This window comes from Kiloniella laminariae DSM 19542, assembly GCF_000374005.1.
Classification (GTDB): domain Bacteria; phylum Pseudomonadota; class Alphaproteobacteria; order Kiloniellales; family Kiloniellaceae; genus Kiloniella; species Kiloniella laminariae.
This window is the reverse complement of the sequence record NZ_KB893166.1, coordinates 57,517-114,587: the sequence shown is the minus strand read 5'-3', so window position 1 is coordinate 114,587 and position 57,071 is coordinate 57,517. Positions and strand designations below refer to the sequence as shown.

At 49.6% G+C, this 57,071-nt stretch carries 60 protein-coding genes, 1 tRNA gene and 1 riboswitch (2 of these 62 only partly in view); of the genes, 29 read left to right on the top strand and 32 right to left on the bottom strand.

Going from position 1 to position 57,071, the window contains the following annotated elements; all coding sequences use genetic code 11:
- Nucleotides 1-113, top strand: the final stretch of a protein-coding gene (parC, locus tag B152_RS0115575; protein ID WP_020593357.1) for a DNA topoisomerase IV subunit A. The gene continues 2,140 nt to the left of window position 1, outside the view; 113 of the gene's 2,253 nt are visible here — the last part of the coding sequence; the start codon falls outside the window, past its left edge; the stop codon is at nt 111-113.
- A gap of 90 nt (nt 114-203) precedes the next feature.
- Here parC and B152_RS0115570 read toward each other — a convergent pair whose 3' ends face one another.
- The 16 genes from B152_RS0115570 to B152_RS0115490 all read right to left on the bottom strand — a co-directional run bounded on the left by B152_RS0115570 (nt 204) and on the right by B152_RS0115490 (nt 17,603).
- Nucleotides 204-1,412: a benzoate/H(+) symporter BenE family transporter gene (locus B152_RS0115570; RefSeq protein ID WP_020593356.1), complete on the bottom strand. Its 1,209-nt coding sequence runs from the start codon at nt 1,410-1,412 to the stop codon at nt 204-206.
- Entirely contained in the window at nt 1,412-2,395 is a 984-nt protein-coding gene (locus tag B152_RS0115565) for a bifunctional helix-turn-helix transcriptional regulator/GNAT family N-acetyltransferase (protein ID WP_020593355.1), read from the bottom strand. The genes B152_RS0115570 and B152_RS0115565 overlap by 1 nt, the downstream gene beginning before the upstream one ends.
- Nucleotides 2,396-2,566: 171 nt before the next feature.
- Entirely contained in the window at nt 2,567-4,198 is a 1,632-nt protein-coding gene (locus B152_RS0115560) for a TRAP transporter large permease (protein WP_026261611.1), read from the bottom strand.
- 1 nt (nt 4,199) lies between these two features.
- Complete coding sequence (locus B152_RS24050) at nt 4,200-4,742, bottom strand: TRAP transporter small permease subunit (RefSeq protein WP_020593353.1); 543 nt, start codon at nt 4,740-4,742, stop codon at nt 4,200-4,202.
- A gap of 96 nt (nt 4,743-4,838) precedes the next feature.
- Nucleotides 4,839-5,933, bottom strand: coding sequence for a TRAP transporter substrate-binding protein (locus B152_RS0115550; RefSeq protein WP_020593352.1), 1,095 nt, complete (start codon nt 5,931-5,933; stop codon nt 4,839-4,841).
- Nucleotides 5,934-6,534: 601 nt separating this feature from the next.
- Complete coding sequence (locus B152_RS0115540) at nt 6,535-7,713, bottom strand: serine hydrolase domain-containing protein (protein WP_020593351.1); 1,179 nt, start codon at nt 7,711-7,713, stop codon at nt 6,535-6,537.
- A gap of 81 nt (nt 7,714-7,794) precedes the next feature.
- Nucleotides 7,795-8,853: an extracellular solute-binding protein gene (locus B152_RS0115535; protein ID WP_020593350.1), complete on the bottom strand. Its 1,059-nt coding sequence runs from the start codon at nt 8,851-8,853 to the stop codon at nt 7,795-7,797.
- A 65-nt stretch (nt 8,854-8,918) separates the two neighbouring features.
- Nucleotides 8,919-9,725 carry an ABC transporter permease gene (locus tag B152_RS0115530; RefSeq protein WP_020593349.1) on the bottom strand — a complete coding sequence of 269 codons (807 nt, stop codon included), beginning with the start codon at nt 9,723-9,725 and terminating at the stop codon, nt 8,919-8,921.
- Nucleotides 9,722-10,618: an ABC transporter permease gene (locus B152_RS0115525; RefSeq protein WP_020593348.1), complete on the bottom strand. Its 897-nt coding sequence runs from the start codon at nt 10,616-10,618 to the stop codon at nt 9,722-9,724. Before B152_RS0115525 ends, B152_RS0115530 begins: the two co-directional genes overlap by 4 nt.
- A 3-nt stretch (nt 10,619-10,621) precedes the next feature.
- Nucleotides 10,622-11,719, bottom strand: coding sequence for an ABC transporter ATP-binding protein (locus B152_RS0115520; RefSeq protein ID WP_020593347.1), 1,098 nt, complete (start codon nt 11,717-11,719; stop codon nt 10,622-10,624).
- Between the two features lie 483 nt (nt 11,720-12,202).
- Nucleotides 12,203-12,910 carry an arginyltransferase gene (locus B152_RS0115515; RefSeq protein WP_020593346.1) on the bottom strand — a complete coding sequence of 236 codons (708 nt, stop codon included), beginning with the start codon at nt 12,908-12,910 and terminating at the stop codon, nt 12,203-12,205.
- A 146-nt stretch (nt 12,911-13,056) separates the two neighbouring features.
- A complete protein-coding gene (locus tag B152_RS0115510) occupies nt 13,057-13,836 on the bottom strand; it encodes a phosphatase PAP2 family protein (RefSeq protein WP_020593345.1) in 780 nt (259 codons plus the stop codon).
- A gap of 199 nt (nt 13,837-14,035) precedes the next feature.
- Nucleotides 14,036-14,533 (bottom strand): RDD family protein, encoded by a 498-nt coding sequence (locus tag B152_RS24045; RefSeq protein ID WP_157231119.1) that lies wholly within the window; start codon nt 14,531-14,533, stop codon nt 14,036-14,038.
- A gap of 79 nt (nt 14,534-14,612) precedes the next feature.
- Complete coding sequence (motB, locus tag B152_RS24040) at nt 14,613-15,581, bottom strand: flagellar motor protein MotB (RefSeq protein ID WP_020593343.1); 969 nt, start codon at nt 15,579-15,581, stop codon at nt 14,613-14,615.
- Between the two features lie 67 nt (nt 15,582-15,648).
- Nucleotides 15,649-16,512: a flagellar motor stator protein MotA gene (motA, locus tag B152_RS0115495; protein WP_020593342.1), complete on the bottom strand. Its 864-nt coding sequence runs from the start codon at nt 16,510-16,512 to the stop codon at nt 15,649-15,651.
- Between the two features lie 173 nt (nt 16,513-16,685).
- On the bottom strand, nt 16,686-17,603 hold the full coding sequence (locus B152_RS0115490) for a DMT family transporter (protein ID WP_026261608.1): 918 nt from the start codon (nt 17,601-17,603) through the stop codon (nt 16,686-16,688).
- A 227-nt stretch (nt 17,604-17,830) separates the two neighbouring features.
- On the opposite strand from B152_RS0115490, the gene B152_RS0115485 reads away from it, so the two are divergent.
- Nucleotides 17,831-18,310 carry a flavin reductase family protein gene (locus B152_RS0115485; RefSeq protein ID WP_020593340.1) on the top strand — a complete coding sequence of 160 codons (480 nt, stop codon included), beginning with the start codon at nt 17,831-17,833 and terminating at the stop codon, nt 18,308-18,310.
- Nucleotides 18,311-18,356: 46 nt separating this feature from the next.
- Here B152_RS0115485 and B152_RS0115480 read toward each other — a convergent pair whose 3' ends face one another.
- The 3 genes from B152_RS0115480 to B152_RS24035 form a co-directional block, all read right to left on the bottom strand.
- Nucleotides 18,357-19,529, bottom strand: a complete 1,173-nt coding sequence (locus B152_RS0115480; RefSeq protein WP_020593339.1) for a trans-sulfuration enzyme family protein — start codon at nt 19,527-19,529, stop codon at nt 18,357-18,359.
- A gap of 159 nt (nt 19,530-19,688) precedes the next feature.
- Nucleotides 19,689-20,909 (bottom strand): threonine ammonia-lyase, encoded by a 1,221-nt coding sequence (locus B152_RS0115475; protein WP_020593338.1) that lies wholly within the window; start codon nt 20,907-20,909, stop codon nt 19,689-19,691.
- A 40-nt stretch (nt 20,910-20,949) separates the two neighbouring features.
- Nucleotides 20,950-23,340, bottom strand: a complete 2,391-nt coding sequence (locus tag B152_RS24035; protein WP_157231118.1) for a penicillin acylase family protein — start codon at nt 23,338-23,340, stop codon at nt 20,950-20,952.
- Between the two features lie 135 nt (nt 23,341-23,475).
- On the opposite strand from B152_RS24035, the gene B152_RS0115465 reads away from it, so the two are divergent.
- Entirely contained in the window at nt 23,476-24,411 is a 936-nt protein-coding gene (locus B152_RS0115465; protein WP_020593336.1) for a cation diffusion facilitator family transporter, read from the top strand.
- Between the two features lie 31 nt (nt 24,412-24,442).
- Here B152_RS0115465 and B152_RS0115460 read toward each other — a convergent pair whose 3' ends face one another.
- On the bottom strand, nt 24,443-26,230 hold the full coding sequence (locus tag B152_RS0115460; RefSeq protein WP_020593335.1) for a DUF4153 domain-containing protein: 1,788 nt from the start codon (nt 26,228-26,230) through the stop codon (nt 24,443-24,445).
- A gap of 159 nt (nt 26,231-26,389) precedes the next feature.
- Nucleotides 26,390-26,671, bottom strand: coding sequence for a hypothetical protein (locus B152_RS25905; protein WP_020593334.1), 282 nt, complete (start codon nt 26,669-26,671; stop codon nt 26,390-26,392).
- Here B152_RS25905 and B152_RS24025 point away from each other — a divergent pair.
- Complete coding sequence (locus B152_RS24025; RefSeq protein WP_033406670.1) at nt 26,630-28,123, top strand: malonyl-CoA decarboxylase; 1,494 nt, start codon at nt 26,630-26,632, stop codon at nt 28,121-28,123. The genes B152_RS25905 and B152_RS24025 overlap by 42 nt on opposite strands.
- Nucleotides 28,124-28,150: 27 nt before the next feature.
- Here the strand turns inward: B152_RS24025 and B152_RS0115445 are convergent, their stop codons facing one another.
- The 6 genes from B152_RS0115445 to hemB form a co-directional block, all read right to left on the bottom strand.
- Nucleotides 28,151-28,474 carry a TfoX/Sxy family protein gene (locus B152_RS0115445; RefSeq protein ID WP_020593332.1) on the bottom strand — a complete coding sequence of 108 codons (324 nt, stop codon included), beginning with the start codon at nt 28,472-28,474 and terminating at the stop codon, nt 28,151-28,153.
- A gap of 36 nt (nt 28,475-28,510) precedes the next feature.
- Nucleotides 28,511-28,918: a hypothetical protein gene (locus B152_RS0115440; RefSeq protein WP_020593331.1), complete on the bottom strand. Its 408-nt coding sequence runs from the start codon at nt 28,916-28,918 to the stop codon at nt 28,511-28,513.
- Complete coding sequence (locus tag B152_RS24020; RefSeq protein ID WP_083921917.1) at nt 28,915-29,508, bottom strand: TetR/AcrR family transcriptional regulator; 594 nt, start codon at nt 29,506-29,508, stop codon at nt 28,915-28,917. Before B152_RS24020 ends, B152_RS0115440 begins: the two co-directional genes overlap by 4 nt.
- A 158-nt stretch (nt 29,509-29,666) precedes the next feature.
- Nucleotides 29,667-30,302 carry a peroxiredoxin gene (locus tag B152_RS0115430; RefSeq protein ID WP_026261606.1) on the bottom strand — a complete coding sequence of 212 codons (636 nt, stop codon included), beginning with the start codon at nt 30,300-30,302 and terminating at the stop codon, nt 29,667-29,669.
- A 200-nt stretch (nt 30,303-30,502) separates the two neighbouring features.
- Nucleotides 30,503-31,081, bottom strand: coding sequence for a hypothetical protein (locus B152_RS0115425; RefSeq protein WP_020593328.1), 579 nt, complete (start codon nt 31,079-31,081; stop codon nt 30,503-30,505).
- 182 nt (nt 31,082-31,263) lie between these two features.
- A complete protein-coding gene (gene hemB / locus B152_RS0115420; RefSeq protein WP_020593327.1) occupies nt 31,264-32,256 on the bottom strand; it encodes a porphobilinogen synthase in 993 nt (330 codons plus the stop codon).
- Nucleotides 32,257-32,546: 290 nt separating this feature from the next.
- Here hemB and B152_RS0115415 point away from each other — a divergent pair, with 290 nt between their 5' ends.
- Together B152_RS0115415 and B152_RS0115410 are read left to right on the top strand one after the other, a co-directional pair.
- Entirely contained in the window at nt 32,547-34,490 is a 1,944-nt protein-coding gene (locus B152_RS0115415) for a bifunctional 2',3'-cyclic-nucleotide 2'-phosphodiesterase/3'-nucleotidase (protein WP_020593326.1), read from the top strand.
- A 163-nt stretch (nt 34,491-34,653) separates the two neighbouring features.
- Complete coding sequence (locus B152_RS0115410) at nt 34,654-36,342, top strand: methyl-accepting chemotaxis protein (protein ID WP_020593325.1); 1,689 nt, start codon at nt 34,654-34,656, stop codon at nt 36,340-36,342.
- Nucleotides 36,343-36,439: 97 nt separating this feature from the next.
- On the opposite strand, the gene B152_RS0115405 is transcribed toward B152_RS0115410, so the two are convergent.
- Nucleotides 36,440-37,738, bottom strand: coding sequence for an O-acetylhomoserine aminocarboxypropyltransferase/cysteine synthase family protein (locus tag B152_RS0115405; RefSeq protein WP_020593324.1), 1,299 nt, complete (start codon nt 37,736-37,738; stop codon nt 36,440-36,442).
- Nucleotides 37,739-37,851: 113 nt separating this feature from the next.
- Nucleotides 37,852-37,929: riboswitch (SAM riboswitch) on the bottom strand.
- Between the two features lie 316 nt (nt 37,930-38,245).
- Between B152_RS0115405 and B152_RS0115400 the strand changes: the two genes are divergently transcribed.
- The 13 genes from B152_RS0115400 to B152_RS0115340 all read left to right on the top strand — a co-directional run bounded on the left by B152_RS0115400 (nt 38,246) and on the right by B152_RS0115340 (nt 48,560).
- Complete coding sequence (locus B152_RS0115400) at nt 38,246-38,701, top strand: MarR family winged helix-turn-helix transcriptional regulator (protein WP_211212223.1); 456 nt, start codon at nt 38,246-38,248, stop codon at nt 38,699-38,701.
- Nucleotides 38,702-38,776: 75 nt separating this feature from the next.
- Nucleotides 38,777-39,016 (top strand): DUF6898 family protein, encoded by a 240-nt coding sequence (locus tag B152_RS24015; protein WP_020593322.1) that lies wholly within the window; start codon nt 38,777-38,779, stop codon nt 39,014-39,016.
- Nucleotides 39,017-39,454: 438 nt separating this feature from the next.
- Nucleotides 39,455-39,889: a ribose 5-phosphate isomerase B gene (rpiB, locus tag B152_RS0115390; RefSeq protein ID WP_020593321.1), complete on the top strand. Its 435-nt coding sequence runs from the start codon at nt 39,455-39,457 to the stop codon at nt 39,887-39,889.
- 31 nt (nt 39,890-39,920) lie between these two features.
- Nucleotides 39,921-41,213, top strand: a complete 1,293-nt coding sequence (gene glyA / locus B152_RS0115385) for a serine hydroxymethyltransferase (RefSeq protein WP_020593320.1) — start codon at nt 39,921-39,923, stop codon at nt 41,211-41,213.
- 72 nt (nt 41,214-41,285) lie between these two features.
- Nucleotides 41,286-41,765: a transcriptional regulator NrdR gene (nrdR, locus tag B152_RS0115380; RefSeq protein WP_020593319.1), complete on the top strand. Its 480-nt coding sequence runs from the start codon at nt 41,286-41,288 to the stop codon at nt 41,763-41,765.
- A gap of 30 nt (nt 41,766-41,795) precedes the next feature.
- A complete protein-coding gene (ribD, locus tag B152_RS0115375) occupies nt 41,796-42,911 on the top strand; it encodes a bifunctional diaminohydroxyphosphoribosylaminopyrimidine deaminase/5-amino-6-(5-phosphoribosylamino)uracil reductase RibD (RefSeq protein ID WP_211212222.1) in 1,116 nt (371 codons plus the stop codon).
- 37 nt (nt 42,912-42,948) lie between these two features.
- The gene (locus tag B152_RS0115370) at nt 42,949-43,563 is read left to right on the top strand and encodes a riboflavin synthase (protein WP_020593317.1); all 615 of its coding nucleotides are present in this window, start codon (nt 42,949-42,951) and stop codon (nt 43,561-43,563) included.
- Nucleotides 43,556-44,701 (top strand): 3,4-dihydroxy-2-butanone-4-phosphate synthase, encoded by a 1,146-nt coding sequence (gene ribB, locus B152_RS0115365; protein ID WP_020593316.1) that lies wholly within the window; start codon nt 43,556-43,558, stop codon nt 44,699-44,701. Before B152_RS0115370 ends, ribB begins: the two co-directional genes overlap by 8 nt.
- Before the next feature lie 49 nt (nt 44,702-44,750).
- Entirely contained in the window at nt 44,751-45,197 is a 447-nt protein-coding gene (ribH, locus tag B152_RS0115360; protein ID WP_020593315.1) for a 6,7-dimethyl-8-ribityllumazine synthase, read from the top strand.
- A 15-nt stretch (nt 45,198-45,212) separates the two neighbouring features.
- The gene (nusB, locus tag B152_RS24010) at nt 45,213-45,695 is read left to right on the top strand and encodes a transcription antitermination factor NusB (RefSeq protein WP_020593314.1); all 483 of its coding nucleotides are present in this window, start codon (nt 45,213-45,215) and stop codon (nt 45,693-45,695) included.
- A 15-nt stretch (nt 45,696-45,710) separates the two neighbouring features.
- Nucleotides 45,711-46,697, top strand: a complete 987-nt coding sequence (thiL, locus tag B152_RS0115350; protein ID WP_020593313.1) for a thiamine-phosphate kinase — start codon at nt 45,711-45,713, stop codon at nt 46,695-46,697.
- A gap of 114 nt (nt 46,698-46,811) precedes the next feature.
- Nucleotides 46,812-47,264: a hypothetical protein gene (locus tag B152_RS0115345; RefSeq protein WP_020593312.1), complete on the top strand. Its 453-nt coding sequence runs from the start codon at nt 46,812-46,814 to the stop codon at nt 47,262-47,264.
- A gap of 99 nt (nt 47,265-47,363) precedes the next feature.
- Entirely contained in the window at nt 47,364-48,560 is a 1,197-nt protein-coding gene (locus tag B152_RS0115340; protein ID WP_020593311.1) for an MFS transporter, read from the top strand.
- A 7-nt stretch (nt 48,561-48,567) separates the two neighbouring features.
- Here the strand turns inward: B152_RS0115340 and B152_RS0115335 are convergent, their stop codons facing one another.
- A complete protein-coding gene (locus tag B152_RS0115335; protein WP_033406667.1) occupies nt 48,568-49,026 on the bottom strand; it encodes an outer membrane protein assembly factor BamE in 459 nt (152 codons plus the stop codon).
- Between the two features lie 171 nt (nt 49,027-49,197).
- Between B152_RS0115335 and B152_RS0115330 the strand changes: the two genes are divergently transcribed.
- From B152_RS0115330 to B152_RS0115285, 10 genes are all read left to right on the top strand, one after another.
- Entirely contained in the window at nt 49,198-49,737 is a 540-nt protein-coding gene (locus B152_RS0115330) for a ubiquinol-cytochrome C chaperone family protein (RefSeq protein WP_020593309.1), read from the top strand.
- A gap of 33 nt (nt 49,738-49,770) precedes the next feature.
- On the top strand, nt 49,771-50,427 hold the full coding sequence (locus B152_RS24005; RefSeq protein WP_157231117.1) for a DUF177 domain-containing protein: 657 nt from the start codon (nt 49,771-49,773) through the stop codon (nt 50,425-50,427).
- Between the two features lie 95 nt (nt 50,428-50,522).
- Entirely contained in the window at nt 50,523-50,702 is a 180-nt protein-coding gene (gene rpmF / locus B152_RS25830; protein ID WP_083921914.1) for a 50S ribosomal protein L32, read from the top strand.
- An 85-nt stretch (nt 50,703-50,787) separates the two neighbouring features.
- Nucleotides 50,788-51,834 carry a phosphate acyltransferase PlsX gene (gene plsX, locus B152_RS0115315; RefSeq protein ID WP_051083073.1) on the top strand — a complete coding sequence of 349 codons (1,047 nt, stop codon included), beginning with the start codon at nt 50,788-50,790 and terminating at the stop codon, nt 51,832-51,834.
- Nucleotides 51,831-52,805 (top strand): beta-ketoacyl-ACP synthase III, encoded by a 975-nt coding sequence (locus B152_RS0115310; RefSeq protein ID WP_020593306.1) that lies wholly within the window; start codon nt 51,831-51,833, stop codon nt 52,803-52,805. Before plsX ends, B152_RS0115310 begins: the two co-directional genes overlap by 4 nt.
- Before the next feature lie 32 nt (nt 52,806-52,837).
- Nucleotides 52,838-53,242, top strand: coding sequence for an integration host factor subunit alpha (locus tag B152_RS0115305; protein WP_483790093.1), 405 nt, complete (start codon nt 52,838-52,840; stop codon nt 53,240-53,242).
- Between the two features lie 70 nt (nt 53,243-53,312).
- A complete protein-coding gene (locus B152_RS0115300; RefSeq protein WP_020593304.1) occupies nt 53,313-53,735 on the top strand; it encodes a MerR family transcriptional regulator in 423 nt (140 codons plus the stop codon).
- A gap of 100 nt (nt 53,736-53,835) precedes the next feature.
- Nucleotides 53,836-53,912 (top strand) — tRNA-Pro (locus tag B152_RS0115295).
- A gap of 177 nt (nt 53,913-54,089) precedes the next feature.
- Nucleotides 54,090-54,872 (top strand): ABC transporter ATP-binding protein, encoded by a 783-nt coding sequence (locus B152_RS0115290; protein ID WP_020593303.1) that lies wholly within the window; start codon nt 54,090-54,092, stop codon nt 54,870-54,872.
- Between the two features lie 2 nt (nt 54,873-54,874).
- Entirely contained in the window at nt 54,875-55,438 is a 564-nt protein-coding gene (locus B152_RS0115285) for an IMPACT family protein (protein WP_020593302.1), read from the top strand.
- Here the strand turns inward: B152_RS0115285 and B152_RS0115280 are convergent.
- The 3 genes from B152_RS0115280 to B152_RS0115270 form a co-directional block, all read right to left on the bottom strand.
- Complete coding sequence (locus B152_RS0115280; RefSeq protein ID WP_157231116.1) at nt 55,425-55,694, bottom strand: hypothetical protein; 270 nt, start codon at nt 55,692-55,694, stop codon at nt 55,425-55,427. The two genes, B152_RS0115285 and B152_RS0115280, sit on opposite strands and share 14 nt — an antisense overlap.
- Nucleotides 55,695-55,852: 158 nt before the next feature.
- On the bottom strand, nt 55,853-56,485 hold the full coding sequence (gene maiA, locus B152_RS0115275; RefSeq protein WP_020593300.1) for a maleylacetoacetate isomerase: 633 nt from the start codon (nt 56,483-56,485) through the stop codon (nt 55,853-55,855).
- Between the two features lie 9 nt (nt 56,486-56,494).
- Nucleotides 56,495-57,071 carry the 3' portion of a fumarylacetoacetate hydrolase family protein gene (locus tag B152_RS0115270; RefSeq protein WP_020593299.1) on the bottom strand. 464 nt of this gene lie beyond the right edge of the window, so only the last 577 of its 1,041 coding nucleotides appear in the window; its start codon lies beyond the right edge, outside the window; the stop codon is at nt 56,495-56,497.

The window sequence follows — 57,071 nt, the reverse complement described above, 5'->3', positions numbered from 1 at the left end:
ATACTTCCGGTCGTACCTGGACCCGGACCGAGATTATTGACTGGCTTGGTCGACGTGCCAGTGCCGGACGTTTGCCCCCTACCGGTTTTCCGAGGAACAACAAGTTCGCTTGAACGGATGTCTCTCTCATCGGGATCTTGTAAAAAAGGGTTTGTCACATTTCAGGTGGCGAACCCTTTTTATTATGTCCTGTAAAGAGCCGACTATGCAGGAGCTTTGGCTTTGGCCCGTTTCTTGGAGATGCTATCGGTGATCCAGAAAATCAGACCTCCTGCGAGTAAGCCCCAGAAAGCTCCCGAAACACCATAGAAGCTGACACCTGATGCGGTGACCAGAAAGGTGACGGCAGCGGCTTCCCGGTGTTCCGCATCATTGAAGGCGAGTACTGCAGAGTTAGAAAAAGCCCCGATGAGTGCCAGTCCGGCAACAGATTCAATTAAGATCGCCGGGGCAATGGCGGCAAAACCTGTCACAAGTCCGGAAAATAGCCCAAGGATAACGTATCCGGCTCCGCTAATAATCGCAGACCAATAGCGTTTCGCGGGATCAGGGTGGGCATCTTCATTGGCACACATTGCTGCGGTAATTGCTGCCAGATTGACTGCGTGCCCTCCGAACAAAGCGCTGATGCTTGAAAAAATACCCGTAAAAGAAACCAGTAATCCGGTTTTCGGTTCGTACTCATGTATCCTGAGAACGGCAATCCCGGGGACATTTTGTGAGGCCATGGTAACGATAAAAAGGGGCAAAGCAATGCCGACAAAACCTGCGAGGGTAAAACTTGGGGTAACCAGAGTAAAAGAAGGAACTATATTTTGAAACAGGCGTGCAGTGTTTTCCTCCGGGATATCTACCGCAAAAATCATAATCAGGATCAAAGCTAATAGGGCGGCCGGGACAGCAATCAGACGGTTGATGCGCCCGGCAATTACCCAGGCCATTGCTATGGTGATGCCCCAAAGCGGGTTGAACGCTATTGCCTTAACCGGGGCGAAACAAAGTCCAAGTAAAATACCAGCGAGCATGGCATTGGCTAAAGGGGCAGGGATAAGGTTGACGAGTTTCCCAAGGGGGCGCCAGAGGCCAGCAATGACAAAGAGGCTGCCACAAATAATGAAAGCGCCTGCTGCAACTGGAAATCCGCCTTCAATGGCCCCAGAGCTTGCCAGCAAGGCTGCCCCAGGAGTGGACCAGGCGACACTGACCGGTATTCGGGTGTATAGGCTGAGTAATATCGCACTCAGTCCCATGGCTATGGAGAGAACCATCAGGGCTGTTGCTGCCTGCTCCGGACTGGCGCCTACAGTGGTCAACCCTTTGATGACGACAGCAAAGGAGCTGGCAAAGCCGACAAAGGCGACAAGAATACCCATAAAGGTACTTTGAAGTGAAAAATCGCTTAGCCGTGACATCATACATCACCTTTTAAAGGAAGAGGACGGACAAACTTTTGTTCAATCATCTGTTTGCCCCATTGCGTGCCTTTGTATTCTTCCACGAGAGAAAATCCGTTTTCTTCGTAGAGTTTCCTTGCCACATCAAGACCCTTGAAGGTCCAGAGGTGGGTTTCGCGAAAGTTTTGGCCGTCACAAAATTGCAGGGCGCCTTGGAGAAGTTTTTTGCCCAGACCTGAACCGTGAAGTTCTTTGTCGACGATGAACCAGCGCAGATGGGCGATATTCTCGCCAAGATCTTCGCCGTCGATGGCGATGCTGCCGAGGAACTTGTCTCTGTGTTCCAGAGACCAAATTTCATTCTGTTTCCTGTCAAGCCGGGGGACAAACCGGGCCAGTCCATCGGCGACAGCTGTTTCAAACGTATCGCTGAACCCGACAAGCCTGCTGTAGTAGCCAGCATGCAGGCTGGTGATGCCGCCAATTATCCCGGGAAGATAACCTGTTCTGATTCGTGGAAGGTTTTCGGTTATCCTGGTTGGGGCAGAAGGAGAATTCTTCTGTCGAGAGTTTTTCAAAGCGAGACAATAGTCTGTCAAACCTGTCAGGATTTCTTGTTGCTTGTTCAGAGATAAGGGAGATATGGCCTCTCTGACCTGGGATGCAGCATAGAGATTGATCTTGGTCAGGGTTTGCTGACCCTTCTGCGTTAAGCGCAGATTTTTTTGCCGGGCATCAACGAGGGAGCGGTTTTCCGATATTTCCTCCCGCTCAATCAAGGATCTGACCAAGCGGCTGATCGTGGATTTTTCCAGCAAAAGTTTTTCGGATAATTCTCTGGCGGTTAGTTCTCCGGTCGTTCCGATCTCGACGATGGCATGAACATAAGAACCAGGAAGACCAGTTCCGGCAATTGTTTTATTCAAAAATCCTAATTCACGGATCAGACTTCGTGAGGCGGAACGGATTTTGTGGATGGTACCAGCAAGGTTATCTGTCATGGCAATCTTCAATATGGTTGCTTGATACAACTATATTCTGCTTTTCATCTTATGACAATGACCCGGAGAGTCCTGTTTTGGGCGCCGATGCTATTTTAACCATTTAAAAAAATGTAGCCGCCAGATATTCCAATCTGGCGGCTACAATACACAAGATATTTTCTTGATGCTTTAGCCGAAAATCACCTCTGGCAACCAGGTTGCCAATTCGGGGAAGAAGGCCAGGATCAAGAGAGCAATGATCTGGATGATTACAAAAGGAATGACCCCTTTGTAAATCTGCATGGTGGTCACTTCCTTGGGAGCAACACCACGAAGATAGAACAGGGCAAAACCGAACGGTGGTGTCAGGAACGATGTCTGGAGGTTCATCGCCATCATGACCCCCAGCCAGACCGGGCTGATGTCACTCTGGAGCAGAATTGGTGCAACAATCGGCACGACTACGAAGGTAATTTCGATAAAGTCGAGGAAGAAACCAAGCACGAACATAACCAGCATGACGACAACCAACGCACCATAGGTACCACCAGGCATGTTGCTGAGGAATTCATGCACCATGTCATCTCCGCCCAGTCCACGGAAGACAAGGGAGAAGACCGAGGCTCCGATCAGGATGACAAAGACCATGGAGGAAATTTCCATGGTGGAGCGCATGATCGGTTTGAGAATATTGGTTCTCCAAACACGGCCGAGTGAAACCAGAATTCCCCAAAGCAGACCGGCACTGGCAAACAGGGCAATCACGATAGCAATCATATCGCCTGTTTCGATTTCGTTTTTGGTAACACGCAGATCAAAGAAACTGATCAGAACAAGCATCAAGAGCAGGCTGAGGGTTGCAATGATTGTCGGACGACGGTTGCCAAAGTCCATGAAATCAAAAGGTGATTTCTCCTGGGCTCCTTCAAGCAAACCCATTTCCTGGGTTCGCATGCCCGCCAGAAGCAGAGAGCCGATCGCACCGACTGCAGCAGCTTCTGTCGGTGTCGCGATCCCGGTCAGAATAGATCCGAGAACGGATACGATCAAGGCAACTGGTGGTACGAGAGCATGCAGGATTTTCTTGATAAAGTCGATCGTCTCGACTTGGCCTTCGTCGCGGGGGATAGGGGGGGAGCTCTTTGGATTGATGAACGCGACCAGCAGTTGATAGAGGATATACATGCCGACCAGCATCAGTCCGGGGATCAGAGCACCAGCAAAAAGATCCCCGACAGATACAGGATCTGGTGACCAGTTACCAATGGCGCGTTGAGCATCGGAATAGGCGTTGGAGATTTGGTCGCCAAGGATAACCAGTACGATTGAAGGCGGGATGATCTGTCCCAAAGTGCCCGAAGCGCAGATCGATCCACAGGCAAGAGAGGGATCATATCCTCGTCTCAACATGGTTGGCAGAGACAGCAGACCCATCGTAACAACTGTTGCACCGACGATACCTGTCGAGGCGGCCAGCAAGGCACCAACGATGGTGACTGAAATACCCAGCCCCCCGCGTACAGTGCCAAATAACTGCCCCATGGTTTCGAGCAGTTCTTCGGCCACTTTTGATTTTTCGAGCATGACACCCATAAACACAAAAAGCGGGACTGCTATGAGAATATCGTTGGTCATGGCATTGCCAAAAATACGCGAAGGCAAGGCACCAAAGAATGAAAGATCAAACACACCAAAGCTGTAGCCGATCAGGGCAAATGCCAGGGCCACACCAGCCAGTGTGAAGGCAACCGGGAAGCCTGCCATGAGAAAGAGGCAGGCGGCTGCAAACATTAGAAGATCAAGAGTTTCAGTTAAAGCCATGTCAAATTCCCCCAGGGCCATCTTCTTTGGCCTTATGTTCACAGCCGCAGATGATCGCGAGTGAATGAATTGCCATGGATATACCCTGAAGCGCCATGAGGGCGCAGAAGGCGATGATTACGCTTTTGAGTACATAAAGATACGGGATGCCGCTGGTTTCTTTTGAGGCCTCTTTAATCGCCCAGGACTGCTCAACATAGGGCCAAGAGTAAATGAATATGAGTGCCAGAACAGGAAGTAACAGGAAGATAGCGCCAAAGAAATCAACAATGGCCTGTTTTTTTTCACTGGCATCGCCGTAGAAAATATCTACACGGACATGCCCACCGTGTAACAGGGTATAGCCTGAGCCCAGCATAAAGAGGAAACCATGCATGTAGATGATTGATTCCTGCATAAAGATGGAACCATAACCGAAGACATAACGGAGCAACACAACGATAAACTGAACGAGTACCATAAAGAGAGCCAGCCATGAGACTGTACGGCCCACCTTGTCATTCAGGATATCGATAGCTCTTGCAAGGGAAAGAAACGAAGCCAAGGTAGCCTCCCTATCGAATTTTATTTTTTGTTAGTACCAAAAGAGGCCAGCATACGGCTGGCCTCTTGTGTGCGTGTCATAATTGACTGACAAACATCAGATGTTGAGAGCCGTACCACGAGCAGTCGTGTAATCGGTCTCGGACAGTTTGGTCCAACGGGATACTTTCTTGCGGAAATCAATGTAGCTGTCGTAAATTTCTTTTGAAATCTCGTCAGTCTGGCCGACTTCAGCCACAACTTCTTCCGATTTTTCGCCAAGAGCGTTCATGATGTCCTGCGAGAAGGTCCGGAGCTGTACATTGTGCTTGTTCAAAAGCACATCGAGAGAGTCTCCGTTTTTGGCATTGTATTCTGCAAGCATAACGTTGTTCTCGGCATAACAGGCAGCCTGAACCAGAGCCTGATCTGCAGGGGAGAAGCTTTCCCAAACGTCTTTGTTCATGCCACAGGCAAGACCTGAACCTGGCTCATGGAAGCCTGGCTGGTAGTAGTATTTAGTGACTTTGTAGAAACCAAAGGCGAGATCGTTCCAAGGACCAACCCACTCGGTGGCGTCAATCGCACCGGACTCAAGAGATGGGAAGATTTCACCGCCAGGCAGAGTGACAGCTGCCGCGCCAAGACGACGCAGTGCTTCGCCACCCAAACCAGGCATACGGATCTTCAGACCTTTGAAATCCTCAAGGCTGTTGATTTCTTTGTTATACCAACCACCCATCTGAACGCCGGTGTTACCAGCCATAAACGACTTCAGGTTGAACTGGCCAGCAAGTTTATCCCAGAGTTCCTGGCCGCCGCCGAAGGAAACCCAGGCATCAAGCTCGTTAGCTGTAAAACCAAAAGGAACGGCTGTGAAAAAGTTGAATGCCTTGTGTTTACCCTGCCAGTAATATTCAGCACCATGGTACATATCAGCCGTACCGTTGGAAACAGCATCGAAGGATTCAAATGGTGGAACCAGTTCGCCTGCTGCATAGAGTTTGACGTTGAGACGACCGTCACTCATAGCTGTGATCCGATCAGCGACACGCTGGGCGCCGGTACCAAGACCTGGGAAGTTTTTAGGCCAGGTTGTGACCATTTTCAGGTCGCGTTTGCCTTGGGCAATTGCCGGGGCGCTAAGTGTCGTCGCTGCTGCACCAGCAGCCAGACCAGTAGCTGCGCCGGTAAGAAACTTTCTGCGATTCATAGAGGTATTCTCCCTGCTGAGGATGTATCCGATTAGGATTTTTTTTTTGAATTCAATTAACGAAGAAGTGTCGCACAGAATAAGCAACTTCCTTAGCGAGTGCAATAAAACGCTTTGTTTATTAGGATGTTAAAATTGCACAGCGAGAGAGACATAATCGCAAAATCATTATAGAACAAATGATTGCTCTGTTTATTAGAATTAATATGGTTTTGAAAAAAGGTCAGTTTTCTTGACCAAAAGGTCGATTTTGGCTGGTGGGCCTGATTGATCTGATAGAATGGAGGGAGATTCTCGAAGGTTTTTGGAGAGGAAATTGGATGAAACCTTTGGTCGAGGTCGGTATCGCCCATTGGTATCTTTATAAAGGGGGAGAAGCCTTTGCCGAACCGGAAGGATCTTGACCCGCTCAATATTGTTAAATTACTGGGACATTCCTGTCTGATCCGGGTAATCAATGCCGGGGAAGACTTCGAGTAGAAGATTATTGGATCTGCTATCCAGACAATTTCCCGTTCCGGTCAAACTTGATGCGGCAGCCACTCTCGCATGTTTCTCTGAAAAATTTTAATGAAATCCCTCTGCCTTGTGGCGATTAATCTCAGAGTATCTTGTTGATTTCTGAGAAAAATTCGAGACAACCCGCGTCGAGCGTATCGTCTTGGGGCAAGTTTTGTGACGAGAGTTTGACGATGACAATCTCCTTTTCTGGAATCACATAGAGCCACTGGCCATGAATCCCAACGGCAAGAAAAGCCTTGTCGGGGCTATCAAGCTGATACCACTGATTCCTGTAACGTCCTTCCGGGAGAAAATCCGCAAAATTCCCTTGTTTCCAGGCTTTGGCGTCTCCAGCAGAAAGCATGTCATCAAGCCATCGTTGGGAGACGATCTGCTTGTTATTTATCTGGCCTCCCAGACGCAACATCTCTCCAAGGCGCAACAGGTCTTCTGCGTGAACAGAAATACCACCGGCACCTCGTGGAGCCCCGAGGTGATCAAGAGTGATCATGGCGTTATGTTCTGCCTTTAACGGCTGCCAGAGATTTTCTGACATAAGCTGGCTATAAGGAACTCCGGCAACACGCTCGACCAACAGACCAAGCAGGTCTGAGGCAGGGGAAAGATAGTGGAAGGGGCCACCATGTTGCGCCTGTCTTTTCGGCAAGGAAAAGAGAAATTCCGCAAGGCCTTCTTCTTTTTGATCTGCTGAACGCGGGTTCCAGGCTGTTGCCCGGCGGTATCTGGCGTAGTCGCCGTCTTGATTTAGATATTCTTCCGAGAAGCGGATACTGACACGCATGTCGAGGAGATGTTGAAGGGAGCAGTCAGCAAAGCCGCTGGATTTTGCCTCGGGCAGATAATAACCGACGGTTTTCTCTAGATCCAGAGATCCCGCATCTACCAACTGTCCGGCAAGAATGCCGGTGAAAGACTTTGATATTGAGAAAATGATATGGGGTTTATGAGCACAGGCATGAGGAGCCTGCCAGGACAAGATCCTTTTGCGGGCTTTGTTTACCAGGCAGATATCGGTTTCTGATTGCTTCAGGAAATTTTCAACAGAAAGTTTTTGTTCTTTGATCGTGATTTTCTGTTCCGCAAAGTCAGAAGTCGTTTGCTCGGGGGACAGAACGCTGTCGGGATCTCTGGGGATAACTGCAGAGGGAACGATCTCGTTCGCGTGCTGGAAAGACCAGGTACTGTATGGTCTTTGCCGCCAGTTTTCCAAAGTCACAGCAGAGCGGTTGAACCCGTATTTTTTTTTGAATTCTGTCATGGATTTTTTTATATGGAGTTTCTTTTTGATGTGGGCAGCCGGAAACCCGATGAGGTTTCTGGCTGCCGTGGTTAGCTGGTATCAGGACTTCAGTTTGGTCCAGACCTTTTCACGCAGATCTTTGGATTTTGGTGAGCAGGATTTGTATGCTCGGAGGCGGTCGCTGTAGTTTTCAGGTGTATTGACAGCCGGGTCAGCTTTCAGATCCTCCTTGAGAAACTCGCCTGATCCCTTCACCGCGTTGGAATAGCCGGTGTAGTTTGAGGCTTCGGCTGCAATATCAGGACGCATCATCCAGTTGATGAAGGCCTTGGCTTCGTCCATGTTTGGTGCGTCTTTGGGAATGGCCATGTTATCGACCCAGAAAGAGGTTCCCTCTTTTGGATAGACATAAACTACGTCAGGTTTTTTGGCTTTGACACGGTGGGCGGCACCATTCCATTGCATGTGAAGGGGGACTTCCCCGGCAATCATACGGTCAATTGTGCCTTCACTGGAATAGAGCTTGACGTCAGGCTTTTGGGCCATAAGCAAGTCGAGGATTTCCTGTGCTTCTGCAGGGTCTTCTGTACATTTGTCGATCCCTTTGTAATAGGCTGCGGAATTCCAGACATCCGTCATTTCGTTGAGCATGGCGATTTTGCCTTTGAGCTCGTCTCTTGGCTCAAAAAGTTCTTTCCAGCTTTCCTCCAGATTGCCGCCAGGAACACTGGCCGGATCATAGGTGAAACCTGTGGTCCCCCACATATAGGGAGCAGAGTATTTACGGTTTTCATCCCCGGCGATGGTCTGGAACGGGGCAAGGAGATTGCTGAAATTCTCCATTTCGTTGATGCCTGCATTTGCCAGCATCCCCTTTTCTACCATGATTCCCAATGTGGATGCTCCGGGGAAAATGACATCGTACCCGCCCCCGCCAGCCTGAAGTTTTGCAAGGAGGTCATCCTCAGAAGCATAGCTGTCGATGGTTACCTTTGTACCGGTTTCCTTTTCGTAGAGTTCCAGGAGTGTGGGGGGGAAATAATTGGACCAGTTATATAGATGAAGTTCACCAGCAGCGAGAGCGGAGCCGGAAAAAGAAGCTGAGAAAAGTCCAACGGATAAGGCCAGGTGAGAGGGTTTTATGTACTTTTTACTCATAATATTCTCCATGAATTAGGACGGTGTCTAAGTCTGGACAGGTACAGTACTTACGCTCGGGCCTGTCACTTCCGTGATTGGTCTCGCCCAAGAAAAAGAGAAAGCGAAACCAAAGAAATTGATAATAAAAGCATGAGAGACGAGATGGCATTGACTTCTGGCGTGACCCCGGTTTTTACCAAGCCGAAAATGTAAATTGGCAGGGTGGTTGAGCCAGCTCCTCCCAAAAAGAAGGTCGTCACAAAATCATCAAGCGAAATAATGAAGGCCAGAACCATTCCCGAGAGGATACCAGGCAGGAGCAGGGGCAGTGTTACCTTGAAGAAGGCCTTTACCGGACTGGCATAAAGATCTGTTGCCGCCTCTACCAGTCTGGGGTCCATGCCTTCCAGACGGGCGCGGATAGGGAGATAGGCAAAGGGAATACAAAAGGCGATATGGGCGATAATTACCGTTCCCAGTCCAAGAGTTACCCCCAGGCTGGCAAAGAACATCAGGGTTGCTACAGCGGGCACAATTTCGGGTACGGTTATCGGAAGAGCGATTAATCCGCTGAAAACAGTCTTGCCCCTGAAGTTATCAACGGACATTCGCACCGCTGCCAGTGTTGCAATAACTGTTGCCGTAGTTGAGGCGACAGTAGCAATCAACAGTGAATTGCCTGCTGCATTGATAATATCCCGATTTTGAAAGGCCATTTTGTACCAGTCAAAAGAAAAGCTGGTCCAGACTGTCACGGTCCGGTTTTCATTAAACGACAAGGCAATCAGAATAACGATCGGCAGGTAGACATAGGCAAAAAAGAATGCTGTTGCGAGCAGCATACCGGGCCAGTGTCGGGCGTTTCCAACGTGTTTGGTGCCGTTGCTCATTGTGTGTTCCCCCCGGTATTTTTAAGTTTGAGGGCATAAAATGTCAGGGAGATCATAACCAGTGCGAGAAGCAGGATACCCAGAGCAGCCCCAAACGGCCAGTTACGGGCGGCACCAAACTGCAAACCAATCAGATTGCCGATCATCAGGGTTTTTCCGCCCCCGAGCAGCTCGGGTGTTACGTAAGCTCCCAGAGAAGGAACAAAGACCAGAATACAACCGGCAACTATACCGGGGACTGCCAGGGGAATAATGATGCGTCGCAGCGTCATCAAGCGGGTGGCATAGAGATCAAAGGCGGATTCAACCAGCCGAAGATCCATTTTTTCGAGACTTGCGTAGATGGGGAGAACCATAAAGGGCAGAAAGGAATAGGTCAGGCCAATCGCAACTGCGAGCTGGGTGTGGAGCAGGGGCAGGGGCTCGGAAATAATGCCCAGCCAGCTCAGTGTGCCATTGATTGCACCATGATCCCGCAGCAGCAGTATCCAGGCATAGTTACGCACGAGAAGATTGGTCCAGAAAGGCAAGGTGACCATAAATACCAGAATGGCTTTCCACTTCGGTGTGCGGGTTGCCATAAAAAGTGCCGTAGGAAAACCGACGAGCAGAGAGATGACGGTGGTCAGGAACGATAGCCATACTGAGCGCAATATAATCAGGACATAGTTGAAATTGACGGCAAGGCTATCATCGAGTTCCCGTTCAAATATCATCCTCAGGTAGGCCTCTCCGGAAAGCTCGCCCCAGATGACGCCCCCTGAATAATCTCTTCCCTGAATGGAAATCCAGGCCATAAGCATCAGCGGGATTACAACAAAGATGCCAATTACAGCGGCAGCAGGGCCAATCAGGAGAGCGCGTATTTTTGTTCGAGACAAGCGTCCAGCCATCAGTCAGTCCTCCAGAACAGCTATGGAATCTGGTTTTGCTGACCAGCTGATGGTATCTCCGATTTTCCATTCGGGACCGGTTTTGTCACTATTCTGTCGTCTGGCCCGCATGGCCTGACCGTCGGGGAGGTCGAAATGGTAGAGTGTGTCTGTTCCATGATAGACGACATTGGTCAGTTTGCCCGTGAGGGGTTCTTTGTCTTGGCCAGCCAGCAAAATACGTTCGGGTCTGATGGCCAGAGTTAGCTTTGCGCCAGAGGAAACCTGCTTCTTTGCTTTTGCTTCAAGACCACGCATTTCACCCAACCGGAGCTCAAGTCCTTCGGGGGTCGCTTTTCCTGTTGTTGCTCTCAGGAGATTTATTTCGCCGATAAAACCGGCGACAAAGCGGTGCTGTGGGTGCTCATAGATATCACGAGGAGAACCAATCTGGAGAATGTGCCCACCTTGCATGACGGCAATTCTGTCAGACATGGTCAGGGCCTCTTCCTGGTCATGTGTGACAAAGATAAAAGTGATCCCGGTTTCGAGTTGCAGCCGTTTCAGCTCGATCTGCATATCCTTGCGCAGCTGCAGGTCCAGTGCAGAGAGGGGTTCGTCAAGAAGGAGTACTTTGGGTTTCGGGGCAAGGGCTCTGGCAAGGGCTACACGTTGCTGTTGCCCGCCCGAGATCTGGGTGATGCGGCGATCAGCCAGAGCTTTCATCTGCACCAGTTCAAGCATTTCATCGACGGTCGAATTGATTTCCTGGCGAGGGCGTCCCAGCATTTCCAGTCCAAAAGCAATGTTTTGAGCAATCGTCATGTGGGGAAAAAGAGCGTAATTCTGGAAAACTGTATTCACAGGCCGCTTGAAGGGGGGCAGTTGCTCAAGATTTTCTCCGTTTAAAAGAATTTGTCCCTGGCTGGGTTGTTCAAAGCCTGCAATCAGACGGAGCAATGTTGTCTTGCCACAGCCGGAGGGGCCAAGCAGGGTAAAGAACTCATTGGAGCCGATATCAAGAGAGACATTATCCAGGGCAACAAAAGCATTAACTCCTTCGTCAAATATTTTGCTCACCCCGCGAACGGAAATCGCGATGTTATCGGTGTTGTCTCTCATACCCCCGCCCCCAGGTTGTGCGATAATAAGTGATTATTTCCCATTTTATTCAATGTTTTCATTGATATCATTATGGGTGATCGTTGTGAAAAACGTTATCTTAGGATGTATTTTGTTATCCAAATGGTAGCTCAGATTGAGTATTTTGCAATGGAGTGTAAAAAATTTTTCCCATTTAATCGAAAAATCTTTCTTGTAAAAGAGCGGTGTTATCTATTTGTAATAATTATGTTTGTGTAGATTTTTTTTGATGATTATTTTTATTTTCTATGGATTCGCTGTTTATACATTTTGATTATTGGCCAAAAGGTATTTTTGACAGATGCGAAACAAGCGTAACAGGCGCTACTCTCGACAAGTTTGTGCCAGGAAAACTTCAGAGATTCCAGAACCGGAAAATCAAAAAACCTAGAAGGAATCAGGTCATTTCATGATAATTTTATGCTGAAGTATCCTGAGCATCTTCCATGCGATTAACAGGATTTATATTTCCTGCCAGTTCCCGGCTTTGAAGGATTCTAGCGGCTGGAATTTTGATTTATATGCCATTTTGGGAGATTCTTTGATCCAGTATCCCAGGTAGACAAAAGGCAGCTTCTGCTGACGGGCCAAATCGACGAGAGACAGGATGATATAGCTGCCCAGGCCGAGATCAGGCTCTGTGGTTTTAAAAAAGCTGTAAACTGCTGAAACACCATCATGAACCCAATCGACAAGGCAAGCGGCAAGTAACTCGTCATCCTTTGTACGATATTCGATTATTTCTGTATCGACAAAGCTGCATTCGACCATATCTCTATAATCGTTCCAGTTCATATCTTTCATGTCGCCATCGCCATGACGATTGGTGACGTACTCTTTAAACAGAGCAAACTGTTCTTCAGTTGCTATGGCTCTAGTCTGGGAGAGAATGATACCAGCATTCCGGTTCCAGATCCGGCGTTGTGATTTGCGCAGGTTAAAATCTGTGACACGTATTCTGACAGACAGGCAATAATCCGGACGTTCATAATGTGGGCGGTAGAGAAAATTATGGCTGCGCCTAAAGCCAGCTCGGATCATGAGGTTGTATTGCTGTACCGCCTCGTCACCGGTGATCTCGGTGACAAGCTTTTGTTCGAGTTCGCCCTCCTTGTAAGGGCAGGGAGAGGGAGGCGTAGTGAAAAAAAGCTGTGGCCTGGTAAATACCATATATTGTCAGTTTTCTTGTTTGCCAGGTGGGCTTTATTGATCAGGTCCGTTTGTTACCGGAATAAAGAAGTCTAGAGGTTCTGTGAAGGCTGTTCAAGAAGAGGAGCCCTTATTGTATCAAGGACTCCTCCATTGATCTGTCGCAATCAGCTTATTTTTTGGACCAGTTTGACAAAAGGTTTTGTCAGCCCGCTTGGAAGATTCAAGAGCAGGACATCGGCCAGAGTATCAAGGAAATTTTGTGTCCAGCGGATGGCTGGTGTTGCAAAGGCGAGAGCCAGAAGCGGGAGAATATGGATCGCGCCACCGACGAACAGGTCCGAAAGCCAATGGGCTCCGGCAACCGCACGGGCTGTCCCGCCCATCAGGGCAATCGGCAGAGCAAGCCAGAAGTATTTTCGGCCAATGGCAATGGCAAAGAAGAACCCGTAAATTCCTGCAACAACAGCATGATTTCCCGGAAAGCTATCATCTGCGCTGACCTTCGACGGTAGCCAGGGAACAAGCTGTGTCAGGTCATTAAAGGGGGTAAGAACCAGGGAAGGACTGAGGGATTCATATTCTCTGAAGGCATGTTTAGCAAAATAAACGCCAACCACAATGGCGATACCCATGACAAGCATATGTGCGAGACGGAGATTGAGCGGACGGCTGCGGTCACAGGTGACATACCAGAGACAGGGAATCGCCATGACGAGACCGTTGAGTTTGTCAGAAAGTGGTGTGTTGGTTGCGGCCCAGATAGTCTGCCAGGTTTCGCCCCAGCTTAGACTGCCATTTACGATATAGAAAAAATCAGTGCTGATCGCGCGCCAGAGTTCGCTGGTTGGTTCCCAGATATAAGAAAGGCCGATTAGGATTGCGAGGCCAAAAGACAAAACCAGGTTTCTGGGTTGCCAGCGTGTTCCGATCAGATCGCATTGCATGATGAGGTTTCTTTGAAATTGGGCGTTAATGATTACCGTCCGTTTTTAACGGGTATCCCTGTCAATGACCAGACGAAAAACTTGTTCATTGAATAAGAGGGGCTTGAGGCAAAATTATGGCTGTCGGGATGTTTTATTCTCAAAAGAGTGAGGGAAAGTCTTGAGACACAAATGCTTATAATCCCACATTGAGAATTTCTTAATGCAGGTTTTCGAAAACGGCCTGTTCTCGAATCACGATTGTCCCTGTCAAAATGTCGTGCAATGTCCGTTGTTCATCATTGAAAAGGATAACCAGCAGGATCAGAAAACTGGTAACAGGAACCGTGACATAGAAAATTACGGTGGTTATTGCGGCATGAAGCAACGATGGTTTCTTGCCTTCAAGTGTCACCATCCTGATATCCATGATTTTCATTCCGGGCGTGGCACCTTTTTGGGACAGGAAATAACTGTGATAGGCCAGGGGGAGCAAAGCCAGAGCTATGGCGACCAAAGGCGAGAGCAGCCAGAGGGAGATGATGTTGATAATCATCCCGGCAACAAAGGCTGCGACCCCCAGAACAGCGAGAAAGCAAAAATCAATAAGATAAGCGAGAGCCCGCTTCAGGGGAACACCTTCCACATCGCTCGGGCGAACAGTGAGGGTGATTTGCCTCTCAGAGGCTTTCAAGCTGAGTGACGGAAGTTCTTTCATAAGGCTGACATAGGTATCACAAAAGAGATATGCAAGATCCAGAAAGAATTTTTCGGTGCAGTTGTCTCGCTTTGAAACTCTAATTGGGTGATGCAGAAAGGTTATCGACTTCAAGCGTTCTACCTGAATTTTTAGGTTTGCTGGCCGGGGCTTCCTGCAGGTCTTTTAACAGGATAATGGAGATTCTTCGGTTGACCTCTGCATTTGGGTGTTCGGGGTCGAGTGGTTCTGTTGCGGCGAGCCCTTCGACTGAGGCAACACGTTCAGCTTTAAAGCCGGCGTTGATCAAAGCTCGGCGGCTGGCGTTAGCGCGGTCCGCTGAGAGTTCCCAGTTTGTATAACCATTAGCGGTACTATAGGGCGTTGCATCGGTGTGCCCCTTGATGGCGATTTGCTGATCAATATCCTTGACTGCATCAGCCACGAGCTTGAGGAGTTTTTCGGTATGTCCCAGCATATTCGAGCTACCGCTCGGGAACATGGATGTCCCGTGCTGATCCACCAATTGAATACGCAGGCCTTCCGGGGTCTGGTCTATCAGAAGGTTGTCTTCCAGGCCTGAAAGGTCGGGGTTTTGGGCAATGGCCGTTTTCAGAGCAATGGCTGTTTCTTCAAACTGTTTGCGTTCCTGTTCCCGTCTAAATTCTTCAAGTTGCTCATCATCTGCTGCGCCTTCTCCTTTAAGAGGGTCTTTTTCAGCATCGGGATCTGTTTGCTCGCTTTCCTCTTCCGGGGGCAGTTGCATCTGGACGCCCACGCTGGAGAATTGAGAAACCAGAGCGCCATCTTTGGAAATTGACTGGCCACCCAAAAGTCCGTCTGAGCCACTGGTAGATTTTGAGATATTTGAAGAGGGGGCAAAATAGTCTGCAATGCCCAGCTTTTGCTCTTCTGTAGTCGCGTTGAGCAGCCATAAAAGCAGGAAAAAAGCCATCATTGCGGTCACGAAATCAGCATAGGCCACTTTCCAGGCCCCGCCATGGTGTCCACCATGGCCGCCCTTCTTGACCTTTTTGATAATGATTTCGCCTTGTCCTTCTTCGGCCATCCTGTCTTTCCGGCTTTATTTGATTGCTAAGAGTATTGTTGAGAAGTTAGACGGAAATAAGATGTTTTTAGCCCGGCTGTGGCAAACCATTTGCAGCTTCTTCAACTTCATAGAAGCTGGGCCGCACATGAGACATCAGGGTCTTTCTGGCATATTCTACGGATACTGTCGGTGCATTTCCTGCCATATGAGCCAGAATTCCTGCCTTCAAGCATTCGTAATAGCGGGTATCTTCTTCGGCAACTCGGGTAAATGCAGAAGCCATTGGAGCAACAAAGCCATAGGATGCAAGAATCCCGGAAAAGGTACCCACCAGAGCCGCGCCAATCAGCTTTCCAAGAATTTCAGGAGGTTCACTGATAGATCCCATGGTATGAATCACCCCAAGAACGGCTGCGACGATCCCGAGGGCTGGCAGCCCATCCCCTAATCCAGCGAGGGCGCTAGAAACGTTGGCTTCTTCCAAATGATGAACCTCGAGTTCCTGGTCCATCAGGCTTTCGATTTCATGGGGTTTGTCGGCTCCAAGGCTCATGAGTCGGAGGTAATCACAGACAAAATCCACGGCATGATGATCACCATGAAATTTGGGGAACTGTGCAAAGAGCGTGGATTCACCAGGGTTTTCTACATGCTGTTCAAGAGCCAGCATGCCTTTGGTTTTTGCCAGTTTAAACACCTGGTATTGCAGGCACAGCAGTTCGAGATAATCTGCCTTGCTGTAGGCAGGTCCCTTGACCATGCGGCCAAAGGCACCACCAATCGCTTTCAAGGTCGCTTTGGTGTTGGCACAAATTGTTGCACCGATCCCGGCGCCGAGAATAATAACAAACTCGAAGGGTTGCCAGAGCACACCCAGATGCCCACCGCCCGCCATATAGCCGCCAATTACACAAGCGATAACGATGACGATGCCTAAAATAACTGTCATGACCGAAGATCGATTCCCGTTGAATTATTCTATTTCTGCATCTTCAGTGAATAAGGTTAACAAGTGGTAATCATCTGTAAAAACAGGGGAAAGAAAAGACAGCAGCCTGTAGATCCCGTTTGTCGTTAATGGTTGCACGACCTCTGTTCGGAAGAGGGCGTTTATCTTAGGGGTTATGAAAACCGAAGCTTTCGACGCAGGAGTTGCGGGATGATTTCTACCATAAGAATAGCGCTAAGGATCAATGCACAGCCGATGGCTTCAGTGCTCCCAATCCGTTCTTGTAAAAAAAGAGCGCCGGCCAAAGCAGCAAAGACTGTTTCCATGCTGAGAATAAGGGCCGCATCAGCTGGCTGGGTATAGCTCTGCCCAACCACCTGGAGGGTAAAAGCCAAACCGACAGAAACTGCTCCGGCGTAGGCAATTGACCAGAAGGTTGATAAGAGAGCTGCGATGGAAACAGTTTCTGTAAGCATGCCCCCGAGCGTTGCAAGGAAAGCACAGACAGCGAACTGGACGGCTGCCAGTGTCAGAGGCATGGTTGTTTTGGCGGCAAGAACGCCAACCAGAAGAACATGTAATCCCCAAAAAACAGACGAGCTGACGACCAGTGCATCGCCGTAGCCGAGACTGAAGCTTGAATCCATGCCACTGATCAGGAATGTCCCGGTCAGGGAGCAGGCGATCGCAAACCAGGTTACCCAATGTGGGCGCTTGCGAAAGAAAATCAGGCCGAGAAGGGGCACTAGCGGCACATAGAGCGCAGTCAGAAAACCGGCATTTGTCACTGTGGTGTGAATAATACCGATTTGCTGGACAACTGTCCCGATACAAAGAACAACACCAATGCCGACCATCATTGCCCAGTCAAATGGGGTAAGATGATAACGTGCGGTATCCTGCGCTACGGATTTTCGCTTTTTCAGTTCCCGCCAGGCCAGAGGGAGCACAACCAGTGTACCAAGGAAAAAGCGGGCCGCCGTAAAAGTCATTGGCCCCATTGTTTCCATGGCAAGTTGCTGGACCACAAATGTAGAGCCCCAGATTGCAGCCGCTATCAGCATTAGAAAATTGGCCTGTAGTCGTGTCATAGCAGTGCTTTCAAAGATAATAAGGAGCCCGGATCAGCTCTATCCAGTTTCATCTTAAAGCGCAAGAGAGCTGTTCATTTGATTGCGATAAGGAATTGCTTACGACCAAGTGGTTATATTTGTCGTGTAAAAGAAAGATTGGGTTGTTTTCTGCCCCGGTTTCTTTGTAGTGTGCGGTTAAAATAAGCCGATAAATAATTAAATTCTCTTGGGACAACAGTTTCGTAATGGCTTTTGATACAGTTGAGTTTCGTAAAGCGTTGGGCAGTTTTGCTACGGGGGTTACCGTTGTCACGACCCGTGACAAGGAAGGAATTCCCCATGGTTTAACCGCAAACTCCTTCTCTTCGGTCTCGCTTGAACCCCCGCTTGTGCTCTTTTGTATCGACAAGCGGTCCAACTGCCTGCCCGCTTTTGAAGAGGGGGACGCCTTTGCGATCAACGTGCTGTCCGACAAACAGCAGGATATATCAAACCGCTTTGCTTTTGCTGAAGAGCGCTGGGATGGTGTAAAAACAACCACTTTGCAGACAGGGGTGCCAATTCTCGCGGGCTGTCTGGCCAATCTTGACTGTTCCATGCATGCCCGATTTGATGCGGGGGATCATATTATTGTTGTAGGCAAGGTTGAGCAGCTGTTATTGGGCGCAGAAGGTAACCCGCTGCTTTATTTCAAAGGCAAGTATCGCGGCGTTGAAATTGAATAAAGCCCGTTTGTGATTCCTGCACAATGAGGAAACGACGGTTCCTGGCCTAATCCAGTGCCTGCCGCAGATCTTCGATAAGATCATCAGCCTCTTCAACACCAACGGAGAGGCGGATCAGATTGTCAGTGATGCCGATCTGCGCGCGATGTTCGGGAGGAACGGCTGCGTGGGTCATGCTTGCAGGATGTTCAATCAGACTTTCAACACCGCCAAGGCTGACTGCCAAAGCAAAAATCTCCACGCGTTCAAGCACCCGTTTGGCCTCATTCAGCCCTCCTTTTACCTTGAAAGTAATGATGCCACCCCCCGCTTTCATCTGTCGTTGGCAAAGTTCATATTGGGGATGGGAAGGCAGGCCAGGGTAGAGTGTCGTTTCGATTTTGTCGTGTTGTTCCAGATAGCCTGCGAGCTTCAGGGCATTGTCACAATGGCGTTCCATTCTAAGGGCAAGGGTTTTCAGACCTCTTAGCGCCAGAAAGGCATCAAAGGGGCCCTGAATGGCACCGAGGGCATTTTGCAGATATTTGACCCGCTCCCCGAGTTCTTCGTTATTGCCAACAACGAGAATACCCCCAATCATATCCGAGTGCCCATTGAGGTATTTAGTCGCCGAATGCATCACCATATCAATTCCAAGCTCCAGAGGGCGCTGAACCCATGGAGAGGAAAAAGTGTTGTCGCAACAGGTAAGAATACCCTTGCTTCTGGCAAGTGCAGCAATGGCTTCAAGATCAACCAGTTGTAACAAGGGGTTTGTCGGGGTTTCGAGCCAGATCAGTTTGGTTTCGGGACGGATCGCCGCCTTGAGAGATTCGAGGTTTGACAGGTCAACAAAGTCAAACTTCAACCCGGCTGAGCGGGGGCGGACATCGCGGAAAAGACGATGCGTGCCGCCATAGAGATCTTGCATGGCAATGACATGGTCGCCGCTATCAAGGAGGTCGAGAACCGTACTGATTGCTGCCAGACCTGAGGCAAAGGCCAGGCCGATCGAACCACTTTCCAGATCCGCGATGCACCGCTCATAAGCCTGCCGCGTCGGGTTCTCCGTCCGGCTGTACATGTAGCCCTTGTTGACACCCAGCCCATCCTGGACATAGGTCGAAGTGGCATAGATCGGCTGCATGATTGCACCAGTACTCGGATCGGGATATTGCCCGGCATGAATGGTTCGCGTCGCAAAGGACAGACGGTTGGATTTGGACAACTTCTCATTCATGTTGATGGCTTCCCTGTTCATTTCTGTCGGGAAGTATGAGCAAGTCGAACAGCAGTTTCCAGTTGTATTTTGGAATTGGTGATTAATTGTATCGTCGGACAACAGACTGATAACGCAGGGAGATATCATTTTCTCTCTGCGTTATCAGGTCTTCAGAGCTTAATCGGTGGAGCGGCTTGAGAGTATACGGGTCTTGATACTCTCGTCTCCAAGCTTCGTGATGATTTCATCGACATGCTCCTGATCCCGGGTTTCGACAATGAAGTCGATCTCGACCATCTTGGCAGGTACGTCGTAATAATGGCGCTGATGCATCACATCGATAATGTTGCCACGGGTCTGGCCGATGATACGGGATATCTTGGCCAGCAGTCCGGGCTGGTCAACCATCTCGGTACGAATGCGGACCAGGCGGTTGTCACGCATGAGGCCGCGCATCAACAATCCGGACAACATTCGGGCGTCAATATTGCCACCACAGATAACCGTGGCAATTTTCATGCCCTTGAACTTTTCTGCATTGGCAATGATGGCGGCGACGCCCGTTGCCCCGGCACCTTCAGAGACAACTTTCTGTTCTTCCACCAGTGTGAGGATGGCGGTCTCGATCTGGCTTTCATCGACGAGAAAGATTTCCTCGACCCGCTGATCAATGATCTCACGCGTGAGTTTGCCGGGTTCTTTGACCGCGATGCCGTCGGCCATGGTTGAACCGCCTGAAGTAGCAGGTTGATGCTTCAGTGCCTGGGACATGGAGGGGAAAAGATTGGCTTCAACACCATAAAGCTTGATCCCCGGCTTGAGCGACTGGCTGGCAATGGAGATTCCGGAGAGAATCCCGCCGCCGCCAATAGGAACAACAATGGCGTCCAGATCTGGCTGATCTTCCAGCATTTCCAAGCCGATGGTGCCCTGCCCGGCAATAACAAATTCATCGTCATAGGGATGAATGAAGATTGTACCATCGCGGGCGACAATTTCGTCCACAACCTTGCGGGAATCATCCAGGGTTTCACCGGAAAGAATAACTTTGGCTCCCAGTGCCCGGGTACGTTCAATTTTGCTAAAAGGCGCAGTTTCCGGCATGACAATTGTGGCCGGAATACCCAGGCGCTTTGCATGCAGGGCAACCCCTTGTGCATGATTGCCCGCAGACATGGCAATCACACCTTTTTTCCGTTGTTCTGGGGTCAGGTTCTTGATGCGATAAAGCGCACCACGATCCTTGAAAGAGCCGCTGTACTGCTGGCTCTCCAGCTTGAGATAAAGCTCGCAGCCCAGAATGTCAGAAAGGCGTTTGGCATGTACAAAAGGTGTTCTGACCACTTCCCCGTGGATCTCGCCCGCTGCTTTGCGGATCTCGTCGATTGTTACTGTCACCCTATCAATCCCGTTTCTTAATTGGTGTTATTGTTTTGTCTCATTCTTTCGGGATCAGGACCAGATGGTCTCCGGTATGTTGTTTTTGACTGCCATCAAGCTTTACGTAAATCCCGTCTCGCCAACGCGACAGGAAGTTACCATAAAAGCCTGAGAGAGGATTCCCTGACTGCCCGGTAGCTAACAGGAAGCTTGAATTATCAAGGTTGGTCAAGTCATAAACTGCCCGAAAAGAAGGCCCGTGAACGTTGGGAAAGGCCAGATTCTGGCTCTCGCGCAGCGAGGGGCTTCCCCGGTTGATTGTGTCATGTGACCCGGCTGTTGCGACCTCCAGACGAAAGAGGCGGTCCAAGACGGGAATTCTGTCGTATATGGGATGTTCAAAGTGAACTTTATGGCTTTCGCCCCAATTCTGGACCAGATCCGGATTGGGAATTTCGAGGGCCAGCTGTTTCAAACTGCCAGCCAACTGGTTCTTGCAATCAGGTTCAATGGTTGGTCCAGTTGAAAATTTTTCTCCGTATTGGCACCAATTTTCCGGACGAGTCTGGAGCAATCTGGTCAAGCGGAGGATATCCGGCGACTGAAAGGACTCGGAATCACTGGGCAACTGGCCAAAAGCAGCCCGGTTCAGCCAGTAGATCCAGCGGTGCAATAATACGGGCTCGTTGATATCCGGCTTCATGTCCCCATCCCACTGAGCCAGTTTTTCGAGAATTCTCAGCTCTTTCGGATCTGTCGTCTCGATAACGAGCAACAGGGGTAATAGTTCCTGGGCGGCGAGGGAGAGGGTATCCATCTGAATGGCGATATTATCTTCAAGAGAGAGCTTTTCCTTGGCATCGATTAATTGATGAATACGTCGGGCACGGTATGAATTTGGCCAGTCCTGCGTGATCAGATAGGGATAGTTCGGACCAACCAGACGGTTGTTGGCTGTGACCAGTTTCCCGTTTGACGGATTGACTGATTGGGGTCTGGCGCTATCGGGAACAAACCCTGTCCAGTCATAAAGATCCGTGGCACCGAATGCAGGATATCTGCCGTCACCATCCCGGCGCAGGGGCACACGCCCCGCAGCCGCGAGAGCGATGTTTCCGGATGTATCTGCCATCACGAGTGTTTGCTGGGGGGAATGAAAGTCCACAAGAGCCGCTTCAAACTCCTGCCAGCTGTGGGCGCGATTGATGTTGAAAAGAGCTTCTGCCGTCTTGTCATCCTCGCGCAGTGCCGTCCAGGAAAGAGCAAGAGGGGCTGAGCCTGTGGCGGTAGTTTGTCGAAGAACCGGGGATATGATCGGTCCATGTCGGCTCTGGCGGACAGCCAGTTTATGATCCGGTTGCCCTTTTATTTTGATGGTCTCGATGCGGCTGTCGAATACTTTATATCCTTTGGGCGTGAGATATTTTTCCGGATCATCCTGTGCGACCTGCTCAATAAACAGATCCTGGGTATCGCCGTGGGTTGTCGTAAAGCCCCAGGCAATATGACCATTGTGTCCGAGCACCATTAGGGGAACACCGGGGGCGGTTGCCCCGGCCCAGATAAAGTCGGGCGTTTCGATACGGGCGAGGTACCAGGGGCCAGGTGCATCAAGCGCAAGGTGAGGATCATTTGCCAGGATCGCTCCGCCTGTGGTGCTGCGCTCAGCAGAGATAACCCAGGCATTGGAAGCATCCTTCGGCGCAAGGGGCCAGGGAAGGGGGATTTCTCCGACGGCGACCTTGTTCAGCTCTTGCTTTTCCTGATTTTGTGATGATTTTTCCGGAATAATGATGCCGGGATCTGCAGGATCTCCGGGCCATAGCTGGTCTATCTCGGAAGAGGGCATCTTTACAAACAGCCTTTGGCGCAAAAGTTCTCGATTGAAATTGTCGGACAGCTGCAGGGCCATGAGGCGTCCCCAGACAAGGGAATCAACAGGGTGCCAGGGCTCAGGCTCATATTCCAGAAGCAGAAACTCCGGGGGCAGTATGCCCCGGTGTTGGCTGATGTAGGCATTGACGCCATCGCTGTAGGCTTCGAAAATCGTTTTTGTTGCTGGGGAAAGTTGCTGATAGTTCGCTTCTGCCAGTTGGTAGAGACCCAGAGTGCGCATAAAGCGATCAATCTCGAGCGTTGCTTGGCCACTGACTTCCGATAGACGCCCAGCCCCTGCACGGCGCATGAAATCCATTTGCCATAAACGGTCCTGAGCATGGGCAAAGCCTAGCGCTTTGAAGGCATCGGATTCATTTCTCGCCCGGATCGTGGTCAGGCCATCCTGATCACGTGAAATCACGGCTGGTTCTTGCATGTTCTGGAGGGAAATTTCCCCTGACATCTGGGGCAGAGAGCTGCGTAACCAGAGATAGGCGCCAAGTGATACGAGCAGCAGCAGACAGAAGAGAGAGAGGAATGCACGGGTGATAAATCTGAAAAAACGGGTCATGAAAACTCGACAGACGGTTGGCGGTTGCAAGAAGAGGATTGAACCTTCCCGGATGTCGCCTATTATGTCGCTTCTTTTGAAAAAGAACAGCAACAGAATAAGTTGCGTTCCTCACCGCGAACGGGAGAAGCAAGTATGGCAGGTCATTCGTCACGGGTTGTAATTTTTGCCGCTTTGGCCGGGAATTTCCTGATTGCCATTACCAAGGCAGGGGCTGCAGCCTATACCGGAAGCTCGGCCATGTTCTCGGAGGCGATCCATTCTGCAGTTGATACGGGGAACCAGGGCCTGCTGCTTTATGGCTTGCATCGATCAAAGAGATCCCCCGATGCGCGTCATCCCTATGGTTATGGTCGCGAGCTGTATTTCTGGGCTTTTGTTGTGGCCCTGCTGATTTTTGCAGTGGGATCAGGGGTGTCGATTTATGAAGGCATCCACAAAATCTTTAACCCTGAGCCGATTGAAAATCCCATGGTCAACTTTATCGTGCTGGGTGCCGCCATGGTTTTTGAGGGAGCAGCCTGGGTTATCGCCTTTCGTGAATTCAGAACCTCTGTGAAAGACGGTAAATATTTTGCGGCTGTTGCCGCGAGTAAAGACCCCTCAATTTTTGCGGTTCTGCTGGAAGATTCCGCGGCAATGCTCGGCCTGATTGTTGCAACCCTTGGGCTTGCTCTGGGGCTGTGGCTCGACATACCCGAACTTGATGGTGCGGCTTCTGTACTCATCGGTCTACTGCTGGCTGCCATTGCCTGGGTGCTGGCATACGAAACCAAGGGCCTTCTGATCGGTGAAGGGGCTGATCCGGAAGTAGATACTGCGATACGCCGGATCATTGCACAACAAAGTGATGTTTTGAAAACCAATGAAATCCTGTCGTTGCAAAACGGGCCCATGGATATTCTGGTGACGCTCTCGCTTGACTTCAAAGACGGGGTTTCCTCTGAAAACGTTGAAGATACGATTTCGCGGATGGAAAAGCAGATCCGGACAGCCCGTCCGGATGTGCGCAAGGTCTTTATCGAAGCCCAGAGCTGGCGCGCCCATAACCGGGCCGCCAATGCTGGTTAAGTCCGCTGGTTAAATCCTCAGGTCCTGATTGTTACTGAAGTATATAGGGGAATTCTACCTGGAATAGTTGTTGGCCGATTGTCAGATTCTGGATCACGGGCGCTGTCAGATGGAAATCCCCTCGCTCCAGGGCTGATTGCAACTCTTTGAATGATCCATCGCTGTATCCGGCTGTCAGCTGCGGCCCTGTTTTCCAGCTGCCGTCAGGTTGGCGCATGAGCGAATAGGCGGCGTTGTATTGTGAAATCAGCAGAAATTCCTTTTGGGTATCGTTGTTGAGATCCAGATTAAGCAGAACACAGCGGGCCTCTGGTTGCTGCTCCTGATAACAGGAGGATAAAACCCATTGATAATTCTCGACAAAAGCTTTTCTTACATCGTCAGGAACGTCAATGTTTGAAGGATATAGCGCCAGGTAGTCAACAAAGTTCCCCAGCTTTAAATAGTCTGGGGCATCCCGGTCTGCGGCTGCCTGGTAATAGGTTTGTTTCCTGGTCTGCTCGATCCGGCTGGCGATCACTGGATCAGCCATCAGTACTCTGTTGCTCTCGATGTTTTCCAGCGCCTTTTGTCCGGCGTCACCAAGTCTGAAACGGAGATAGGAAAAATCAAAGTCAGCCGGTTTGATCCGGCCGTCTTCCAGCCGGGAAAGCTGGTCTTTGAGCGAGAGTTTGTAGGGTTCAAAGGGGGGCAGGTGTATGGCAATTGCAAATACGAGAACGAGTATGGCAATAACAGGATTGGCCCTGATTACATGGCTGGTCCAGTTTTTCCATCGGGTTAAAACTGCAACAGCATAGCTGATGGCGTAGATCAGGCCGACGACAGCAATCACGGCCATATAGAAACGCTCTGGCGTCCAGCCATACTGCCCCACACGCAACCAGATTGCATAGAGTGCGAGCAGGGCGAAGGCCGGAAGAATAACGTTTACTGCCATAACGAACCACTGCACAGGTCCGGGGAAAGCCTGATTATCTTCACCCGATTGAATAACCGCATTCTCAAAAAGGATAAAAAGGAAGAGCAGGGTGAGCAGCAGTTGGGTCGCATGACCCGTGGCCCAAAGCTTTTCCGGTCCCATAACAGCCAGTGTAATGATGAAAAGGAGTGCGACCAGCCCAAGCAGAGGGGTCAAAAAACGGAACAGGGTCAGTACAATCTGTAACAGGGATTGAATGATCTTTGGCCTCTCACGCGCAAGCGAAACGCCTAGACCAAACGTCAGGCCACTGAAAATATAGGCAAAAGGTTCACTGGTGAACAGATCACTGAAAAAATCAATGCCGATAAGCTCAAACAGTTCTCCGCAGAGGCCAAGGACCGCCCAGGCTGTTCCGAGAAACAATCCGGCAAAAAAAAGCAGAAGCTTGTTGGACCAGGCATTCTCAAAAAGCGACCTGTATTGGGGGAACAATATATCCCTTGCTTTTGTATAACCGTTTTGACGGGCTGCCTGATAGAACACAGGAGGGATGACAAAAAGCACAGCTATACTCAGGACCAGCGCCATTTGATAACTTGCCGGTATTGCGTCATCTTTCCAGAGGAGACTTCCGGGTAAGGTGAGGATCGCAGCGACAAGGCCGACAGAAAGGCAAAAAACTGTATCGCCTTTCCAGCTGTCCCGTTCCAGGCAGAGAAAACACAGTCCGGTGCCAAGCAGCAAAAAATAGCTGATTGCCTGGATCGCTGTGCCACTGAACAGGTCAGAACCATAGGTGGTTAGCAGAAAGAGAAAAGCCGTGTTACAGGCACCCAGGCAACTGAAGACGAAGCGATACCAAAGGGATTGTTGGGGAGATTCTGTGTCGGACATGGGGATTGCTCTGAATGATATTATTTCGGATTAATAATTCTGGTGAGCCTGAAAGAAGATTTGGGCTGTAATAAGTCTCTGGCTATATATTTTTATGATGCGGTCTTTTTAAGGCAAACAATCTGCTCTCCTGCGACAAATGATGCCACAGATAACTCTTCAGGAAGTGATATCATGCAAATAGCTCTTGAAGATTGGTGCCGGAGAGCAAACCTTATGGAGCCAGATTGCCAGATTGCCAGATTGCCAGATTGCCAGATTGCCAGATTGCCAGATTGCCAGATTGCCAGATTGCCAGATTGCCAGATTGCCAGATTGCCAGATTGCCAGATTGCCAGATTGCCAGATTGCCAGATTGCCAGATTGCCAGATTGCCAGATTGATTGATGGAGAATGAAAATGCCAGATACGAGCCAGCCGGTTGGCAGTGCCCTGTCTCATATTGCCGGGGCTTGGCGTGATATTGCCCAGAGTGCCTCCCGGACTTTGGGGTTGAGCAATTCGGAAACATCGGTTGATAAAAAAAATCTCAAAAAGATGATGGAGAGCTGTCTTAATGGCCGTGGCGGTGAAGTTTCTGCAAGAATGCGGACGGCAGAACTGGGGCAGGCCTACCTTGAAATGGACGAGGAAGGTCGCAGGCTTTTTATAACGCTCCTGGCTAAGGATTTTTGCGCCAGCGAAGAGCTGATTAGACAGGCAATTTCCGAATTTCAAACGTCAAAAAATGAAGCAGAGCGCGTGGTTGCCGCCTACCATCTGCGACAAGCGGCAATGCCAGGCCGACTAAAGCTCCTGACCCAGTTCAACGCTCTGCCCGATGGAGTGAAATTCCTGGTTGACCTGCGCAATGATCTGCTCGGTTTTAAAGGCAAGGACCCCTATCTCGAAGCGCTGGACCAGGACTTGCAACAGCTTTTGAGCTCCTGGTTTGACCCGGGATTTCTCGATCTGGTTGAAATGACCTGGAATACCTCGGCGGCCCTGTTGGAAAAGCTGATCGCCTACGAGGCTGTTCACCAGATTACCTCCTGGGGGGATCTGAAAAACCGCCTTGATTCAGACCGGCGCTGTTATGCTCTGTTCCATCCCCGTATGCCGGATGAACCCTTGGCTTTTGTCGAGGTTGCTCTGGTGAAGGGTGTTGCAAGAAATGTACAGGATATTCTCGATCAGGAGGCTCCTCTAGGGAACTCCCGGGATGCGGATACGGCTATTTTCTATTCGATTACCAACACGCAGACCGGCTTGCGCGGGATCAGTTTTGGGGAGCAGTTGATCAAACAGGTGGTACAGCATCTGTCTCATGAAATGCCCTGGATCAAGCGCTATGCAACCCTGTCCCCCGTTCCGGCTTTCCGGAGCTGGCTGGCCAATCTGGACGGGGAGTTGTTTAAGGATGCTGTAACGACAGAAGAAATGGCAAGCCTGAAGAAGAAAACCGGTGCGGAAGAGGCGAAAACGGCGATCTTTTTGTGCTTCCAGGACAAGGAGTGGTTTGAAAACCCGGAACTGGCTGCGCTTCTGAGCGGCCCCTTGATGCGGCTCTGTGTGGCCTATTTTCTTGAAAAAGATGCCAAGGGACGGGCTCTTGATCCAGTCGCGCGGTTCCACCTCAAGAATGGGGCTCAGCTCAACCAGATCAACTGGCTGGGAGATACCTCCGAGAAGGGCATCGCACAGGCAGCGGGAATTATGGTGAATTACAGCTATGATCTTTCCGAAATAGAAAAGAACCACGAAGGCTTTATGAATGATGGAACTGTTGCCATGAGCTCCCGGGTGCGGGGACATTTGAAACAGCTGGGAGGAGTGCTGGGCGAGGAGAGCACTCTGCAACGTCTGAGGCGCTCCTTCATTGGGGGCTCAAGACAGGAAGCAGCTGTCAAATAGCATATCAGACAAGCAGGGCAGAGAGGGCTATTCAGCTTCAGTGATAGCTCTCTCTGCCCAACTTGCAAGTTGTTCACTATCGTCGAGTATATCTGCAGGAACTTCGAAATAACTCCTGACAAAAACACGCTTGCTTTTGGTCTTATAACTAAAAGGCGTGGAGCCGTACTCAAGGTATTTTTCCCGGGTCTTTTTATTTACCCGAAAATAGAGACTGCTTTTCATAACCATTGCGAACTGTCGACCCCGGCATTTGAGAGAGATTCCGCCAAAGAACCGCCCGGGAATGATTTCGCCTACAGAAGAGAGCTGATCGACAATATATCTGGTGAGCTCATTATTTGCTGACATACTGGCGTCTCCCTTCCTTTAAATTTTATTGGTTATTCAGTTTTCGGGCAGATCAAAGAAGCCCGAAATTTTTTGAAATTTCCCATCAGCAGAAAGAACAACATGGCTGACGCCCTGTTGAATTGCTCTACCGGCCTGATCTAACATTTCCCATTGAGCCAGTGATTTATTGTGATGCTCTTGGACTTTATTGATTCTGAATCTATGACCGGGAAATGCTTCCTGAAAACGAGACATATAGCTGGATAGTTCCATTGCATTGAGTTCTTCGGAAACAGGATCGCAATAGCTTGCTCCTTCACTCAGACAGAAGGCCAGTTCTTTGTCTCGGATATCAGGCGCGCTCGTCCAGCTGGCTGCATACCTGTTCCACAAATCTTCTGTCGTGTCAGGTACAGTCTTGTTCAGATTGGAAACTGTTCTATTCCTCTCTTGCTTGATCATAGGGCTTTTCCTCCAAGAATTTGGTTAAGTGTCTTGTTTATTAAAAGAGTTACCTCCCTGTGTCGTAAGCCACTCCGGACAAACACAAGAATACCTTGATAAAAGACAAGCAGCTGTAGGGCGGTTTGCTCTGGGCAAGTCTCTGTTGAAACCAGACCCATGCCATGACATTTCCGAAGCTGATTTCTAAATCCGGATTCCAGCAATTTGAAACCGGTGTCCAAATCCTGAGTTACTACGGTGCTATGATTGTTAAACTCAACAGCAGTGTTGGTTAACAAGCAACCGTAGCTGGTTTTACCGGGTTCATTCAGGAGAGAGTGGAAAAGGTTTTTGATTCCCTGCAAGGGATCAAAAGCTTCTTCAAGGTAATGTTTGATCCGCTGCTGTACGACAGTTGTATTGTAGTGTTGCATGACTGCGGCGAAGAGAGCCTGCTTCCCGCCAAAGGAATTATAGAGGCTGCCTGAGGACAGCCCGGTCGCTTTTTCAAGCTCCTTGATTGAGGTTTTCTCATATCCCTTTTCTCGGAACACTTGCATTGCCCGGTTTAAGACTTGGTTATGATCAAATTCCAGATTACGGCCCATGAAACGCTCATTTTAAAATGATTATTCTAAAATGATTATTTTAAAATGAGCGTTTTGTCAAGGAGAGGGGAAGTTTCTCTGTGGATTGGGCGTAAAGAAAGAACAAAAAAGCCCGACGGATGAGCCGGGCTTTTCTGATTTTTGATAAAGACGGGTTTTTATTTGTTTGGCTGGGGTGTTACCCGCAGATAGGGTTTGTGGGCAACCCATCCTTTGGGGAAGCGGTCTTTAGCTTCTGCATCACTCAGTGCTGGAACAATGATGACATCTTCGCCGTCTTTCCAGTTCACAGGTGTTGCCACCTTGTAGTTTTCAGTGAGCTGAAGAGAGTCAATCACCCGGAGGATCTCGTCAAAATTCCGCCCCGTGCTGGCCGGGTAGGTGATGATCAGACGCACCTTTTTATTCGGGTCGATAATAAAGACAGACCGAACCGTTAGAGTGTCGTTTGCATTGGGATGAATCATGTCATAGAGGTTGGACACAGAGCAATCCGCATCTGCAAGCAAGGGAAAGTTAAAAGGATGCCCTTGAGTTTCTTCGATGTCTCCAACCCAGCGGGTGTGATCAGACAGGGGATCTACACTCAGGCCAAGTACCTTGACGTTCCGTTTTTCAAATTCAGGCTTCAGCTTGCCGACATACCCCAGTTCTGTGGTGCAAACCGGAGTGAAATCTTTTGGGTGAGAAAAAAGAACCGCCCAGCTGTCGCCGACAAAATTATAAAAGTTGATCGAGCCCTCAGTTGAATCCTGAGTGAAATCAGGGGCGGTATCGCCCAGACGCAAAGTCATTGTTGCCTCCAATGTTTAATGATGGACCGGAAATTTCCCGTTCCTGGAAATGCTATAAAAACACCGACTCGATAAAAATGGGGTCGGTGCCTTGAAAGGGAAGCGGTGATGATAACTGGAACGGATGTGCAAGAACAGTACATAACCAGACTTTTGAAATTCATTCTACGCCTCTGCGCTCAATCAGAGGTGATAGTTACCTATTCATCTATATTAACAGCAGCGCCAGCAAGAGTGAGGGCTATTGACCTTATAAGGTCAAGCCTACCGTTGATTTGATTATAGTAGTTGTCGTCAACAAAAGAGCCTGTATCCCTTATATTTTGCTGGTGAGCATAAACTAGGGACATCAGGGATAAGAATCTTGCAACTGTATTCCTGTCTTGAAGAGACATAAGTTCGCGCTGGGTGACTAAGTCAGATTCAGGCAAAAATAGCCTTTTTCTATTATCGTCATTTACTTGAACATCGGACGCTCTGTACGTGATAATGGACCCTTTTATGGCCCGAGCACGTTTAGCTACCAGCTTCATTTCTTCTTTAAATTCTAGTTCGATAATTGCTTTTATTTGTTCTTTCTGTTCATGATCCTTTCGTCTTTGCTCACGCACAGGAACTGTTGCAGAATAATAAACCAAAACAGCAGTAACTATAGCTGCCAAAACAGCCACCATACCGGACAACAGCGTTTGATAGTGAGCAATGCAAAATGAAACATCGCTACATACACCAGCCTCAATCGCATCTTCAAACATCCAAAGATAGATTCCATCAAGCACAATCAAACTCCTGTATAATTTAACTAATACCCGTTTCCTCAACTGACAAATATCAGGTAGAAAACCCTAGAGGTTTATCTATGTCTGTGCGCTTCTTGCTCTTTGTTTAAAGAAAGCCCTTTTGCTAATTCAGTAATAATTTCAAGAAAATTACTACCAATTCGGACTGTTGATCCTGTGTACTATTTTAAAATACGGGCAGCATCGAGTGCAAAATACGTCAAGACGGCATCGGTACCCGCGCGTTTGAAGGCCATCAGGGTTTCCATCATAACGGCGTCGTGGTCGAGCCAGCCATTGGCCGAAGCTGCTTTGATCATCGCATATTCACCGCTGACCTGATAGGCCATGGTCGGTACGCCAAAGGTGCTCTTGATCCGCTGGATAATATCGAGATAGGCAAGGCCCGGCTTGACCATCACCATATCTGCCCCCTGTTGCATGTCGAGTTCGACCAGTCGGAGGGCTTCTTCGCTGTTGGCCGGGTCCATCTGATAGGTTTTCTTGTCGCCTTTCAGGGCTCCTTTGGCGCCGACAGCATCGCGGAAGGGGCCGTAAAAGGCACTGGCGTATTTTGCGGTATAGGACATGATTTTTGCGTAAGTGTGCCCGGCCTCATCCAAGGTATCGCGGATCGCACCGATACGGCCATCCATCATGTCAGAGGGGCCGACGTAATCGCACCCGGCCTCAACCTGGGCGAGGGCCTGTTTGCAGAGAATTTCTACAGTTTCATCATTCAGGATAATACCATTTTTGAGCAGACCGTCATGACCATCAGAATTATAAGGGTCAAGGGCAACATCCCCGATCAGGGCAACGTCTTTGTAGTGTTTGCGAATGGCCCGGCTGGCCGAACAGATCAGATTATCCGGATTGTAGGCTTCCCGGCAATCAGGTGTCTTGGTGGCAGGATTGTTATAGGGAAACAGGGCAATTGCAGGAATATCCAGCTCAATCGCTGCTCCGATGGCGTCAATGAGGCAATCGGGGCCATAGCGTTTAACCCCTGGCATGGAGGCAACTTCCGAGCTGCCGTTTTCTTCCTGCAGGAAAATGGGCCAGATCAGGTCATCGACCGAGAGACGGTTTTCAGCCACAAGACGGCGGGTCCAGGCATCCGTGCGGGTGCGGCGCGGGCGGACGACGAGGTCCTGACTGTAGCTACTGTTCACTTCTTCTCTCCCAAGAGGATTCGTTTTCGCTACTTTCCCTCGTTCCCTGAACGATTGCAAGTTGGTCAGGGGTATTATCCCGTGGAATCTGGCGAGGCAGATCGTCGCGTTTTCAAAGTACTGATATTTCTTTGGTGTTTTTCTCGGGTGTCTCTGTCCGGGATATCTCTTTCGGAACTTTTGTACGGCATAAATAAATCTGTAAAGGCACTGTCATGGATATGCGCTTGGCAGGGGAGGCCCTCGATGGGTAGACTGCTCGGTCTGGAATTCATTCACAGGTGGTATTTATGAAACGATATTTATTGGCTGGATCAGCACTTCTTGCCCTGGGTGTTACCGCTGCTTCCGCGACAGAGGTTCAGCTCCGTATTCTGGAAACAACAGACATCCATGTCCATGTGGTTGATTATGACTATTATCAGGATCAGGCCTCGGTAACTGTTGGTTTGGCCAGAACGGCTTCCCTGATCAAGGAAGCCCGCAAAGAGGTATCGAATTCGATCCTGATCGATAACGGGGATCTGATCCAGGGCAATCCGCTCGGTGATTATATGGCCAAGGAACGTGGGCTGAAAGCGGGAGAGGTCCACCCGGTTTTCAAGGCGATGAATCTGCTGGATTATGATGCGGGTAACCTGGGGAATCACGAATTCAACTATGGGCTGGAGTTCCTGAACGAAAGCATCAACGACGCGGCTTTTCCCTATGTTTCAGCCAACGTTTTTGCCGATGATGGAGACGCTGATCCCACCAATGACAAACCTCTCTATGACCCCTATGTTATTCTGAACCGCGAAATGGTTGATGCGACAGGGGAAAAACATGCAATCAAGATCGGTGTTATCGGGTTCCTGCCGCCACAGATTACCCAGTGGGATGAAACCAATCTCAAGGGACGGGCCGTAACCCACGACATCGTTGAAACAGCCCAACGCTATGTGCCGCAAATGAAAGCTGAAGGAGCTGATATTATTATCGCGGTTCCTCATTCTGGCCTGAGTGATGTCACTGCTCAGGGGCGGGATGAAAATGCCACCTATTACCTCTCGAAAGTTGAAGGGCTGGATGCCATCCTTTTTGGGCATGCGCACAAGGTTTTCCCTTCCGAGGACTACGCCGGTCTTGAAGGTGTGGATGTAGACAAGGGGACGATCAATGGCGTTGCGGCAACCATGCCAGGCTTCTGGGGCAGTCATCTTGGTGTTGTTGACATGACGCTGGATGTGGATGCTGAAGGAAAATGGAAAGTCGTCAACAGCACAGGATCCACGCGCGAGATATACAAGCGGGAGGGACGTGACAAGGTTGCCCTGGTTGAGGCTGATCCGGCAATTATCGCAGCGGTCAAGCAGGAACACGAGGAAACCATCGCCTTTATGGGGAAATCTGTTGGGACAACCAGCTCGGGGATCAATTCGTTTTTTGCTCTGGTGCAGGACGATCCTTCGATCCAGATCGTGACCAACGCTCAGAAATGGTATGTTGAGAAATTGATTGAAGGGACAGAGTACAGTGGTATCCCGGTTCTTTCGGCAGGTGCACCTTTCAAGGCTGGCGGCCGGGGAGGTGTTGAATATTACACCGATATTCCCGAAGGACAGATCGCGCTCAAAAACGTTGCGGATCTCTATATCTATCCCAATACTCTTCGGGCGGTGCTGTTAAACGGGGGCCAGGTACGTGAGTGGCTGGAAATGTCCGCGGGTGCTTTCAATCAGATTGATCCTGGCAAAACCGGAGAGCAGGAATTGCTCAACGATAACTTCCCCTCCTATAATTTTGATGTCATTGATGGGGTGGAATATCGCATCGATCTGACCCAACCCGCGCGTTACAGCAAGGAAGGGGAGGTTGTGAACCCTGACAGCCACCGGATTGTCGATATAAGCTATCAGGGAAAGCCGCTGGATATGGCAGCACAGTTTATTGTTGCGACCAATAATTACCGTGCGCACGGTGGGGGAAGTTTCCCTGGACTGGATGGATCGACCGTGATTATCCAGGCGCCGGACGAAAACCGGACCGTTCTGGCCAACTATATCTTTGATCAGGAAACCCTTGATCCCAGCGCGGATAATAACTGGGGTTTTGCCCAGATCTCTGGAAATGTTCAGGTTGTTTTCGAAAGTACACCTGCTGGTAAGGAAGTTCTCAAAACTTCTGATGCTGTGAAGTATCTGGGGGAGGGGAAAGAAGGTTTCTCCAAGTATGGTGTTGTTTTCTCTCAATAAAAATATCTTCTGAAATTATTATTTGTTGGGCGGAGGGCTTGTCTCTTCGCCCTTTTTCTTTTGTGGAAAGGGTTAATTATAAAGATTTCAACTTTTAGTAATGAATTATGTGGAGAATGGCAGTTTGATTACGTCAGAGAGGCATGTCCTCACAGGAGACAAGATGAACTGGTTCCACAATCTGAAAATCGTGCAGAAACTGAGTGTCGGGCTGTCGGTGATACTGGCAATTATTCTGGCTTTTTCTGCCTTGATATATGTTGAGAACCGGGCCGTTGAAAAGGCAGCCAAACAGGCTGCCCATGCCTATGAAACAACAGTGGAATTGCGCAGTGTGCAGGTTCATCTCCTGAATATGACATCACTTACACGTGGTATCATGGTTACAGCAGACGACTACCTCGTCGGGATTTTCAAAAATACAACGGCAGCTTTTGACCGGGATATTGAAAAACTGATCGCTCTTTTCCAAGACGACCCTGATGGAAAAGCTTTGGCGCAGGAGTTGAAAACCACAATCGTCAGTCTTCGTGACAATGTTTATGAAAAGCAGATTGCCCTTATGGCTGATCCGGCTACGCATGAGCAGGCCAGGGAGATGGAGCGCAAGGGGGAGGGGTGGCCTTTTCTCGAGAAAGTGCTGAAAGCTGTTGATGAAGCTACGGAGCGTCAGCGCGGAATTCTGGATGAGAAGACCCTTGCCATGGATGCTGCTTTTTCCCGTCAATCCCTGATCATTGCCATGTCTACGGGACTGGCAATCCTGGCATCGCTGGCTTTGCTGGTGTTTCTGGCTAAAAGTATCGGTGGCCCGATCAAGCAGATTACTTCAACAATGCTCAGGCTTGCCGGAAGAGATACGGGCGTCGAGATCCCCCACGTGGATCAGAAAGACGAGATCGGCGAGATGGGACGAGCCGTTGAAGTCTTTCGCGACAATATGGTTCAGGCCGACAAGATGGCAGTAGAACAGGAAACCCAGCGGGCACAACAGATTGCCAATGCAAAGCGTCTGGAGGAGTTGACAACAGGTTTTGATAAAAATGTCGCGTCTGTGCTTGAGGCAGTTGAATCGGCCAGCCAGATTATGTCGAACAGTGCGACAGAAATGTCGGATATTTCAAACAATACTCTCGCTAAATCCGCAACGGTGGTTTCCGCCGCAAATGAAGCGTCGGGGAATGTCCAGACTGTTGCGGCTGCAACAGAGGAACTTCTGGCTTCCATTCAGGAAATTTCGAATCAGGCGAGCCGCTCTTCCGAAGTTGCCAGTAATGCGTCATCTATCGCGAATGATACCCAGGGAACCGTGCAGGAACTGGTTGCCAGCGCGGGAAGGATTGGGGAGGTCGTCAAGCTGATCACAGATATTGCCGAGCAGACCAATCTCCTGGCGTTGAATGCAACCATTGAGGCGGCAAGGGCTGGTGACGCAGGGAAAGGTTTTGCTGTCGTGGCTAATGAGGTCAAGGGACTGGCCTCCCAGACCGCAAAGGCCACCGACGAGATTTCAAGCCAGATCGGTGCGGTTCAGTCGATCACAGAAAAAGCCGTTACCGCAATGGAAAATATTGGCCGAATTATCTCGGAAATCGAACAGACAGTTGGCAGTATCGCCGCTGCAGTTGAAGAGCAAACTGCGGCGACCCAGGAAATTTCCCGTAATGTCAGCCAAGCTTCGACCGGTACTACACAGGTTACTGAGTCAATGAAGGAGGTTAACGATGCCTGCGAGCAAACCGGTAACAAGGCCAACACGGTTATTGATGCGGTATCCGAGTTGACCAAACAGGCAGGCGGATTGAACAACGAAGTCCGGGTTTTCCTCTCGGAAGTCCGGAAAATAGGGTAGGTTTATTTCATCCCTAAAATGACTCCGAAAAGAAGCAGGAGAGGAATTTCTCTCCTGCTTCTTTTGGTTATGTCTGGAGCTTGCGCAAAATTTTGACTTACTTACTTGCTGCTTCCAGAGCCTGGGTCAAATCGGCAAGGATATCATCGATATGCTCAATTCCGATGGAAAGGCGAACATAGCTTTCTGATATTCCTGTTGCCGCCTGTTCTTCCGCGCTGAGTTGGGAATGAGTGGTGGTGGCCGGGTGAATGGCCAGACTGCGGGCATCCCCGATGTTTGCAACATGGAAGAACATCTTCAGGCCATCAATGAACTTGCGGCCAGCCTCTTTTCCGCCCTTGAGTTCAAAGCCGAGCAGAGCCCCATAACCACCCTTGAGAGATTGATCCGCCAGTGCGCGTTCCTTACCAGTGGCAACACTTGGATGAATGACCTTCTCAACAGCAGAGTGTTTGCTCAGAAATTCGGCTACGGCATTGGCATTGCGGCAGTGCTCACGCATGCGCAAGGGGAGGGTTTCCAGGCCCTGGATGAACTGGAAAGCATTCATCGGTGACATGGCACAGCCGAGGTCCCGAAGCAGGACAACGCGGGCGCGAATGATATAGGCGATTGGGCCGAGGGGTTTGACGGCTTCGGTCCAGACAGCGCCGTGATAGCTGGGGTCGGGTTGGGTCAGAAGCGGGAAGCGGGCAGAATTGGCTTCCCAGTCAAAATTGCCGCCATCTACGATCATGCCACCAATTGAAGTGCCATGTCCGCCGATATATTTGGTGGTGGAATAGACCACAACATGGGCGCCATGCTGAATGGGGCGACAAAGTATGGGAGCCGCAGTATTGTCCATAATCAGGGGAACACCGACTGCATTTCCGATGTCAGCGACTTCCTTGATCGGGAAAACCCGGAGACTGGGATTTGGCAAGGTCTCGGCGTAATAGGCCTTGGTGTTTTCATCGGTGGCCCGGCGGAAATTTTCCGGATCAGACGGATCAACAAAACGGACCTCAATGCCCATGTTGGGGAGGGTGTTGGCAAAAAGGTTATAGGTGCCGCCATAGAGTTCGGTCGAGCTGACAATATTGTCCCCGGCCTTGGCGACGTTCTGGATTGCCAGTGTACTGGCAGCCTGCCCGGAGCTGACCGCGAGGCCTGCGACACCACCTTCCAGGGCGGCAATGCGTTCTTCCAGAACTGCAGTGGTCGGGTTCATAATACGGGTGTAGATATTACCAAATTCCTTGAGCGCAAAAAGATTGGCTGCATGTTCCGCGCTGTTGAACTGGTAGGAGGTGGTTTGATAGATCGGTACGGCGACCGCTCCTGTCTGAGGATCGTTACGATAGCCTGCATGCAAGACAAGCGTTTCAGGATTCTTTGTCTCAATGGTCATGAATTCACCCGTTTAATTTGGTTTTCCGAGGAAAACTGATGCACAAGGATCTGGTGGATTAGCTTAGCGGTAAGGAAAGAAACGTCACAAAAAATCACGAGAAAGCAAAATACGGATGGTGGCTTTCGGTCATTTTAGCTGCATTTCTTAAGCGCCCGCAAGCTGAGCTCCAAATCAGCGCTAATGCGGGTAGTCTAAGTCAGGCCAACTGCAGCGGGCAAGATTAAAATCTTTTGTTTAATAGCGAGATTCTCAAACAAGGCACGAGGGGCCGATTTCGTAACAATCTGTGTTATCGTTTGTGCAGCGTATCCTCATGATTGAAGTTCCTTGGTAATTCTCTCTAGCAATGAATTTTAAGTTATTGAAAAGAAAAAATATTGTGCAGATATCTTGCTTTTTACAAAACGACATTGGGTTAATTCACCGTTAACGCCTCTCGCATAAGATATAACCAGATTTTTAAAAAGTTTATGGTTAGGTGAGGACATCGTGAAGGCCGCATATTTGCAAACTATCTCCCTGGTGGAACGCCTGCATCGGCAGTGTCTTGAGGTCGTAAAGGCTGAACTGGATCGTCGCGGCATACGGGATCTGAACAATATTCAGGCCCTGATCCTCTATAACATCGGTGAAGAGGAGCTCTCGGTCGGGGAATTGACCCACCGTGGCTATTATCTCGGATCAAATGTTTCCTATAACGTTAAAAAGATGGTTGAGAACGGATATCTGAATCAGGAACGCTCTGCCCATGACCGCCGATCATTCCATGTACGCGCTTCAGGCAGTGGTCTCGAGATCTACCATGCCATCTCCAGATTGTTTGACGCCCATGCCGAACAGATCAGCGGTGGTGTGGTCTCTCCCGAAGACCTAAAGGTGACAACTGCAACTTTGCATCGATTACAACTTTTTTGGTCATCTCCCATGCCCCGTGGTGGAGGCGCCAACCCGACTGCATAGCAGAGAGGTTGTGTTTAAGTATTGTTATGGGGCCTCTGTGTTACACGGAGGCCTTTTTGTTGAGGGTATCGAAGTGTGAGTAACTCTGCCCCCGGTGTTATCATCGAATTTGCCCAGGTAGGGGCCTATGTGAAGGTTAGCGCTTTTCACGAAGAGAGCATGACTGAGGTGTCTATTGTCGGGGATCCTCGAGAAACAGAAGCTGTTTTGAAGGCAACTGTTTTGAAAAAATTGTTATTTGTTATGAGAAAATCAGAGAAAAAGACCTTGGAAGAAAGTGGCAAGGTAAAAAAACAACGCGGGATAATTGTCTGATCCTGATTAATCTCCTTATCCTTCATCTTGGTGTAACAAAATAGCCCATGTTATGAATAGGGGTTTTGTGCATTAAGCCCAGGGTGTGAACCTGGGATGAGGAAAATCTGAAACAATATTACATATTAATTATGTTGTATTTAATAAAAAAACACAAAAAATAGCACTTTTGTGTGGGTTTTAAGGGGGCGGTGTTTATTATTGATGAAATGATCATGCCGCAGATGATCTAAAAACTGTACGTTAATTGTCGTGCAGGCAGCAAAAGAATCATTTTATAACTTGTCGCGACAGCAGAATTTCAAGAGAGTTTGTGACCTGACAATTGATCCTGTCCTTTTCGGAACGGGCTATATGCCATGCATTCTCTTTCCTTTGGAAAGGTACTTGTGGTATGTCAGTCACCAAGCTTGATTGAGATAACAGATGTGCGGACAGATGACTAAAAAAACGATCGTTCTGGCTTCAGACCATGCAGGATATGAGCTGAAAGACAGTCTGAAAGAAGACGTTATGGCGCTTGGGTATGACGTTCTTGATTTGGGAACCAACGGACCAGAGTCTGTGGATTATCCGGATTTTGGAACGGCTCTGGCCAAGGCAATCCAGAACGGGGACGCTGAAACCGGCATTTTGGTTTGCGGGTCAGGGATCGGTATTTCCATTGCCGCAAACCGTCATGCGGGCATTCGCGCTGCACTCTGTCACGATGAAACACTGGCCCGTTTATCGCGAGAGCATAACGATGCCAATGTTCTGGTCCTGGGAGCCAGAACAACAGGTATTGAGGTGGCGAAAGCTTGCCTGAATACTTTTCTGAACACCGAGTTTGCTGGCGGACGCCATCAGCGTCGCGTCGAAAAACTCGGATAAATAATCACCTTTACCTGAGAGTGAAGTTGCCATGAGCTTAGATACGAAAACCTTCTTCACTGCGCCTTTGGCTCAGACTGATCCGGAAATCGCAGCAGCAATCAACCACGAGCTTTCCCGCCAGCAGAATCAGATTGAACTGATCGCATCGGAAAATATTGTATCCCTGTCTACTATGCAGGCATTGGGAACAGTTTTGACCAACAAATATGCCGAAGGTTATCCTGGCCGTCGCTATTATGGTGGTTGTGAGCATGTCGATGTTGTTGAAGAGCTTGCTATTGAACGTGCAAAAAAGCTGTTCGATTGTGCTTATGTCAACGTTCAGCCACATTCCGGCGCACAGGCAAACCAGTGTGTTATGCTGGCTCTGGTAAAGCCGGGCGAGACCATTATGGGGCTCGATCTGGCCTCTGGTGGGCACCTGACCCACGGTTCCCGTCCGAACCTTTCCGGTAAATGGTTTAATGCTGTTTGTTATGGCGTGAGCCCGGAAACCAATGAACTTGATTTTGATGAAATCCGTAAGCTGGCTGTCGAGCACAAGCCTAAGCTGATTATTGCCGGCGGATCTGCTTATCCCCGGATTATCGATTTCGTAAAGTTCCGTGAAATTGCAGACGAAGTCGGCGCGTATCTCCACGTTGATATGGCCCACTTTGCCGGTCTGGTTGCCGCTGGCATTCATCCAAGTCCTTTGCCTCATGCGCATGTTGTAACCACTACGACGCATAAAACCTTGCGTGCAGGCCGTGGCGGGATGGTTCTGTCCAACGATCTGGATATCGGTAAAAAAATTAACTCAGCAGCCTTCCCGGGCCTGCAGGGTGGCCCTTTGATGCACTGTATTGCTTCCAAAGCTGTTGCTTTTAAAGAAGCTCTTGAGCCTGCCTTCAAGGATTATGCCAAACAGGTTGTGAGTAATGCCAAGACTTTGGCTGCGACGCTTGTCGAAAACGGCTTTGCCATTACAACTGGCGGCACAGATACACACCTGATGCTGGTAGATTTACGCCCCAAAGGTCTGACAGGAAATATTGCAGAAGAAAGCCTCGATCGTGCTGGCCTGACCTGTAACAAAAACGGTATTCCGTTTGATCCGGAGAAGCCGATGGTGACTTCCGGTATTCGTTTGGGCACGCCAGCAGGGACCACACGCGGCTTCAAGGATGAAGAATTCAAGAAAATTGGTCAGTTGATCACTAAAGTTCTTGATGGACTTGCTGCAAACCGCGAAGATAACTCCAAAATCGAGGCGGAAGTCAGAGAGGAAGTGCAGGCGCTTTGCCGCGCATTCCCGATCTATCCAAATCTGGAGATCTAAATAGTACTCCGGGTTGCGCTTCGTTTTGAAACGTAACCCGGATCACCTTTCGGGGTGAAACAGTGAGGAAATATGCGCTGTCCGTTCTGTAGCAGTGAGGAAACGCAAGTCAAGGACTCGCGACCAACAGAAGATCATGCAGCCATTCGCCGCCGCAGGCAGTGTGCGAGCTGTGGCGCTCGTTTTACCACTTTTGAAAGGGTTCAGCTCCGAGAGCTGACCGTCATAAAGGGAAATGGCCATCGCGAGCCTTTTGATCGGGAAAAAATTTCCCGCTCCATGAATATTGCCTTGCAAAAAAGAGATGTTGAGCGAGACCGGATTGAACGTGTTGTCAGCGGAATTGTTCGGCGGCTTGAATCCTCCGGTGAAAGCGAGATTGCATCGGATTTGATCGGTGAGCTGGTCATGGATGCTTTGGCTACGCTTGATCAGGTTGGCTATGTCCGCTTTGCTTCGGTGTACCGGGACTTTAAAGAAGTAAGTGATTTCGAAGATTTTGTTGGCCGGCTCGGTGACGATATAGAAATACTTGACCGGGATCCCTCGTAAACACTCCTCATTTAAAGTAGAATTGCCTTTATGTCTGGCGATCAACTCACGACTGACCTTCAACACATGACTGCTGCTCTGTCTCTGGCCGGGCGCGGCCTTGGGCGTACGGCTCCAAATCCGGCGGTTGGCTGTGTGCTGGTCAAGGACGGCAGGGTGGTTGGACGCGGTTTTACCCAGCCGGGAGGGCGTCCCCACGCTGAAGTGGGCGCTCTGGCCCAGGCAGGAGCGCAGGCGCGAGGGGCAACAGCCTATGTCACATTGGAGCCCTGCGCACATCACGGGAAAACACCCCCCTGTGCTGATGCACTTATTGCTGCGGGAATAAGTCGCTGTGTTGTTGCTGTTGAAGACAGCGATGCCCGGGTTCAGGGACGTGGGCTATCGAGGATGCGCGAGGCTGGAATTGTTGTTGAGACTGGTTTGTGCCGCCAGGAAGCAGAAGATCTCAATGCCGGATTTTTTACCCGGGTTCGTCATGGACGCCCCTTGGTGACGTTGAAAGTTGCAACAACTCTTGATGGCCGGATTGCGACAAAGACAGGCGAAAGCAAATGGATTACTGGCGAAGCAGCGCGCCGGGCAGGGCAGATGCTCCGTGTTCGCAATGATGCAATCCTGGTCGGCAGTGGTACGGCTGTTCTTGATGATCCCCGACTGGATGTCCGGCTACAGGGATTGGAAGATGCATCTCCCCTGCGGGTTGTAATGGATGGGCGGTTGCGACTGCCTCTGACCCACGGTCTTGTTGCCACGGCGACAAAGCGCGCGACACTTCTGATGACGCTGGAAGGGAATGATCCTGACCGTCTGCAGGCCTATCGGGAAGCGGGAGTAGAAGTTGTTACATTGCCCAAGGATAGCCAGGGCTATATTGACCCTGGGATTGCGCTTAGGGAACTCGGAAACCGGGGTATTACCCGGGTTCTGATCGAAGGTGGCAGCCATATTATCGGTTCTTTGTTTCAGGCGGATCTGGTCGACCGGATTGTATGGTTTCGTGCTGCTAAAATCATCGGGGGCGACGGAATTTCTGCTTCAGTCGGGTTCGGTCTTGAACGGCTGGAACTGGCACCCAGGTTTCATTTGACCAGTGTTTCAAAACGGGGCGATGACATTATGGAAAGTTATCGCCGGGATCTTTGACTAAACAAGACATAAACTCTGAAGGCACGATTAAAATATGTTTACCGGAATTATTACTGACTTGGGCACGGTCCGCGAAATTGAAGCAAAGGGGGATAAACGTTTTGTGTTCAATTGCTCCTATGACATGGATACTGTGGATATCGGTGCATCCATCGCCTGCTCCGGGGCATGTCTTACTGTTGTTGCAAAGGGGACAGGCTGGTTCAGTGCAGATGTTTCTGCTGAAACCCTTTCAAAAACCACTCTGGCAAACTGGCAGGTTGGGACTCCGGTAAACTTTGAACGGGCCCTGCGCCTTGGGGATGAACTCGGGGGGCATCTGGTGTCGGGGCATGTTGATGGTGTGGCCTCGGTGGTCCGTATTCTTGCCGAGGGCGATTCAATGCGATTTACCTTTGAGGCTCCGGAAGAAGTGGCAAAATACATTGCTCCCAAAGGGTCGATTGTTCTCGATGGTGTGTCTTTGACCGTTAATGAGGTTGAGGGCAATCTGTTCGGGGTCAACATTATTCCCCACACAGCAGAAATGACGACTCTCGGGCAGTGGCAGGCTGGTGAGTATGCCAAAGGTGACTGCCAGGTTAATCTCGAGATTGATCTCTTGGCTCGCTATGTCGGACAGCTACTTGAAAGGCAGCACAATGGGTGAAACACAAGCCGGAAAAAATGGTTCGACTGCATTCAGTGATATCCTCTCTCCTCCTGAAGAGATCATCGAAGAAGCCCGTAATGGACATATGTTCATTCTGGTAGATGATGAAAATCGGGAAAACGAGGGAGATCTGGTAATCCCTGCCCAGATGGCGACCCCCGAAGCCATCAATTTTATGGCAAAATATGGGCGCGGTTTAATCTGTCTCGCCCTGTCCAAAAAAAGAGTTGAAGAGCTCGGCCTGTCTTTGATGGCGCAAAAAAACGGCACCCGTCACGAGACGGCTTTTACGGTTTCTATCGAAGCAAAAGAAGGGGTTACAACGGGAATTTCTGCTCCTGACAGGGCAAGAACGATTTCTGTCGCGATTGATCCCTCTGCCTCTGTTGCCGACATTGTTACTCCTGGTCATGTTTTTCCTCTGGTGGCGCGGGATGGGGGAGTTCTGGTTCGAACGGGTCACACTGAGGCTGCGGTTGATATAGCCCGTCTGGCTGGCCTCAATCCGGCCGGAGTCATCTGTGAGATTATGAACGATGATGGCACTATGGCGCGTCGCGATGATCTGATTGATTTTGCCAGAACACATAAACTGAAAATTGCGACGATTGCTGACCTGATTGCCTATCGCAGAAAACATGATCATCTGGTCGAACGTACACTTGAAAGTACCTTTGTGTCCGATTTTGCTGGTGGCTTCAATCTGGCGGTTTACGTCAGCAAGACCACCTATGCGGAACATATTGCGCTCTGGAAAGGTGAAATCAGTTCAGATCGTCCGGTTATGGTCCGGATGCATGCCCTGAATGTTCTCGATGATGTGCTGGGGGACAACCGCAGTGGCAAGGCAGGTGACCTGCACAACGCCATGAAAATGATTGGCCAGGAAGGGGAGGGTGTTGTCGTTTTGATCCGCGAACCTTCACCGAGCAGCCTTTCTGATACCATCAGGACACGGATTGGGCAGGCCCCGACAGGAAGCCATGATTTGCGTGATTATGGAGTTGGGGCGCAGATACTGCTTGATTTGGGCGTTGGAGAGATGATTCTGCTCACCAATTCAGAGAAACACATCGTAGGGCTTGACGGATACGGTCTTTCTGTTGTTGAACAGCGACCAATCGATGAAGCGTGAACGGTTGAAGCTGATCACCCTTCCAATATTTCTAACAAGGTACCAGTGAATGACTGATAAACCACATGTTCTGATTGTTGAGGCCCGCTTTTATGAAGCGATTGCCGACGAGATGAAAAATGCAGCTATTGCCGAGCTGGAAAAAGACGGTTGTAGTTACGAGGTTATCGCGGTTGCAGGTGCATTTGAATTGCCTGCAGCAATTAAATTTGCTTCGCAGCGTAAATCCGGCCGAGCCTTTGATGGTTATGTGGCTCTTGGCTGCGTAATCCGCGGCGAGACCAGTCACTATGACTATGTCTGTGTTGAAAGTGCCCGCAAGCTTCAGGATCTGGCGGTCGATTCAAATATGGCAATCGGCTATGGTGTTCTGACGGTAGAGAACGAAGCTCAGGCCTGGGCCCGTGCACGTCAATCCGAAAAGAACAAGGGCGGGGCCGTAACCCGGGCATGCCTTGATATGATTGCACTGAAACGCCTCTATGGTGTGGCATAAAGGACTGTTGATTCCGTGACTGATGAAACCCCGAATTCCCCTCCGAATGCCAGCCTGAAAAAAAGCATGGCGCGCCTTGCCTTGATTCAGGCATTGTTTCAGATCGAGTTTAACGAAGCGAGCGCCAAAACGGTGCTGAATGAGTTTCTTAACGGCAGAATTGACGAGGAAATCGACGGCCTTAATCTTGCTGCTCTCGATCAGAACCTGTTTATCCAGCTTTTTAAAGGTGTCAACGAAGAGCGCGCGCTGCTCGATGATATGGTCAGCTCGGTTCTGGACAAAAGCTGGCCGATGCATCGGCTTGATCCTTTGCTCCGGCTGGTGATGGTTGCAGGTGCTTATGAGATCCAGCAGCGGGCTGATACGCCGGTAAAGGTGATTATTTCCGAGTATGTCGATGTGGCTCATGCCTTCCTTGGTGACAAGGAAACAGCGATGGTTAATGGTGTTCTCGATCGCCTGGGCCACAGCCTGCGCAAGGACGAGTTTTCCTGAAGATAGGCTGTCTGCGTGGAAAAAAGCGAATTTGACCTGATCAAAAGTTATTTTGCCCCTCTGGCTTCTGGCTATGATGAGGCCTTTGGTCTGCTTAACGACGCCGCGCTGATTTCCGAAAATCCGCAAGCCTCAACTGTTGTGACAATGGACACCCTGATTGCGGGTGTCCATTTTCTTATGTCGGATCCGGCCGGGGATATTGCGCGGAAGTGTTTGCGTGTCAATCTGTCAGACCTGGCGGCAATGGGGGCGACGGCATTCGGCTACAGCCTTTCCATGGCCTACAACAGCCAGATCGAAACCGGCTGGGTCAGGGAATTTACAGCCGCACTGGGCGAGGATCAGAAGAGATTTTCCTGTCACCTCATCGGAGGGGATACGGTTGTTACTCCTGGTTCGCTCACCATCACCATTACATGTTTTGGATCTGTAGCCCGCCATCAATGTCTGCAGAGAAACACGGCGCTTGTAGGAGAGGATGTCTGGGTCAGTGGCGATCTGGGTGATTCAGCCGCGGGATTGAAGCTGCTGACCAAAGTACTTACTGCGCCTGAACCAGAGAAAGCAGCGCATTTGATCCGGCGTTACCGTGTTCCTGAACCGCGTTGTAATCTGGGTATAGAGTTGCTTCAGCGCGCCTATTCCCGGACAGCCATGGATGTTTCAGATGGCTTGCTTGCTGACCTGGGACATATTGCTCATGCCTCTAATGTTGCTGTTGAGCTATACGAAGATAAAATTCCCTTGTCGGCGGCCTTTGTGGAAGTGATGTCAGGTTGTCCTGATCAGGGGTTGGAGCTTGCTGTGACTGGCGGAGATGATTACGAGCTTGTCTTTACTTCTGATCCGTCTCAGGAACAGAATATACGGGAGCTGTCAGCAAAGCTGTCTTTGAAGCTGTCGAAAATTGGCAAGGTAATTTCCGGTCAAGGGGTTCAGCTGATTTGCCGCAACGGGGAGATTTTTCTTCCTGCGAAAGGCGGGTGGACACATTTTTAATGTTTCCCTGCAATAATCTTTGCCATACTCCCCAAATCCCGTTTCGGGGGACGGGCTTCGCTTGTGACAAAACAAGTACTGAGATCCCGAGTTATATAATCAGCTGGTAGTTTAATGAAAAAAATAATCCTAGTCCTTGCTGTTCTGCTCCTGTTGGGAGGAGGTGCAGCTGCGGCCTGGTGGTTCTTCTTTAAGCCTGCAGATGGTGCTGAGGATGTTGTCGAGGCTCCACCGGAAATTCCTTCTGGGTATCTCGAGTTTGCACCTATGGTCATCCCTCTGATCAAGGAAGGGGTTGTCACCCATCATGTAACAGTGAAAATTATTGTAGAGGTACCGGAGGGAGACCCTCTCATTAATACCGAGCGCTGGAAGATCAGGTTGCGCAATGACTTCATGGCGGAATTGCACGGGCTTTATAACTACCGCTATTTTACCAAAGAAGGTTATGCAACCCCTGTTATCCAGAACCGTCTGGTTATTGTTGCCCAGAAAGTGATGGGCAAGGATGCCATCAGAGGTGTTGAACTGATTGTCGAAGGTATCTCAAAACCTTCAAACAGTTGATAATATCTTTGAATATAAATAACTTGCTGTTTGCCTGTTTCTCTCTTGGAAAGCTGACCTCTTCCTGTATATGTTTTATCTCCTTTCCGAGAGAATTTCATGACAGAGCGCGATCCAACCAAAGCGAATGTGTTTTTTCTGGCAATTTGCCAGGCACTGGGAATGAGCTGCGGCTCCATGCTGATCTCCATGAGCGCCCTTGTGGGGACAACATTGGCTGAGGATAAATCTAACGGTACATTGCCGTTATCATTGCAGTTCATTGGTATGATGGTCTGTGCTTTGCCGATTTCCTATCTTATGAAACACTACGGACGCCGGGCAGGTTTTTCTCTTGGTGCTGTTTGTGGCGTGCTTTCAGGTTTTTTTTCTGCCCAGGCGATCCTGGAAGGAAACTTCCTGCTTTTTTGTCTCAGCTCGTTTCTTTTCGGGGCCTTTATGTCGACGGTGGCCTATTTCCGCTTTGCCGCGGCTGATACGGCGACAGAACAGTTCAAAAGCAAGGCAATCTCCCTGGTTATGGCCGGGGGTGTTATCGCTGCCTTTGCCGGCCCGGAGCTTGCCAAGTGGTCCAAGGAAATGGAATTTTTTGGTCCAATACTTTTCGTCGGAAGCTTTTATGCGATTTCGGCCCTTTGTTTTTGTACTCTGGTGATCGTCCAGTTTATTGATATCCCCCGGCTGCAGGTACATGAAATCCAGAGCCGGGGGCGTCCGATCCTCGAGATTGCCCGGCAGCCGGTGTTTTTTGTCGCGGTGCTGAGCGGGATTGTCAGCTATGCCTGCATGAACTTGATCATGAGTATAACGCCTGCCGCGATGATCGCCTGTGCCCATCCCTTTGAAGCTGCGGCCACGGTGATCCAGTGGCATGTGTTCGGTATGTATGTCCCTTCGTTCTTTACCGGTACATTGATCCGCAAATATGGGGCTGTTCGCATTCAGCTGCTTGGCGTGTGTTTTCTGGTTATTGCTGCTTCCATTAACCTGAGTGGCGTTGCTTTGGAACAATTCTGGTTTGGTTTGGTAGCTCTCGGCCTGGGCTGGAACTTCCTCTACGTCGGCGGCAGTACGATGCTGACGGACTCCTATCGTCCGGAAGAACGGGCAAAGGTTCAGGCTTTTAATGAGCTGCTTGTATTTGGTGTTGTTGCCACTACAGCTTTTGGATCGGGGCTTATATATCAGAAGCTGGGCTGGGATGCCGTTAATCTGCTGGCTTTTATCCCGATCATCCTGTTTTTACTTGTTCAGCTGTCTTTTCGAAGACAGCTGAACAAGATTGTGACGGCCTGAGAATCGGCTATTTTTTACTGCCCGGGTTAAATTTGCCGAGGTTGCCCAGCAGCTGCTGAATGATCGTAATGTCCTGACCTTCGGTTGGTGTTTCCCGGGTTACGGGATCAATCACCCGGCCATCCTCAAGTGCATAGGCACGGGATTCCTCGAGCACACCGTCGGAAGAGAACTTTACAATCAAAACGGTGCGATCCAGGACAACTGGATCGTAAAATGCTGTTTTTTCAACCTTTTCACCAATGTAGTACCAGACCTGGTCCTGAAAGGTGGAGAGGGTAGAGGGCGAGCCCAGTTTATCTGCAACATCCCGGCGGGTATGGACGCCTTTTTCCAAAGAACCTACTTCTTCAGGATCCGGGAAATTGCCGCGCACAGAGACACTGCTCTCACACGCGCCGAGGAGCAGGGGGAGTACCAGTCCGGCAAGGAAAGACTTTGTGCGTAAGGAGAAACTCTGCGACATGACCAAACTCGAATTGAGGTTAAAAATAATTTATAGCAATGCTCTTTAGCACAAAGGCGGTTCTTGATAAACCTACCGCGTAGCGATCGCAAAAGGCACAGGCACTATATCCTCCCTGTTTTCTTTTTCGAGTCATAAATCAATGCTCTTTGAAGCAGAGGACTGAAAAAATTGTTCAACAAGCTCTTTGGCCGCAATCGGGAAGATGATGCCGTGCATGATCTTTATGTGTCTCTTGTGACCCAGGCAAGAAGTGAAGTTTTTTTCCGCGAAATGGGCGTGCCTGATAGTCTTGATGGTCGGTTTGATCTGTTGACCCTGCACATGTTTCTGATTCTGCGCCGTTTGAAGACCGAACACGAACGGACAGCCGGATTCTCCCAGAAACTGTTTGATCTCATGTTTCGGGATATGGACCTGAGCTTGCGTGAAGCCGGGGTCGGGGATGTTGGGGTCGGAAAGCGTGTCAAAGCGATGGTACAGGGGTTTTATGGCAGGATTTCTGCCTATGAAGAGGCTCTGGGATCCAGCCATGAGGATCTGTTTCTTGCGTTACAGAGAAATCTTTATGGCACGGTTGAAGTCAATCAGGAGTGTCTTGATCGGATGTGCGGCTATATTAAACACCAGCAAGCGGCTTTAGCGGCAACAGATGTTTCAGAAATCTTGTCAGGCAAGGCAGGATTTCAAGGTATGCCTGATTTGCAATAAAGGCTATTGACCCATGATACCGCTGAACCTATTGTGCGCAGCCTTGCCCTTTGTGGTATTGTTATGGGGTCTTTGTGCAAAGCAATAACATTTGCCGGGTTCCCTTTGTTTGCATGGATCAGGAGTGCAGCGATGGTATCGCGGTACGAGAACGAATTTTCGCGGCGTTATCCTGCAGACAGGATCCAGGCGCGTTCCCAGGTTCTTGAGTTGAAGGCCAAGCCAGAAGAATGTGCAGCACTTGCGCGGCGTTTTGGTTTGATCGAGTTGAATAACCTTTCGGCGGTTCTTAATCTGGAACCAAAGGGAAAAGGTTCATTATTGTTGGTATCGGGGCAATTAAAAGCAGGTGTAATCCAGGCATGTGCCATTTCGGCAGAGCCAATTATATCTTCTCTTGATGAAAGCTTCGAGATTCTCTATAGCTTTGACCCAGTAGACGAAGCTGGTGATGAGATACTTATAGATATGGATGCCGAGGATCCACCAGAGATGGTAGAAACTCAGGGTATAGATTTTGGTGAAGCTGTTGCACAACAGCTGGCTGTGATGCTGGACCCTTATCCACGTAAGTCTGGGGTTTCCTGGGATGGTGAGTCTGTTGATGAGGCTCCTGACGAGGAAAAGGCACCGCAAACGGAAAAACACAACCCGTTTTCAGTGCTGAAAGACCTCCAGAATAAAAAGTAAGATAGCGTTACCGTCATTAGGGCTTGCCGTCGCAGCTCTTATTGGCTAAGAAGCGGCGAGATTTTTTATTAAAGCTACATGCGAGAGTTAGAGCAATGGCTGTTCCAAAGAGTAAAGTTAGTCCTTCCCGTCGTAACATGCGTCGGGCCCATGATGCACTTGCACCAAGTGTGCACCAGGAGTGTTCAAACTGCGGTGAGCTGAAGCGCCCACACCATGTTTGCGCTTCTTGCGGTCACTATGATGGCCGTGACGTGGTTGAAGCCGAAGCCTGAGACTAGTCTGACAAGTCTTATGTGATGGGCCGATCGTTATGGTCGGCCTTTCTTACGTGGTCCAACTCGACAAGACAGGAAGCCAGTGAGCGCTCGTATAACCATAGCCTTAGATGCAATGGGTGGAGATGACGCACCGGGTATCGTCGTTCAGGGAGCAGAAATTGCATCCCAGAGATATCCTGACGTCCAGTTTCTCATTTTTGGTCACGAGAAGGAGGTTCTGCCTCTTATCGAACAAACGACCAGGCTTAAAAAAGTTGTCGAATTTGTCCACGCTGACGACAAGGTGCTCAGCGATGATAAACCTGCCGTAGCATTGCGCTCCCGCAGGAAATCTTCAATGCGCCTTGCGATCAATGCTGTCCATGAAGGCCGCGCTGACGGAATCGTTTCAGCCGGGAATACGGGCGCTTTGATGGCGATGTCAAAATTTGTCCTCAAAACCCTTCCGGGGGTCGACCGCCCGGCGATCGCGTCTTTTTTTCCGACACTTCGAGGCGAATCCCTCATGTTGGATCTTGGTGCGAATCTGAGCTGTGATGCAGATAATCTTTTCGATTTTGCGGTAATGGGGAATGCCTTCGCCCGCTGTGTTCTCGGTGTTCAGGAACCTTCTGTCGGTATCCTCAATGTCGGTTCAGAGGATGTGAAGGGGCATGAATACCTACAGGTTGCCAGCAGTATGTTACGTCAGGCCGATCTGCCAGGTGAATTTGTCGGCTTTGTCGAAGGCGATGACATTGGCAAGGGTACTGTTGACGTGATTGTCACGGATGGCTTTACCGGCAATGTAGCCCTGAAAACGGCGGAAGGCACTGCAAAGCTTATCACAGAGTTCTTCCGGCAGAGCTTTAAAAGCAGCTTGCTGGCGAGTCTGGGGTACATCCTGGCGAGTTCGGCTTTGGGCAAGCTGAAAAAACGGGTTGATCCCCGGCTGTATAACGGGGCTATTTTCCTGGGGCTGAACGGGATTGCGGTAAAAAGCCACGGCGGGACTGACGCTGTTGGTTTTGCCAATGCAATCGCGGTTGCGGTGGATATGCGCCAGCAGGATATAATCAAGAAAATTCGCGAGGATTTCGATTCGCTTACCCGCGAAACACTGAATGAACAGGCTGCTTTTGAATGATGATACGTTCCGTAATAAAGGGCTGTGGGTCGTATTTGCCAGAGCGTATTGTCACAAATGACCAGTTGGCGGAACGTGTCGATACTTCCGATGAATGGATACAGCAGCGTACCGGTATTAAGCACCGCTATGTCGCAGGTGAAAACGAGCTGACCTCTGATCTTGCTACCAAAGCCGCAAAAGCGGCGCTGGAGCATGCGGGCATTGATGCTGCGGCTGTGGACCTGATTGTTTGTGCTACGGCGACACCGGATGAGACCTTTCCGGCGACAGCGACAGTTGTACAGAAGAACCTCGGCATTTTCCGCGGGGCAGCGTTTGATCTTCAGGCTGTTTGCAGTGGCTTTGTCTATGGACTTTCTGTGGTAGACAGTATGATCCGTGCAGGACAGGCCAAGACAGTTTTGCTGATCGGAGCAGAAACTTTTTCCAGAATTCTCGATTGGGAAGATCGTTCGACCTGTGTGCTGTTTGGGGATGGTGCCGGGGCTGTCGTTCTTCAGGCCGAAGAAGGATGTGGGGAAAATCAGGATCGGGGTATTCTGAACACTCATATCTATTCGGATGGCCGATATCACGATGCGCTCTATGTTGACGGCGGACCTTCTTCCACGGGTGTCGCCGGATTCTTGCGTATGGAAGGCAAGGAAGTTTTCCGGCAGGCTGTTTCCAGAATGCCGGAATCCATTGATGCTGCGTTGGAAAAATCCGGGCTCTCTGCCGAAGATATTGACTGGCTGGTACCACATCAGGCGAACGTTCGTATCATCGAGGCAATGGGCAAAAAACTTCGCCTGCCGAAAGAACGGGTTGTGATTACCGTTGATAAACATGCCAACACTTCTGCGGCCTCTATCCCCCTTGCTTTGACCGAAGCTGTCTATGATGGCCGGATCAAGCAGGGTGATATGATCATGATGACCGCCATGGGTGGTGGATTTACCTGGGGTTCTGCGCTGCTGCGCTGGTAAAGTAAATTGGCTTCTTGTGAAGCTCTTCTCAGATAAAACTTGTCATTTCACGTGAAGTCGAGCAAAATTGCCCTTGTATATCATATGGGTTAGCGAATATATCGCATAATTCAGATAAAGATAACAGGGGAGTGTCCTTCATTATGGGTGCAACAATAACACGTGCTGATCTGAGCGAAGCTGTATACCAGGAAGTTGGTCTGTCCAGAAATGAATCCGCGGAACTGGTTGAATCAGTTCTGAATGAAATTTCTGAAACCCTTATCAAAGGGGATGCGGTCAAGATTTCCTCTTTTGGCAGTTTTGCCGTTCGGGAAAAGGGCGAGAGGATCGGGCGTAATCCAAAAACCGGCGAAGAAGTGCCGATTTTGCCTCGGCGTGTTCTGGTTTTCCGGGCATCCCATGTGTTGAAAAACAAAATCAATAACTCCCTTTAAATAGAACTCCTGCCGGATTTCCGGATGATCAGGCCGAAAGTAAGTAAAAAGCGGGGGTAAAATCTGCAAGATGTCTGCTGCAGAAACGACAACCAAATCAGCGGCCGCGTTCCGTACGATCAGTGAAGTATCCGATGATCTGGATGTGCCCCAGCACGTCCTGAGATTCTGGGAAACAAAATTTCCTCAGGTGAAGCCGCTGAAGCGTGCCGGACGCCGAAGGTATTATCGCCCTGAAGATCTTGATGTGCTGCGTCAGATCAGGAACCTGCTCTATCGTGATGGCTATACAATCAAGGGAGTCCAGAAACTCTTTAAGGATGGCAGCTTTAAAGAAGGTGAACAGGAATCCTCTTCTGATTCAGTGGTATCCAAACCTGCCGCAACAGATAGCGATTTAGGGACGGTGATAACTTCAGGGCTTGGTACAGACGAGCAGAGGAAGCTTCTGATCGAACTGAAAAAAATCAGATCTCTGCTTGGTCAGAACTGAGGTGTTTTTTTTCTTTTCCCCCATTGCCATGACCGGAGAGCAAAGGTATATAGGGCTTGTTCGCGCTGAAATATTCTCTGAATAATTCAGCTGTGACTGACGGAGTATAGCGCAGCCTGGTAGCGCACTTGGCTGGGGGCCAAGGGGTCGCAGGTTCAAATCCTGCTACTCCGACCAATAAAAAAACCTCTGATCTTCGGGTCGGAGGTTTTTTTTATTGGGTGAAGCTGATCATGAATTATGATCCGGCTAGAAAACTGGTTTTTGCCGGGCTGGTTCAGTCGGGGTTCTGTGCTAGTCTAGCGCGCGTGGAGTGACGCGGGCAGTGAGGGGAATTCGGTGAGGGGGAATATTATGAGCGCTGTTCTCGAGGAAAAAACGGCTGTTCTTGATGTGCGGGAACTTACTAAGAGCTTTGGCCAGGTACGGGCACTGGACAAGGTAAACTTTTCGGTACAGCCAGGGCGTTCTCTTGTTGTGATTGGTGGATCAGGCAGTGGTAAAACCCTGCTTCTGAAGTCTATTCTCGGCGTTGTCACCACTGATTCGGGGCAGGTTCTGGTTGATGGCCAGGATATGACAGGACGAACCCGTGATAATGAAGATTTCCTCGACCGCTTTGGTATGTTGTTTCAGCAGTCTGCCCTTTTTGACAGTATGCCTGTATGGCGCAATATTGCTTTCAAGATTTTAAAGGGGCAGGGAGCGGATGAAACCGCGGCCAAGAAAGGGGCCGTTGAGGCTCTGGGAAGAGTTGGGCTGAGACCTGAGGTGGCTGATCTCTACCCGTCGGAACTTTCAGGGGGAATGCAAAAACGTGTCGGCCTGGCGCGTGCTTTTGCCGGGAGACCGGAGTTTCTCTTTCTGGATGAACCGACTGCTGGACTGGATCCTATTATGAGTAACTCTATTAGTGAGCTGATTATTGATATGAAGCAGGACAAAAATGTTACCTGCATGATTGTCAGCAGCGACCTGGCCTCGGTTCGAAAAATCTCTGATGATGTTTTGATGTTACATGAGGGGCAGGTAGTCTGGAGCGGACCGACCAAAGAACTGGATACAACGGACAATCCTTATGTTCAGCAATTTATAAAGAAGTCTGCCGTAGGCCCCATTGCGGTTATGACAGAGTAATAATGCAGCTTGTGGATAAAGAATTCCGGGCAGAAATCGAGGAGAGGAAATCTCGCTTTCTGTCCTATTTATTGCCTGAGAAAAACCTTACTCTGCGACTGGAAGAGCTTAAGGAAGAGCACAAGAAAGCCAATCACCATGTCTGGGCATTTCGAAGATTAAATGCCTATGGACAGGTAGAAGAGGGATCGTCTGATGACGGAGAACCTTCTGGAACATCTGGTCCACCAAGTCTCCGGGTTCTCCAGGGGAGTGACCTGATCAATACGGCGGTTATTACAGTCAGGTTTTTTGGTGGAACGAAGCTCGGTACCGGGGGGCTGGTACGGGCTTACTCTGAAAGTGTAAAGACGGTTATAGCTGAAGCGAGGTTCTTGCCTTATGTCCACTTGGCGAAACTGGAACTTTTTATCGCTTTCAAGGATATTTCTTATATGGAATATCTCTGTGCTCAACAAAAAATTGCAATTCTTGAGCGAAATTTTGGTTCAGAAGGCGCAGATTGTCTGTTCGAGGGGCCAGAAGAAGCACTCACTCAGTTGGAGCAGCAGTTCAGGTCTTCTTGAGTGCTTTTCTCAGGGCCTCTGAGGCCTTGAGGGAAGAAGCCAATTGATGGATTTCATTCCGGGCCAGCATCAAGGCTTCCCTGTCTTGCCGGGAAAGACTGTGTTCCGTCAGCCGATAATGGAAAAGACGATTAGCCTGCTTGTGCAGGATATCCCACTTGTTATTGGAATCCTGTACCAAAGACAAATGCTCCGTCGGCTCACGTTCGAGAACCGCTTCCAGATCCATTGAATGTTTTATTGCCCCCTGTTGCATCAGGCTTACCAGTTTTTTTGTGAATTATTAACGAAGTATTACTACAAATTTTAAATAATTACCAGCTTTTAACAAAAAGTCGAAAAAATCCCGGAAAATAGCCATTAATATGGTTAACATATGAGGAGGTGTGAAGAATACCCCAGTAGTATTGTCTTTTAGTTGAAATCTGGATGACTGCGGGTAAAGGCAGGGAGCAGGGACAAATTTTCAGCAACCCTGGTCAAAGTCGGGTAAGGCGAGAGGTCACAGGAAAAACGCTTGGCGTTGTAAACCTGAGGCATGAGACAAATGTCGGCGAATGTGATGTCCGAACCATAGCTGTATTTTCCTGCTGAGGTCAGGAACTTCTGTTCAATCGCCAGAAAACCTTCATGAACCCAGTGCTGATACCAGTCAGAAACCTGTTGTTCCTCAATTGAGGCTTCATGTTTCAGATAATTCAGGACACGAAGGTTATTTAAAGGGTGAATATCGCAAGCAATGATCTGGGCAATCGATCTGACTTCGGCTCGCTCAAAAGGGTTCCGGGGCAACAGGGGAGGGTCAGGGTAAACTTCTTCCAGATATTCCAAAATTGCCAGTGACTGCGTCAACACCTTCGGTCCGATTATCAGTGCGGGAACAAGTCCCTGTGCGTTGATTGTCCGATAGGATAATTCATGTTGCCCCCCGGTTTTGAGGTTGATCGGAATTTTTTGATAAGAGCGGTTTTTCAGTTCCAGGGCTATTCTCACCCGGTAAGAAGCTGAAGAACGATAATAATCATAGAGTTCGATCTCTATGGTCATAGACTTTTCCTATTCAAAAGCAGAGGTATAACGGACTTCTTCCTGGCAGATAGCATGTTCGACCACGAATTGGCTGATGGCACCAAACAAAGGATCTCCGTTCGGTCCTGGCATTTCGATACGTATATGATCTCCGAACTTCATAAAGCCTGTTTCTGGCTTGCCGCGGGCAATCATTTCCAGCATGCGTTTTTCAGCGAGGCAGGAAGATCCCACAGAAACGTCTCTGTTTGAGACAGTCCCGGAACCGATAATGGTACCAGCGCCCAGGTGTCTGGTTTTTGCTGCATGAGAAATCAGTTCAGCAAAATTGAAAGTCATGTCAATACCGGCATTCGGGCGACCAAATTCAACCTCGTTATATGTCGTCACCAAAGGAAGATGTACCTTGTACCCATTCCAGTGAGGTCCAAGTTCATCGGGCGTTATGGCAACAGGAGAAAAAGCCGAGGCAGGTTTGCTATGAAAAAAACCAAAACCCTTTGCAAGTTCTGCCGGGATCAGATTGCGTAGAGAGACATCGTTAACCAGGCATAACAGCTTGATGTGTCGTGGAGCCTGTTCCAAAGATACGTGCATAGGGACA

Bases quoted from the DNA above. Each gene is read 5' to 3' on its own strand.
- B152_RS0115345 (WP_020593312.1), top strand. From the start codon at position 46,812: ATGAAAAAAATAATCCTAGTCCTTGCTGTTCTGCTCCTGTTGGGAGGA.
- B152_RS0115465 (WP_020593336.1), top strand. From the start codon at position 23,476: ATGGCAGGTCATTCGTCACGGGTTGTAATTTTTGCCGCTTTGGCCGGG.
- B152_RS0115310 (WP_020593306.1), top strand. From the start codon at position 51,831: ATGATGATACGTTCCGTAATAAAGGGCTGTGGGTCGTATTTGCCAGAG.
- B152_RS0115430 (WP_026261606.1), bottom strand. From the start codon at position 30,302: ATGACTTTGCGTCTGGGCGATACCGCCCCTGATTTCACTCAGGATTCA.
- B152_RS0115335 (WP_033406667.1), bottom strand. From the start codon at position 49,026: ATGTCGCAGAGTTTCTCCTTACGCACAAAGTCTTTCCTTGCCGGACTG.
- motB (WP_020593343.1), bottom strand. From the start codon at position 15,581: ATGGCCGAAGAAGGACAAGGCGAAATCATTATCAAAAAGGTCAAGAAG.
- B152_RS0115540 (WP_020593351.1), bottom strand. From the start codon at position 7,713: ATGACAGAATTCAAAAAAAAATACGGGTTCAACCGCTCTGCTGTGACT.
- B152_RS0115490 (WP_026261608.1), bottom strand. From the start codon at position 17,603: ATGACACGACTACAGGCCAATTTTCTAATGCTGATAGCGGCTGCAATC.
- rpiB (WP_020593321.1), top strand. From the start codon at position 39,455: ATGACTAAAAAAACGATCGTTCTGGCTTCAGACCATGCAGGATATGAG.
- B152_RS0115530 (WP_020593349.1), bottom strand. From the start codon at position 9,725: ATGAGCAACGGCACCAAACACGTTGGAAACGCCCGACACTGGCCCGGT.
- motA (WP_020593342.1), bottom strand. From the start codon at position 16,512: ATGACAGTTATTTTAGGCATCGTCATCGTTATCGCTTGTGTAATTGGC.
- nrdR (WP_020593319.1), top strand. From the start codon at position 41,286: ATGCGCTGTCCGTTCTGTAGCAGTGAGGAAACGCAAGTCAAGGACTCG.
- B152_RS0115280 (WP_157231116.1), bottom strand. From the start codon at position 55,694: ATGCAACAGGGGGCAATAAAACATTCAATGGATCTGGAAGCGGTTCTC.
- B152_RS0115485 (WP_020593340.1), top strand. From the start codon at position 17,831: ATGGCTTTTGATACAGTTGAGTTTCGTAAAGCGTTGGGCAGTTTTGCT.
- B152_RS0115290 (WP_020593303.1), top strand. From the start codon at position 54,090: ATGAGCGCTGTTCTCGAGGAAAAAACGGCTGTTCTTGATGTGCGGGAA.
- B152_RS0115560 (WP_026261611.1), bottom strand. From the start codon at position 4,198: ATGGCTTTAACTGAAACTCTTGATCTTCTAATGTTTGCAGCCGCCTGC.
- B152_RS0115405 (WP_020593324.1), bottom strand. From the start codon at position 37,738: ATGACCATTGAGACAAAGAATCCTGAAACGCTTGTCTTGCATGCAGGC.
- ribH (WP_020593315.1), top strand. From the start codon at position 44,751: ATGACTGATAAACCACATGTTCTGATTGTTGAGGCCCGCTTTTATGAA.
- B152_RS0115535 (WP_020593350.1), bottom strand. From the start codon at position 8,853: ATGAGTAAAAAGTACATAAAACCCTCTCACCTGGCCTTATCCGTTGGA.
- glyA (WP_020593320.1), top strand. From the start codon at position 39,921: ATGAGCTTAGATACGAAAACCTTCTTCACTGCGCCTTTGGCTCAGACT.
- B152_RS24025 (WP_033406670.1), top strand. From the start codon at position 26,630: ATGCCAGATACGAGCCAGCCGGTTGGCAGTGCCCTGTCTCATATTGCC.
- B152_RS0115515 (WP_020593346.1), bottom strand. From the start codon at position 12,910: ATGGTATTTACCAGGCCACAGCTTTTTTTCACTACGCCTCCCTCTCCC.
- ribD (WP_211212222.1), top strand. From the start codon at position 41,796: ATGTCTGGCGATCAACTCACGACTGACCTTCAACACATGACTGCTGCT.
- B152_RS0115415 (WP_020593326.1), top strand. From the start codon at position 32,547: ATGAAACGATATTTATTGGCTGGATCAGCACTTCTTGCCCTGGGTGTT.
- maiA (WP_020593300.1), bottom strand. From the start codon at position 56,485: ATGACCATAGAGATCGAACTCTATGATTATTATCGTTCTTCAGCTTCT.
- B152_RS24035 (WP_157231118.1), bottom strand. From the start codon at position 23,340: ATGACCCGTTTTTTCAGATTTATCACCCGTGCATTCCTCTCTCTCTTC.
- ribB (WP_020593316.1), top strand. From the start codon at position 43,556: ATGGGTGAAACACAAGCCGGAAAAAATGGTTCGACTGCATTCAGTGAT.
- B152_RS0115300 (WP_020593304.1), top strand. From the start codon at position 53,313: ATGTCTGCTGCAGAAACGACAACCAAATCAGCGGCCGCGTTCCGTACG.
- B152_RS0115570 (WP_020593356.1), bottom strand. From the start codon at position 1,412: ATGTCACGGCTAAGCGATTTTTCACTTCAAAGTACCTTTATGGGTATT.
- B152_RS0115480 (WP_020593339.1), bottom strand. From the start codon at position 19,529: ATGAATGAGAAGTTGTCCAAATCCAACCGTCTGTCCTTTGCGACGCGA.
- B152_RS0115340 (WP_020593311.1), top strand. From the start codon at position 47,364: ATGACAGAGCGCGATCCAACCAAAGCGAATGTGTTTTTTCTGGCAATT.
- B152_RS0115565 (WP_020593355.1), bottom strand. From the start codon at position 2,395: ATGACAGATAACCTTGCTGGTACCATCCACAAAATCCGTTCCGCCTCA.
- B152_RS24045 (WP_157231119.1), bottom strand. From the start codon at position 14,533: ATGAAAGAACTTCCGTCACTCAGCTTGAAAGCCTCTGAGAGGCAAATC.
- B152_RS0115520 (WP_020593347.1), bottom strand. From the start codon at position 11,719: ATGAGAGACAACACCGATAACATCGCGATTTCCGTTCGCGGGGTGAGC.
- B152_RS0115285 (WP_020593302.1), top strand. From the start codon at position 54,875: ATGCAGCTTGTGGATAAAGAATTCCGGGCAGAAATCGAGGAGAGGAAA.
- B152_RS24020 (WP_083921917.1), bottom strand. From the start codon at position 29,508: ATGGGCCGTAATCTGGAATTTGATCATAACCAAGTCTTAAACCGGGCA.
- B152_RS0115440 (WP_020593331.1), bottom strand. From the start codon at position 28,918: ATGATCAAGCAAGAGAGGAATAGAACAGTTTCCAATCTGAACAAGACT.
- B152_RS0115370 (WP_020593317.1), top strand. From the start codon at position 42,949: ATGTTTACCGGAATTATTACTGACTTGGGCACGGTCCGCGAAATTGAA.
- B152_RS0115525 (WP_020593348.1), bottom strand. From the start codon at position 10,618: ATGGCTGGACGCTTGTCTCGAACAAAAATACGCGCTCTCCTGATTGGC.
- B152_RS0115550 (WP_020593352.1), bottom strand. From the start codon at position 5,933: ATGAATCGCAGAAAGTTTCTTACCGGCGCAGCTACTGGTCTGGCTGCT.
- B152_RS0115445 (WP_020593332.1), bottom strand. From the start codon at position 28,474: ATGTCAGCAAATAATGAGCTCACCAGATATATTGTCGATCAGCTCTCT.
- B152_RS25905 (WP_020593334.1), bottom strand. From the start codon at position 26,671: ATGAGACAGGGCACTGCCAACCGGCTGGCTCGTATCTGGCATTTTCAT.
- B152_RS0115460 (WP_020593335.1), bottom strand. From the start codon at position 26,230: ATGTCCGACACAGAATCTCCCCAACAATCCCTTTGGTATCGCTTCGTC.
- rpmF (WP_083921914.1), top strand. From the start codon at position 50,523: ATGGCTGTTCCAAAGAGTAAAGTTAGTCCTTCCCGTCGTAACATGCGT.
- B152_RS0115510 (WP_020593345.1), bottom strand. From the start codon at position 13,836: ATGCAATGCGATCTGATCGGAACACGCTGGCAACCCAGAAACCTGGTT.
- B152_RS0115410 (WP_020593325.1), top strand. From the start codon at position 34,654: ATGAACTGGTTCCACAATCTGAAAATCGTGCAGAAACTGAGTGTCGGG.